42 protein-coding genes, 3 tRNA genes and 3 pseudogenes (1 of these 48 running past the window's edge) are annotated in these 57671 nt (G+C 37.2%); 21 read left to right on the forward strand and 27 right to left on the reverse strand.

The genetic code is table 11. From position 1 onward, the window contains the following. Positions 1–537 (forward strand): annotated as a pseudogene (locus tag ACFIJS_RS00005) (late control protein); the annotation flags it as partial. 64 nt (positions 538–601) lie between these two features. On the opposite strand, the gene ACFIJS_RS00010 reads toward ACFIJS_RS00005, so the two are convergent. Together ACFIJS_RS00010 and ACFIJS_RS00015 are read right to left on the reverse strand one after the other, a co-directional pair. After that, on the reverse strand, positions 602–925 hold the full coding sequence (locus ACFIJS_RS00010; protein ID WP_375648650.1) for a type II toxin-antitoxin system PemK/MazF family toxin: 324 nt from the start codon (positions 923–925) through the stop codon (positions 602–604). Beyond that, complete coding sequence (locus ACFIJS_RS00015) at positions 925–1149, reverse strand: antitoxin MazE family protein (protein WP_375622779.1); 225 nt, start codon at positions 1147–1149, stop codon at positions 925–927. The genes ACFIJS_RS00010 and ACFIJS_RS00015 overlap by 1 nt, the downstream gene beginning before the upstream one ends. A 143-nt stretch (positions 1150–1292) precedes the next feature. Between ACFIJS_RS00015 and ACFIJS_RS00020 the strand changes: the two are divergent. From ACFIJS_RS00020 to ACFIJS_RS00030, 3 genes and pseudogenes are all read left to right on the forward strand, one after another. After that, positions 1293–1955: pseudogene (locus ACFIJS_RS00020) on the forward strand (lysozyme). Further along, entirely contained in the window at positions 1952–2179 is a 228-nt protein-coding gene (locus ACFIJS_RS00025) for a hypothetical protein (protein WP_375648652.1), read from the forward strand. Before ACFIJS_RS00020 ends, ACFIJS_RS00025 begins: the two are co-directional and overlap by 4 nt. Before the next feature lie 131 nt (positions 2180–2310). Next, positions 2311–2523, forward strand: a complete 213-nt coding sequence (locus ACFIJS_RS00030; protein ID WP_375644022.1) for a hypothetical protein — start codon at positions 2311–2313, stop codon at positions 2521–2523. Positions 2524–2782: 259 nt separating this feature from the next. Here the strand turns inward: ACFIJS_RS00030 and ACFIJS_RS00035 are convergent. The 4 genes from ACFIJS_RS00035 to rplU form a co-directional block, all read right to left on the reverse strand. Continuing rightward, positions 2783–2872: transfer RNA gene (locus tag ACFIJS_RS00035), tRNA-Ser, on the reverse strand. Between the two features lie 1635 nt (positions 2873–4507). Then, positions 4508–7039, reverse strand: a complete 2532-nt coding sequence (gene ptsP, locus ACFIJS_RS00040) for a phosphoenolpyruvate--protein phosphotransferase (RefSeq protein WP_375648654.1) — start codon at positions 7037–7039, stop codon at positions 4508–4510. Positions 7040–8452: 1413 nt separating this feature from the next. After that, complete coding sequence (rpmA, locus tag ACFIJS_RS00045; protein WP_375648656.1) at positions 8453–8722, reverse strand: 50S ribosomal protein L27; 270 nt, start codon at positions 8720–8722, stop codon at positions 8453–8455. Between the two features lie 12 nt (positions 8723–8734). Beyond that, entirely contained in the window at positions 8735–9214 is a 480-nt protein-coding gene (gene rplU / locus ACFIJS_RS00050) for a 50S ribosomal protein L21 (protein WP_375648658.1), read from the reverse strand. Between the two features lie 284 nt (positions 9215–9498). Between rplU and ACFIJS_RS00055 the strand changes: the two genes are divergently transcribed. Next, positions 9499–9588, forward strand: a tRNA-Ser gene (locus ACFIJS_RS00055). Positions 9589–9890: 302 nt separating this feature from the next. On the opposite strand, the gene pgi is transcribed toward ACFIJS_RS00055, so the two are convergent. The 3 genes from pgi to ACFIJS_RS00070 all read right to left on the reverse strand — a co-directional run bounded on the left by pgi (position 9891) and on the right by ACFIJS_RS00070 (position 16022). Next, positions 9891–11555, reverse strand: coding sequence for a glucose-6-phosphate isomerase (gene pgi, locus ACFIJS_RS00060; RefSeq protein ID WP_375648660.1), 1665 nt, complete (start codon positions 11553–11555; stop codon positions 9891–9893). 163 nt (positions 11556–11718) lie between these two features. After that, complete coding sequence (locus ACFIJS_RS00065) at positions 11719–14886, reverse strand: efflux RND transporter permease subunit (protein ID WP_375648662.1); 3168 nt, start codon at positions 14884–14886, stop codon at positions 11719–11721. Then, a complete protein-coding gene (locus ACFIJS_RS00070; protein WP_375648664.1) occupies positions 14883–16022 on the reverse strand; it encodes an efflux RND transporter periplasmic adaptor subunit in 1140 nt (379 codons plus the stop codon). The genes ACFIJS_RS00065 and ACFIJS_RS00070 overlap by 4 nt, the downstream gene beginning before the upstream one ends. Before the next feature lie 366 nt (positions 16023–16388). Between ACFIJS_RS00070 and ACFIJS_RS00075 the strand changes: the two genes are divergently transcribed. The 4 genes from ACFIJS_RS00075 (at position 16389) to ACFIJS_RS00090 (ending at position 21423) form a co-directional block, all read left to right on the forward strand. Then, positions 16389–16465, forward strand: a tRNA-Arg gene (locus ACFIJS_RS00075). 681 nt (positions 16466–17146) lie between these two features. Continuing rightward, positions 17147–18820, forward strand: a complete 1674-nt coding sequence (locus tag ACFIJS_RS00080; RefSeq protein WP_375624711.1) for a formate--tetrahydrofolate ligase — start codon at positions 17147–17149, stop codon at positions 18818–18820. A 204-nt stretch (positions 18821–19024) separates the two neighbouring features. Further along, positions 19025–19258 carry a 30S ribosomal protein S21 gene (gene rpsU / locus ACFIJS_RS00085; protein ID WP_273717519.1) on the forward strand — a complete coding sequence of 78 codons (234 nt, stop codon included), beginning with the start codon at positions 19025–19027 and terminating at the stop codon, positions 19256–19258. A 1604-nt stretch (positions 19259–20862) separates the two neighbouring features. Next, a complete protein-coding gene (locus ACFIJS_RS00090; RefSeq protein ID WP_375648667.1) occupies positions 20863–21423 on the forward strand; it encodes an SH3 domain-containing protein in 561 nt (186 codons plus the stop codon). A 46-nt stretch (positions 21424–21469) separates the two neighbouring features. On the opposite strand, the gene irrA is transcribed toward ACFIJS_RS00090, so the two are convergent. Then, positions 21470–21982, reverse strand: a complete 513-nt coding sequence (gene irrA, locus ACFIJS_RS00095; protein WP_375648669.1) for an iron response transcriptional regulator IrrA — start codon at positions 21980–21982, stop codon at positions 21470–21472. A 230-nt stretch (positions 21983–22212) separates the two neighbouring features. On the opposite strand from irrA, the gene fabA reads away from it, so the two are divergent. Genes fabA through fabI form a run of 3 tightly spaced genes read left to right on the forward strand, consistent with a single transcriptional unit; the run spans position 22213 to position 24866 of the window. Further along, on the forward strand, positions 22213–22722 hold the full coding sequence (gene fabA, locus ACFIJS_RS00100; RefSeq protein ID WP_375648671.1) for a 3-hydroxyacyl-[acyl-carrier-protein] dehydratase FabA: 510 nt from the start codon (positions 22213–22215) through the stop codon (positions 22720–22722). 57 nt (positions 22723–22779) lie between these two features. Further along, positions 22780–24000 carry a beta-ketoacyl-ACP synthase I gene (gene fabB / locus ACFIJS_RS00105; RefSeq protein ID WP_375648673.1) on the forward strand — a complete coding sequence of 407 codons (1221 nt, stop codon included), beginning with the start codon at positions 22780–22782 and terminating at the stop codon, positions 23998–24000. Between the two features lie 47 nt (positions 24001–24047). Next, entirely contained in the window at positions 24048–24866 is an 819-nt protein-coding gene (gene fabI / locus ACFIJS_RS00110; protein ID WP_375648675.1) for an enoyl-ACP reductase FabI, read from the forward strand. Positions 24867–26748: 1882 nt separating this feature from the next. On the opposite strand, the gene gpsA is transcribed toward fabI, so the two are convergent. The 11 genes from gpsA to acnA all read right to left on the reverse strand — a co-directional run bounded on the left by gpsA (position 26749) and on the right by acnA (position 40924). Next, on the reverse strand, positions 26749–27756 hold the full coding sequence (gene gpsA / locus ACFIJS_RS00115) for an NAD(P)H-dependent glycerol-3-phosphate dehydrogenase (RefSeq protein WP_375648677.1): 1008 nt from the start codon (positions 27754–27756) through the stop codon (positions 26749–26751). Positions 27757–28154: 398 nt separating this feature from the next. After that, positions 28155–28643 carry a cytochrome o ubiquinol oxidase subunit IV gene (gene cyoD, locus ACFIJS_RS00120; protein ID WP_375648679.1) on the reverse strand — a complete coding sequence of 163 codons (489 nt, stop codon included), beginning with the start codon at positions 28641–28643 and terminating at the stop codon, positions 28155–28157. Continuing rightward, complete coding sequence (locus ACFIJS_RS00125; RefSeq protein WP_375648681.1) at positions 28643–29311, reverse strand: cytochrome (ubi)quinol oxidase subunit III; 669 nt, start codon at positions 29309–29311, stop codon at positions 28643–28645. The genes cyoD and ACFIJS_RS00125 overlap by 1 nt, the downstream gene beginning before the upstream one ends. Next, positions 29308–31326 carry a cytochrome o ubiquinol oxidase subunit I gene (gene cyoB / locus ACFIJS_RS00130; RefSeq protein ID WP_375648683.1) on the reverse strand — a complete coding sequence of 673 codons (2019 nt, stop codon included), beginning with the start codon at positions 31324–31326 and terminating at the stop codon, positions 29308–29310. Before cyoB ends, ACFIJS_RS00125 begins: the two co-directional genes overlap by 4 nt. 75 nt (positions 31327–31401) lie before the next feature. Beyond that, positions 31402–32373, reverse strand: a complete 972-nt coding sequence (cyoA, locus tag ACFIJS_RS00135; protein WP_375648685.1) for a ubiquinol oxidase subunit II — start codon at positions 32371–32373, stop codon at positions 31402–31404. A 127-nt stretch (positions 32374–32500) separates the two neighbouring features. Further along, a complete protein-coding gene (aroQ, locus tag ACFIJS_RS00140; RefSeq protein ID WP_375648687.1) occupies positions 32501–32947 on the reverse strand; it encodes a type II 3-dehydroquinate dehydratase in 447 nt (148 codons plus the stop codon). Between the two features lie 52 nt (positions 32948–32999). Continuing rightward, complete coding sequence (recF, locus tag ACFIJS_RS00145) at positions 33000–34133, reverse strand: DNA replication/repair protein RecF (protein ID WP_375648689.1); 1134 nt, start codon at positions 34131–34133, stop codon at positions 33000–33002. Between the two features lie 20 nt (positions 34134–34153). Further along, positions 34154–35275, reverse strand: coding sequence for a DNA polymerase III subunit beta (gene dnaN, locus ACFIJS_RS00150; protein ID WP_375648692.1), 1122 nt, complete (start codon positions 35273–35275; stop codon positions 34154–34156). 185 nt (positions 35276–35460) lie between these two features. Then, positions 35461–37032 carry a chromosomal replication initiator protein DnaA gene (dnaA, locus tag ACFIJS_RS00155; RefSeq protein ID WP_375648694.1) on the reverse strand — a complete coding sequence of 524 codons (1572 nt, stop codon included), beginning with the start codon at positions 37030–37032 and terminating at the stop codon, positions 35461–35463. A 702-nt stretch (positions 37033–37734) separates the two neighbouring features. Continuing rightward, the gene (gene rpsT / locus ACFIJS_RS00160; RefSeq protein ID WP_375648696.1) at positions 37735–38001 is read right to left on the reverse strand and encodes a 30S ribosomal protein S20; all 267 of its coding nucleotides are present in this window, start codon (positions 37999–38001) and stop codon (positions 37735–37737) included. Between the two features lie 235 nt (positions 38002–38236). Then, positions 38237–40924, reverse strand: a complete 2688-nt coding sequence (gene acnA / locus ACFIJS_RS00165) for an aconitate hydratase AcnA (protein ID WP_375648698.1) — start codon at positions 40922–40924, stop codon at positions 38237–38239. Positions 40925–41219: 295 nt separating this feature from the next. Here acnA and ccmA point away from each other — a divergent pair, with 295 nt between their 5' ends. The 5 genes from ccmA to ACFIJS_RS00190 are packed head-to-tail and all read left to right on the forward strand — an operon-like array spanning position 41220 to position 44141. Continuing rightward, positions 41220–41831: a heme ABC exporter ATP-binding protein CcmA gene (gene ccmA, locus ACFIJS_RS00170; RefSeq protein ID WP_375648700.1), complete on the forward strand. Its 612-nt coding sequence runs from the start codon at positions 41220–41222 to the stop codon at positions 41829–41831. Positions 41832–41842: 11 nt separating this feature from the next. Next, positions 41843–42508: a heme exporter protein CcmB gene (gene ccmB, locus ACFIJS_RS00175; RefSeq protein WP_375648702.1), complete on the forward strand. Its 666-nt coding sequence runs from the start codon at positions 41843–41845 to the stop codon at positions 42506–42508. Between the two features lie 46 nt (positions 42509–42554). Beyond that, positions 42555–43334: a heme ABC transporter permease gene (locus ACFIJS_RS00180; protein ID WP_375648704.1), complete on the forward strand. Its 780-nt coding sequence runs from the start codon at positions 42555–42557 to the stop codon at positions 43332–43334. After that, positions 43322–43573, forward strand: coding sequence for a hypothetical protein (locus ACFIJS_RS00185; RefSeq protein WP_375635429.1), 252 nt, complete (start codon positions 43322–43324; stop codon positions 43571–43573). The genes ACFIJS_RS00180 and ACFIJS_RS00185 overlap by 13 nt, the downstream gene beginning before the upstream one ends. Beyond that, positions 43548–44141 carry a DsbE family thiol:disulfide interchange protein gene (locus ACFIJS_RS00190; RefSeq protein WP_375648707.1) on the forward strand — a complete coding sequence of 198 codons (594 nt, stop codon included), beginning with the start codon at positions 43548–43550 and terminating at the stop codon, positions 44139–44141. The genes ACFIJS_RS00185 and ACFIJS_RS00190 overlap by 26 nt, the downstream gene beginning before the upstream one ends. A 1107-nt stretch (positions 44142–45248) precedes the next feature. On the opposite strand, the gene ACFIJS_RS00195 is transcribed toward ACFIJS_RS00190, so the two are convergent. The 3 genes and pseudogenes from ACFIJS_RS00195 to ACFIJS_RS00205 form a co-directional block, all read right to left on the reverse strand. Then, positions 45249–46250, reverse strand: a complete 1002-nt coding sequence (locus ACFIJS_RS00195; RefSeq protein ID WP_375648709.1) for an Hsp33 family molecular chaperone — start codon at positions 46248–46250, stop codon at positions 45249–45251. 69 nt (positions 46251–46319) lie between these two features. Then, positions 46320–47223, reverse strand: a pseudogene (gene argF / locus ACFIJS_RS00200) (ornithine carbamoyltransferase). Then, a complete protein-coding gene (locus ACFIJS_RS00205; protein ID WP_375648964.1) occupies positions 47220–48434 on the reverse strand; it encodes an aspartate aminotransferase family protein in 1215 nt (404 codons plus the stop codon). Before ACFIJS_RS00205 ends, argF begins: the two are co-directional and overlap by 4 nt. Before the next feature lie 486 nt (positions 48435–48920). Here ACFIJS_RS00205 and ACFIJS_RS00210 point away from each other — a divergent pair, with 486 nt between their 5' ends. Beyond that, positions 48921–49454, forward strand: a complete 534-nt coding sequence (locus ACFIJS_RS00210) for a GcrA family cell cycle regulator (RefSeq protein WP_375648711.1) — start codon at positions 48921–48923, stop codon at positions 49452–49454. 899 nt (positions 49455–50353) lie between these two features. Here ACFIJS_RS00210 and ACFIJS_RS00215 read toward each other — a convergent pair. Together ACFIJS_RS00215 and ACFIJS_RS00220 are read right to left on the reverse strand one after the other, a co-directional pair. After that, on the reverse strand, positions 50354–50944 hold the full coding sequence (locus ACFIJS_RS00215; protein WP_375648713.1) for a Smr/MutS family protein: 591 nt from the start codon (positions 50942–50944) through the stop codon (positions 50354–50356). Between the two features lie 52 nt (positions 50945–50996). Then, complete coding sequence (locus ACFIJS_RS00220; RefSeq protein WP_375648715.1) at positions 50997–51689, reverse strand: Tim44/TimA family putative adaptor protein; 693 nt, start codon at positions 51687–51689, stop codon at positions 50997–50999. Positions 51690–51857: 168 nt separating this feature from the next. Here ACFIJS_RS00220 and ACFIJS_RS00225 point away from each other — a divergent pair, with 168 nt between their 5' ends. Together ACFIJS_RS00225 and secB are read left to right on the forward strand one after the other, a co-directional pair. Further along, the gene (locus ACFIJS_RS00225; RefSeq protein ID WP_375648717.1) at positions 51858–52352 is read left to right on the forward strand and encodes an FxsA family protein; all 495 of its coding nucleotides are present in this window, start codon (positions 51858–51860) and stop codon (positions 52350–52352) included. A gap of 141 nt (positions 52353–52493) precedes the next feature. Then, positions 52494–52970: a protein-export chaperone SecB gene (gene secB / locus ACFIJS_RS00230; RefSeq protein WP_375648719.1), complete on the forward strand. Its 477-nt coding sequence runs from the start codon at positions 52494–52496 to the stop codon at positions 52968–52970. Positions 52971–53037: 67 nt separating this feature from the next. On the opposite strand, the gene ACFIJS_RS00235 is transcribed toward secB, so the two are convergent. Next, positions 53038–55338 (reverse strand): NADP-dependent malic enzyme, encoded by a 2301-nt coding sequence (locus ACFIJS_RS00235; protein ID WP_375648721.1) that lies wholly within the window; start codon positions 55336–55338, stop codon positions 53038–53040. A gap of 195 nt (positions 55339–55533) precedes the next feature. Here ACFIJS_RS00235 and mutS point away from each other — a divergent pair, with 195 nt between their 5' ends. Further along, on the forward strand, positions 55534–57671 hold the 5' portion of the coding sequence (gene mutS, locus ACFIJS_RS00240; protein WP_375648723.1) for a DNA mismatch repair protein MutS. 607 nt of this gene lie beyond the right edge of the window; the window shows 2138 of its 2745 coding nt (coding positions 1–2138); its start codon is at positions 55534–55536; the stop codon falls past the right edge of the window.

Here is a 57671-nt window from a genome sequence, read left to right on the forward strand (position 1 = left end):
CCATCATCATCTGAATCGGAAAAAGCAGAAACAACACCTGAGAAAGGAGAAGAAGACAAAGAGAAAAAAGGCGGTGTTCTCGCAACCTATCATGATATCCGCAGTGGTGAAAAAAAAGAAGTCAAAGTTGGTAATCCGCCGTTTCATGAACTCAAATACACCTACCATAACCAATCAGAGGCTGTTGCGGCCATTGCAGCTTATCGCAATAAATCATCACGCGGTAAGTTTTCTTTCTCATGTGATATCGGTGGTGATCCCTTTGTACAAGCAGAAGCAAAGCTTGTTCAAGAGCCCCCTTTCCGCCCCTATTTTCCAGCAGAATGGCGTATCAAAAGTGTTAAGCACAAACTTGATAAAACGGGCGGTTACACCACAAAAATAGAATGCGAACTTTTTGATGCATCGCAAGAAGATGCAGCTGGAAACGTTGCAAACACCACACCAGACAAGGACGATATCCTTGATCCAAACGCCCCACCAGACGCATGCGACGAAGGCGAAGACGTCATCCATATGGATGAAGAGGATACATAAATAAAGCTATCTTATCTAATGATGATAAAAAGCATATTCTTATCCGAAAAAAGAAATCCAATTTTTAGTTTACTATTCCTAAAAATACAGCCAAACAACGTTCAATCTCTAGCATTTCCTTTGCTTGAAGAGAGCCAAAAATGGAACTCATTTTGTCACATCTTACCGTCATAATCTTATCAATCATTACTTGCGAAGGTTTTTGCAAACCATTTTTAGCGTTTGGCTGAATCGTAATGCGGAGTAATGGCGCATCAACAAGTGTACTTGTAATTGGTAAAACCGTCATGCTGGTATGTTCACTAAATTGATTAGCTTGAATGATCAATGCGGGTCTTGGTTTACCAAAATCGCCTTGCATCGCTATTGTTACGAGAGATCCACGCATTATTCTGTCCAGCCATCAACATCCATTAAAGATTGATCCATAAATAACTGCATAGATGTATCAGCTTTATCCATTTTTGCCACTAAGCGACACTGACGGCGGCACTCTTCTGCAAAATTTGGCTGGCGGGTATCTGGAACCCAAATCTGTATTAAGCGCAAACCTGCTTTTCTTTGCGCATTGCGATGTTTTTGAACCCGTTCATTAACGTGCATTGTACCCATAATAAAATCTCCATTATGTTTCATGTAACGTATAACACAGAAAAAAGTTACATGAAACGAGATTTTTAATAAAAGGCAATAATTGCAATTTTTAATATTCACTCATCCCTGCTTTTTGCGGGGCTTTTTTTATGGAGAATCATATGCGAAAAATATCATCAGAAGGACTTGCACTTATCAAACAATGGGAAGGTTTGCGTTTGAACGCCTATAAAGATGCCATTGGAGTGTGGACAATAGGTTATGGACATACAAACAGTGCTGGAAAACCTTTTATTTAGGAAGGCATGACAATCTCTGAAAAGCAAGCAGAAGAATTTCTTTGCCAAGATTTAAGACAATTTGAAAATGCCGTTGCACGCGCTGTTACAGTTTCATTAATAGATGAACAATTTGCGGCGTTAGTGTCATTTTGCTATAATGTAGGAATAGGAGCATTTTGTAACTCGACACTGTTAAAAAAGCTCAATCAAGGTGAATATGAAGCTGTCCCTGCAGAGCTACAGAAATGGACCAAAGCAGGCGGAAAGCGTCTTGAAGGTCTCGCACACCGACGTGCGGCAGAAACAGGCTTATGGGCAAAAGGGGCTTATGTTTCCTCCAATTATCAAACAGTAGAAACGCAAGCACCAACGGGGGTTTTCAAAGCAGAAGCGCTTGCACCTATTATTGGTTCTTTCTCAGGTCTTGGCGGCTTGTTAGCAGGCAATGGACCCATCCAATGGGCTTTGGCAACCATTATGGTCTTAGCCGCATGTGCTGGTATTTTCTTTGTTGCTAAACGCTTTCAGGAGCACCGCCTATGATCTTATGGATGAAAAGAAATCGGATGCTAACAGGCTCGGCTTTAGCCGTTTTTTTTATGATTTTAGCAAGAGTTTTTACTCTTGGGAAAAAAGCAGAGCAACAAAAGCAAACAGAAAAAGCTTTAAAAGCAGCCACAACACGTCTGGAGGTGGAAAGTGAAGTTAATCAAAAAAGTGATGCTGATGTGCGTGCTGCTCTCTCTGACTGGTTGCGCGACAAATAAATATGCTTCTTCTTGTGTTGGCTGGTTGCCAATTTATTTAAGCCGGCAAGATCTGAACGCCATCAGTTCAAACTTAGCAAGAGAGATCTTAAAGCACAATAATCTAGGTGAACGCGTGTGTGGGCGGAAACATGGTTAGAAAAAAAACACAAGACGATATAGAGCTTACAGAAGCAGAAAAAGAAATCCTTCAAGAAATCATCATGACCTACAAAAGTGTAAAAGTGATGTCTCGTTATACGAAATGGCTTGTACTCATTATACTCTTATTAGCGCTTGATTTTTCACGTATTATGGATGCGTTTGTAAGTATTTTTACACAAAAACCAAATATCCGGCTCTAAACATACTTTGAGACGCGCGAAATTCTTTAGAAAATGGTTTCTTAATTTTGCTCGTCTCATGGAGGCGATAGAGAATGTCTTTGCGCATTTAAAACAGTGGTTCTCAAAGAATTCAAAAAATTATTAGAGAATGTTGGAGGAAAAAGATGAGCTTTGTAACGGTATGTTGGAAAATCCTATTCCCGAACTTTTGTTAATGTTCCCGAACCTTAAAAAAGATTACAAAGAATCAATACGTTATACATAGGAGAAAATTGGATGGCGGAGAGAGAGGGATTCGAACCCTCGATATGGTTTCCCATATACACGCGTTCCAGGCGTGCGCCTTCAACCACTCGGCCACCTCTCCAGAAGTTTGCACTATACCCAGAAAGAAATAACGTGCAAGTCTAAACTATACATTCAAAACTCAAAAAACAAATTCATTTATTAAAGTAAGAGCTTATATCTGTTGAATAACAAGCACATCCTTTCTTTTTAAGAAAAAACTTTTTCCGTGGATAGGTTTGGATAATACAATAATGGGAATAAAAAGATTGTCACCAGTTATAAACTTTCATGCTCATTTACGCACTTTCTGCTTCATAAAAAAATACTTCTCTTAAAATTGGCATATAGTCCATGGTGTTACACAACCAAATAATTAAATATCTCTCGCTTAACACCATTGATTACCTTAATAATAAATAGAATAATAACGATATGAACTTCTTATATCCCTAATATTAAAATTGTTTATCCAGATAATAAATTTCATTTCAATAAAAATTATTTTCAATCTCCTTCTTCCCTCCAAGGATGAAAATACTTAGTCACTATAACTTTGATTACAAACCACTCTCTCTTAAAATGAGATCTACCTGCTAATCACTTTTATGTTTCAGATAATATATAAGATATTGATTTATAATCATAAATTACCGTTTATACATTATAAAAACATCGAATATCGCAATTTTTTCTCATCATAATCCCTTTCATATTGAATTAATTAAAATCACTTGCTTATACATCATAAGCGGGGATGATGGTATGTGGGGGGAAGAACATTTTAAGAGAGGATAAGTGCCTCTTATGCATTTTCTCAAATAGCACAAATTTTTGCAACATTGAGGGCTGTAAAATAGTGTGATGGTGTCAGTTTTCCCCTTCATAGAATTACAGAATAAGCCCTACTCTAAATCCTCTATTCAATTTCACACTTCTATATTTAGTTGATACTAAAGAAAATAAAATTTAGATAAAAAAGGCATTTGCATTTTTAATTTAATATGTATAAGTATATCTTATTTTCTGAAGTGAAAAAATAGTCTCAATTTTGGTAAAATACAAAATCATAAAGATGCAAATCTGTTTTCATTTTTACCATATACTTTTAAATTCAGCTTTAAAGTTTTCAAAATATCTAAAGTAATCTCTATTATTTAAAAGAGATTACGTCTTATTTCATACTTTTGATTATTGCATTCTTTAAGTGGGATATGCTCTCATAACAAAACAAAATACTCTAAGAATACTATTTTCTTTCTCATCCACATGTTTGTTTAAAAAAACATCTTTTAAAGCTTGTCACATCTATCTCATACGGTGTCCATGAATAGTATAGAATCTATTGGATAGCATCATCTTTCCTTAAATAAAAAGTACGAGCCAAGTACCATAACGCTATTTATCCCCTAATGTTGCAATATCCCTTGCTATTTGAGAGAATGCATAAAAGGCATTTATTCTTTCTTAAAGTGTTTTTATCCACATGCTGCTCCTCCTTGTGACCTATAAAGAATAATTTTTATTAATTCAATATAGAGAAATTTAAAAAGAGAAAACCTTACGATATTCAGGGCTCTCATTATGTAAAACGATAAATTATCATTATAAATTAATATGCTGCCTATAATCATCCTAAAGGATAATGTTTTACAGCACTAAAGATCTGATTACTCTGCAAAATGAGCTAGCTCGTTCCTCCCCTTAATGTTCTTTATCACCTTATATCTTTGCTTAGAGCACGTACAGCTCGTGCAGTTTCACATTGTAGTGCTTTTTGTGCTAAAATTTTCATATCCTCAAAACTATGAGTCTGTAAACACGCCTTTACTGGAGAAATATCGCAAGATATCATAGAAAGCTCATTAATTCCCAACCCAGTCAAAATCATTGCACCAAAAGGATCTCCAGCCATGCCACCACATACACTAACCCAACACTTATGTTGTGCAGCTCCCTTAATAGTCTGATAAATCATACGCAAAACTGCTGGATCAAGGCTATCAGCTTCAGACACAAGGTACGGATTTTGCCGATCAACAGCCATTGTATACTGTGTTAGGTCATTGGTTCCAATCGAGAAAAAATCAACATAGGCGCTCAACACATCTGCCATAATAGCAGCTGCTGGAACTTCAATCATAATGCCAAGTTTTAATTTTGGTGCATCAATATCATTGCGGATTTCTTCTGCAATCTTTTTTATAGTGACAATCTCTGAAACAGACATTACCATCGGGAACACAATCCATAGATCTCCGCTCTCTTTTGCTGCTCGATACAAAGCACGTAATTGAGGCACCAAAAGATCACGTCGACGTAACAAAAGCCGTGTTCCTCGAACACCTAAAAAAGGATTGTCCTCTTTAGATAAATGTAAATGCGTAACCTGTTTATCCCCACCAATATCGAGCGCACGAATAATTAATGGCTTATCTCCTACAGCTGTAATCATCGCCCTATATATATTGAATTGTAGCTCCTCATCCGGAATATGTGGATTCTCTAAAAACAAAAATTCCGTGCGCATGAGTCCAACACCTTCAGCCCCCAAATCAAGCGCAACAGGAACCTGATTTGCGTAGTTGACATTAGCCATGATACGAATTCTTTGACCATCTGTCGTTTGCGCTGGTAATCTACACGCACTTATTTCACGGACACGTTTTTGTGCAACAGTATCAATATGCCTTTGAGCATCTTCAACGTCTTCAAGCGTAGGATCAAGGTAAATAAACCCGTTACCGCCATCAATAATAGCCTGAATATCAGACTGAATCGCTAAAATATCGTCACCTGCAGCAACAACCATTGGAATACCAAGAGTACGCGCCAAAATAGCTGTATGAGATAATGGACCTCCCCATGCTGTTGCTAATCCTTTTACCCTTGTACAATCAAGCTGTGCTACATCAGAAGGAGAAAGGTCATTTGTAACCAGAATTACACCATGTGGAATATCATTTAAAAAGAACGATCTATAGGATGGATTGATTTCACCTAAAACACGTCGACCGACATCAACTAAATTAACAGCACGTGCAGCTAACAAAGGATTATCTACCTTAAAAAACATATCTGAAAATTGACGAACCGCTCTATCCCAAGACCAAGCGACACCATGACCTTCTGCTATAAAACGACAAGCTTGAGCTATTAAATTTTCATCTTCAAGCAAAACCATTTGCGCAGAAAAAATCGCAGCAGAATCTGCCCCCATACGCACTGTAATATCAGAAATCACAGATGCCATTTTATGTTTTGTTTTTGTAAGAGCATTTTCAAGACATGCTGCACCAGCTGCAAAATCAATTGGCTGGTCTATTATGGAAATATCATTTTGCCTTAAAACAAAAATCTTACCAAATGCTAATCCTGAACTTGCTCCAACACCAGAAATGCCTTTTTTCATAGAGCGTGGATACCAACTATGAAAAGTCTTTGTTTGAGATTCCATTGCTCTCATCAGGCATTTTTCACTAATACTCACTTTTTTTGCAATAGCAATGGCATCATTGAGGAGTTGTGCTCCTTCTGCAGCATCTGTAGAAAAAATTAGAACATCACCGTTTTTTGCTCCTAATTGCAATAAACCAACCAAATTTTTCATTTCAACGGTATATTGACCATGGCGAACTCTGATAGGATTTTGAGCCTTTTTTGCAAAATCAACCCAAAGAGAAGCTGGTCGTGCATGAAGACCACTGGGATAATCTAAAGTCCATTCCTGACACACCGAAAGGTCACCAATAAAAGTTTTTTCTATCTTCATATCTTGATCAAACAAAGTTGTAACAATTTGCTGTTTGTCCATAGTTGTTGCAAGTACTTCAAGCTGTTTTTTATCAAATAAAAGAGACGTCAATTTTTTACAAATTTCTATATAGCGATCTGGACATGCTGCAATAGCAATAACCAAATGTGCTTTCTTGCCATCCTGCCACTCAACACCAGCAGGAACCTGTATAACAGCAACAGCGTCCTTGATAATTAAATCACGATTTTCAGCCATACCATGAGGAATGGCTATACCATTTCCAAGCCAAGTATTGGTTGTTTCTTCACGTGCGAGCATGCTTGCCAGATAACACTTATCAACTGCACCAACCTGCACAAGCAATTCAGCAGCAGCATAAATTGCATCATTTTTATGATCAAAAGCAGCTGCAAGTTGTACAGATATTATAGACAAGATTTCACCCTCGGTAAAATCTACATTCATTGCTTCTGCTTTCTCACATCTCATCATGAATTCAAATTGCCTCACATTTGAACACCAATATCTCTGATAAATTCCTTTCCAAAGCTGCATTTCCCAAATACAAGCTACAAATACCACCAAAGCTCTCTTTAAATATTTTACGGAATATAGCTAAGTGAGGTGCTTAAATACCTCAATATAACCAATAATACAATTGGATATTATCATCTAGCGAGGTGCCTAAAACCATCACATGCGAGTCTGCCTCTTACTCTTTTACTTTACAAAGACAAAACCCCGATTTTTATAGCGCCAATCACCTGAAAAACTATGTTTTAAAAACGCTCTCATTATCCCAAGTTATTCAACATAACTTCTCATTATTCTCCCTACAAAAAAGCATCCTTCCCAACCATCTGTAACTTCAGCTAATATTTTAACTGATTCCTCAAAGTTTATTTAACCTATTATTCCCCTTTATAAATTCATTACATAATTACAAATTTCTCCATGCAACTTATCATCTTTAAAATTCCGCGCATCTCATCCGATGATACCAACCCCTCAATGTATAACATTTGTATATTTTAAGCTACTCCTTTACTTCAATCAATATCGCAAACACACAATGCCCACTGTCGCACATTTGCAAAGTACGAGTATGCCCATCCCCTAAGCACCATTATCAACTACTAAAATCAAAAAAACTCTACTAATAAGATAAATAAAGTAAAAAATGAAAAGCAATTATTGCCTTAACCCTAGCTCTTATGCCTGTTTATTTTCAACAATGCACAATAATAGTGAAATCAGCAAAAATATTCTTGAAGAGCGCTGATTGCACATTGGTTATTTTTATATCTTTAAACACCGTCCTCCTTAAAAATATAATTTCACTCTTGATTTACCGAAAATTCCTTAATGCACGCCACTTTCAAAGTAGTTTTGACTGCCATCTTATGGATTTTTTATCCCTATGTCCTTTTAAATGAATAACCTCACCTATCCGTGCCACCACCTACAAACAGTATGACAACTCATCAATACCACAATGCCGATAAAAAGACTCATCTTTATCAAAATGATTACATAAATAATGCTTTCATTAAATTCCTCATAATTTCCTGAAAACAAACCGCTTCTCTTATAAAGAAATTACTCAACACTTCTTCATGTATAAAAAGAAAGTCTCTCTTCACTATTATTATACAAAAATTTAGCAACAAATTCTATGATAATATCAATACGTTCAGTACTAAATACTAATGTAACACCGCACAAACTTCTTCCCTCATTGAAAAAAGTCATTTCCCTAATTCTACCTTTTTCGTATATCTTCTACATTTATTATAGTACCAACGAAAAAAGGGAAAGATGAGATTCTATCTTTCCCTTTTAATACTTATAAAACCACAACTACAATTCAATGAAATCCTGCTGATTGCTGGAGAGTGTTACAGATTACTCTGCTGCCTCCACCATAGGAATGACTGAAACATAGGAACGATTACCCGCTTTGCGCTGAAAAAAAACCTTTCCATCTGATAATGCAAAAAGCGTATGGTCTTTTCCAATGCCGACATGGTTGCCAGGATGCCAACGTGTACCACGCTGACGAATAATAATATTTCCGGCAATAACTGTTTCACCACCAAATTTTTTAACGCCTAGACGTTTCGATTCTGAATCGCGACCATTACGCGAGGAACCACCAGCTTTTTTATGTGCCATAGACGCTCTCCTTTAATCTTTCTTACTCTTTGATGCTACAGACGCTTTCTTCTGCGACGTAATCTTTTTTTCAGCCGTTTTTTTAGCCGTCTTCTCAACAGAAGCAGCAGCTTTTGTTTCTTTTGGTGCAGTTGCTTCTTCTTTTATCGGTTCCGCAGCTGCTTTTTTAGGTTTTGAACCACCCATTAAAATTTCTAAAACACGAAGCCTCGTAAATTCTTGACGATGACCACGTGTGCGTTTAGAATTTTGACGACGGCGCTTCTTAAATGCGATAATCTTGCGCCCACGTGCCTGTTCTACAATCTCAGCTGTCACCAATGCATCAGCAACGACAGGAGTACCAATAACCGCATTACCTTCTTGCCCAACCATCAATATGTTATTGAATTCAACAATATCACCCGCATTTCCACTAACTTTTTCAACTTTTACCACTTGATTAGCAACAATGCGGTATTGCTTACCACCAGTTTTAATGACCGCGAACATTTTTTATCCTTCCGTTCACTCCAGCTCTTATTTAATTTCTGCCTTGAAATAAGGGAAAATAGGCTGCTTTTTATCAGTCGTAATAGATTGTAAAGAAGGATAAAACCTTCTTCAACATAAATATGCGCAGATTTCCCCACGCTCATATTCCGTATATATGAAGGAATTTCTATTCTCTGTCAATAAAGTCCCATAAAAAAGAAAAAAAGGTTGTACCAAAAACAATTGAAGGTTATCTACCCTTATACACTCAAATAGTGCCGATTTTTGTTTCACTTTATTATGGAGAGATGGCTGAGTGGTTGAAAGCACCGCACTCGAAATGCGGCATAGGGGCAACTCTATCGGGGGTTCAAATCCCTCTCTCTCCGCCAAAGTTTATAAAGCAGATATTATTAAAATGTCTTTAATCGTAGCTTGCCAGCAGGTTTTGTATAATTTGCCACTAGGTTTTGTACCAATTTATTTTTCTATAGGTTTTCAAGACTTTTCAAAGCTCTTTATTGTTTTTGCAAATAAATTCTCATTCTTACAATTTTTGTACTTTTTTGATTTTCTGTCACATAAATCTAGTTCAGATAATAAGAGAACGCATAGTAAAATTAAATAATTATCTCATATTTCTCTCTCATTCTACTTTTGCTTAGTTAGTACAAAACCTCCTGTCAAATTATATTTATTTTGCACGTCTTGCTTGAATATGTGCTAGCAACCCTAATGTTGAACTATCACGATTATCCGCTTTACTTTCTCCACGAAGAATTGGTAGTAACTCGTTTGCTAACTCTTTACCAAGTTCAACACCCCATTGATCAAATGAATTAATATTCATTAAAATCCCTTCAACAAAAATACGATGTTCATAAAGCGCAATAAGACGACCGAGTGCAAAAGGTGTTAATAAATCTTGAACCAGCGTAATACTGGGACGGTTTCCTTTAAAACTTCTATGAAATGCTAAATGATCTGCTTCAGCCTCATCAACTCCATTTTTTATCAAGATATGCCGAGCATCTTCAATACTACGCCCCTTCATCAATGCTTTTGACTGCGCTAAACCATTTGCTAGCAATATCTCATACATAGAATGTAAATTTTTCTCATGCCCTTTTATAAATAAAATAAATTCTACAGGAATAATATCTGTTCCTTGATGCAAAAGTTGAAAAAAAGCATGTTGACTATTTGTTCCTGAATCCCCCCAAACAATCGGACCACTTGAAAAACTTAATGGTTTTCCATCCAAAGAAACTTGCTTACCATTTGATTCCATATCAAGCTGTTGTAAATAAGCTGGAAAATGTATTAAACGCTGTGCATAAGGAATGATAGAACGTGATGAATAACCACAAATAACACGATGCCAGAATCCTAAAAGAGCAAAACGAATAGGAATATTTTTATGCAAAGGCATAGTTTTAAAATGTTGGTCCATTTGCAATGCACCATTGAGAAATTGGCGAAAATTTCCACCACCTATTGCAAACATAACAACAAGTCCAATGGCTGACCAAATCGAATAACGTCCTCCAACCCAATTCCAAAATTTAAAAACTCTGGTGGAATCTATGCCAAATTCTGCCACTTTATCAAGCGCACTTGAAACAGCAACAAAATGCGTACCAACGGCTTCTTCTCCCAAATGTGAACAAATCCACTGACGTGCAACTTGAGCATTTACCATTGTTTCAGCCGTTGTAAAAGTTTTAGAAGCAATGACAAACAGCGTTGTTGCTGGATTCAAAATAGAAAGAGTATCAGAAATATGGGCACTGTCAGCATTAGAAACAAAATGACACTGTGGACCATCATGATAAGGTTTTAAAGCATATGTGACCATTGCAGGACCAAGATCAGAACCACCAATACCAATATTGACAATATCACTTATTCTCTCGCCACTGTTTCCCTTATAGCTGCCATCCCGCACCTTTTCAGAAAATCTTTCCATATCTTCAAGAACGTCTTGAACATCGCGAATAAGATTATGACCATCCAACATGAAAATTTCATCAGCAGGTAAACGTAATGCAATATGAAGAACTGAGCGTTTTTCAGTTGTATTAATCGCCTTCCCAGAAAACATTGCATCACGCCGGCCTAACACATCTGCTGCGACAGCTAAATCATCTAGAAGTTGCAATGTTTTAAATGTCACACCACATTTTGAAAAATCGAAAAGAAGATCATCGAGTCTGAGGGAAAAATGGGAAAAACGCTGTTCATCTTCTACAAAATGCCGACGAATATCATAGACTCCATCCTTTGCGGCATGGTTTCTTAAAGCTTTTAATGTGGCTTCAAAAGCCTTTTCATTTCGAATCGAAAAGCTATCTCCCATAAGCTTATCCTATACGGTTATTGATAATGAAATCTATGCCCAAACAATACAAAGCAGAAAGCGTCTCCTTTATTGCTCGCTATTTTCACTGCTCACATAAAAATGAAGGAATATACAAAATAAAAGGATAAGATCCGAAAATGATGTTTTTACAAGAATAAACTTAATAAACTTCCAAATCTTTTCTATCAGAGATATCATTAACTTGGTTGAGTTCTTTTGTTAAGCGTAAATCTTCTTCTGCTTTTGGTCTTATAAAACGTCCCAAAAAAAGATAAACAACCGGTGTGACATAAAGCGTAAAAATAGTTGCTAAACCTAAGCCACCAACGATAACCCAACCTAAAGCTATACGAGCTTCTGCGCCAGCACCTTTGGCTAAAACCAAAGGAATACCTCCTAAAATGGCACAAATCATTGTCATACAAACTGGACGAAGTCGAATATTTGCTGCTTCTTCTACGGCTTCACGCACGCTTCTTCCCTGATCCCGTAATTGATCTGCAAATTCAACAATGAGAATACCATTTTTTGCCATAACGCCAATTAACAAAATTAGTCCAATTTGGCTGTAAATATTAAGACTCACACCACTTAATAGCATAGCAATTACAGCACAACCAATCCCTAATGGGACCGTGGCCATGATAATGAATCCTGAAATAAAGCTTTCAAACTGAGCAGCCAAAATCAATAAAATAATCAAAAAGGCAATGCCAAAAACAATCATAAAATTGGAAGATGTTTCATTAAGCGTTTCAGCTTCCCCCAAGGGAACCACGTAGATTCCTTTCGATAACAAAGGAGAAGCAATTTTCTGTACAGTTTGGTAAGCTTCCCCTAAAGCGATACCTGGAGCAAGATTTGCGCTTAAAATAACAGCGCTCATGCGTTTTTCCCGTTTTAATTGGGGAGCGATAGCTTTTTCATGTAAACGCGCAATAACCGATAAAGGAACATATCGATTGTCCTTAGTCTTTAAAAAAATATTTTCTAAATCACTAGGACTCTTCATAGAATTTTTACGCGATATCAATTTAACATCGTAAGAATGATCATCCACGTTAATGGAACCAATCTTTTTACCATCCAACATTGCTTGTAATGTATCGCCCAAATTGGTGATATCAATCCCTAAATCGGAGGCTTTTTTTCGATTGATTTCAATAAAAAATTGTGGTTGTGTGGTATCAACAGTAAGACGTGGTCGAATAAAACGCGAATCATCTTGTAAAACGCTCACCAGCTTATCAGCAATGGGTTGTAGTGTTGCGTAATCATTCCCAAGAATTGCGAACTGTAACCCTTGCCCAGTTCCTCTCACACCTAGAGAATTTCCCTGCGCAGCAAATACAAAAACTGCCGGAAACTGTCTAACCTTTGCATTAACATCCTTCAGAATTTCTTGCTGACTACGTAAACGTTTATCCCAAGATGAAAGCAATAAAACCAAAAAAGCAATATTGGGTGAACCACCAATACCCGCGATAGAGTAACTATTAGCAATTTCCCCTGCATCACGTAATGGCTTTAGACTTGCTTCAATTTGCTCTACCTGCTCGTTCAAATATTGTGTTGAAATACCTTGTGGTCCATTAATGACCAAAAAGATAAGAGCTCTGTCTTCTGCTGGGGTTAATTCCTGTTGTAGTTTCATATAGCCTCCAACACAAAGACCCGCAAAAATAAGTGAAGCAAAAACAACAGACCAAGGCTTTTCTAAACACTTATGCAAACTGTAAGTATATGCCTTATGAAAAAAAGTACCTAATTTATATAAAAAAGTAAAATGATGGGCCTTTTCTTCTTTCTCCTCAATATGTTCTTTGAGAAAACGTGAAGCCAACATGGGACAAAGCGTTAAAGCAACAATTGAAGAAAGCAAAATAGAAATTGCCAAAACAAAACCAAATTCTCTAAAAAGCCCTCCAATTTGCCCAGGAAGAAAGGAAATAGGAACAAATACGGCCACTAAAGTCAATGTTGTTGCGACAACAGCAAAAAAAACTTCACGGGTTCCTATCACCGCTGCAGCTCTGGAACCTAACCCCATATTGCGCCATCGAACAATATTTTCCAGAACAACAATGGCATCATCCACAACAAGCCCTGTTGCTAAAACAAGTCCTAAAAATGTGAGAATATTCAATGAAAACCCTACAAGATAAATAGCTGCAATGGTACCAATCAAAGCAACAGGAAGAGACAAAGCAGGTATCAGTGTTACACGAATGTCTCTGAGAAAAAGAAAAATGACTAATATAACACTCAAAATAGCAATGACCAACGCAACCTCAACCTCATGAAGGGCACTTTTAATAAAAATTGCATCGTCATTAATAACGTCTATATGTACAGAAGAAGGAACAATGCTTTTGAGATTATCAACAACGGCTCTTACACCTTGAGAAATATTAAGAGTGTTGGATTGTGCTTTACGCACGATACCTAATCCAATACCTGTCTTTCCATTGATACGAAGAATTACCGTTTCTATATCTGGCGATAAAGTAACATGCGCAACATCACCAAGATGCACATAAGGCTTTAAAACAACTTGTTCAAAAGATTCTGGTGTTGTTAAACGTGCAGTGGCACGGACAACTAAAGTTTGCTTAGAATTGCGTAATGATCCTACTGGTACATCCGTTGTCATATCAGCAAGAACACGTGAAATATCTGCTACAGTTAATCCATAACTTGCAAGTTTTGCTTGATCTATATCAATCTGAAAAATCTTTGTGCGAGCACTATCAACCTGTACATCACCGACACCATCAACAGCAGAAATTGCATCAACAATCTGATCGTTTACAATCGTTGTTAAATCATCAATACTCATTGTTGGTGACGTCACAACCAAATACATCATAGCCGCAGCATTCGAATCTGCTTTAATGATCAAAGGAGAATCTGCATTTTTTGGTAAAGAATAAGCAATCCGAGACAGAGCATCACGAATATCAGATGCCGCTACATTCAAATCAACACCGACATTAAAATTAATCTGCACACGAGAGCGTCCAAATGAAGATGTTGAAGAAATCGTCTTAACACCTGAAACACGAGAAACAGCATCTTCTATAACTTTTGTTACTTCACGATCAATGGTTTCTGCTGACGCACCAGAAAACATCGTCACAATCGTTGTTACTGGAGTATCAACATCGGGTAATTCTCTTACATCAACATTTAACCATGCTGCAAATCCTGCAATGATGATCATAGCATTTAAAACAAAAGTAAAAACCGGTCTACGAATAAATAAGGCAATGAGACCACCTTGCTCCACCTTTGACATAGGCTGTTTTGTACTCAATTCTTGGCTCATTGTATATCCGTTCCATAAACCGCTGATAATTGCTGTTGATGGGACTTTGGATCATCAATGGTTACTTTACTTCCTGGATAAAGCATTTGCACCCCTTGAATGACAACTTGATCACCATTTCCTAGGGGAGCTTTCACGAAAACCTGATCCGCTTTATGCTGAATAATTGATACGGGAATAGACTCTACTTTTCCTTCTCTCACACGCCAAACGAATGACCCTTTACTATTCCATTGAACCGCAAGAGGATTAACGACAGGAAAAGAACCACCATAAAATTGCAATACAACAGAAAAGGACATACCAGACATGAGCGTATCTTTTTCATTATTGATTTCAACCTGAGCATGAAGCGTGCGACTTTCTGGATCAACAATATTATCAATCGCATAAATATGACCAACAAAAGATTTATCTGGCTGCGCAGTTAATGTTGCCGTTACCTCATCTCCTTTATGGATGCGCGACACATATCGTTCAGGGGCCCATATATCGACCAAAATGCGTTCTCTATTCTCAATACGGCCTATTACAGTATTAAGGGTCACGTTATTCCCCACATCAACGGGCAAAATACCAACAACTCCAGGAATCGGTGCACGAATTGTTCGCCTATCGAGATCTAATTCAGCATTACGCAAAACTAAATTTGCATTATCCAACTCTAAGCGTGCTGTAATTTCTTGAACTTCCGTTGCTGTATTGCTGGCGCGTAATTTAAGAATGCGCGAAAGCGTTAATGCATTATTATCACGTTGTACTTTTGCTTTTGCAACTGCGATTTCCTCTTTTTTAGAATCAAGCTTTGCAATCACATCATCGACTTGTACTTTTGTACCAGCTGATACAAAAAGCTTATCAATAACACCTGAGGATAAAGGGGTAAGCTCGACTTCTGCAAGAGCTTTTCCACTTCCAAGAACGTTAAGTTGTTCATAAAAATCTTGAATTTTTACAAGATCAACCACAACATTCACCGGTGGTCTTCCCATTTTTTCCTTTGAAGCTTTATACGATACTCTTGTTTTATTCACCATAGAAATGGGTTGTTCTACACTCTTTTTTCCAGCCCAATAAGTAACCGTTAAAACGACGATTAAAAACACCAATGGAAAGCTCTTTTTTAATAACGCCATACATCCACTCTTGCTGTGTCATGTTCATCTGAAATAGTTTTCAACAGTAATATCGGCGTGTTACACAAAAACCAAACAGCGGGTGTATATATCCTATCCCCACCGCAAAAAACACATCTCATCTCTGCTTGACTATCTTTCATAGATTAAAACGTCAAGTTAACTATCGTTCATATTGCTTTGTATGGTCACAACAAAAAAATGATCATATCAAAACCAACTGAAACCATAATATATTATATCCTTTTTTAAAATATCTCATAAAAAAGAGAGTTTTTTTTATTACTATCCAAGTTTCACTTGCATTTCTTTAATGAAACGATTAGGAAGCCTTTGTCTTAGATAATGTAAAAAATTGAAATGTATGCACCCGTAGCTCAGCTGGATAGAGCACCAGACTACGAATCTGGGGGTCAGGAGTTCGAATCTCTTCGGGTGCGCCATCTATCAAAGTATCTCCTTATAAATTCAGGCTCTTTAAAATTCTTTATTTTGTGATTTATTTTTGCCTATCTTTGTTTTTTGTATTTTGTTATTTCATTCTGTTGTGAGTCGTTTCTTTAGCCATTTTGCTAGAATAGGATGTTATGAGTCCTTCAATTCAGCCTCAAGGTGTTTTTATTAGCTAATAATCATAACGATTGCATGAGCAGTGTGTGTTGTTGTTTTCTTTTTCAATCTATGCGCTTGTTTTGGGTCTCTTCCGAATTATACTCTTTAAATCAGTTGGATAATTTTTTACGTGCTTATTTCTAACTTTTCCATAACTGGATGTTTCTGAATATTTTATTTCTGACAGTCCCATCTTAAGAGGGACTTCAGATGTGCCACCATAAAACACTTATGGTATCCATTAATATCATTAGCATTTTGTTGCAAATCAAAGCTTCTTTTCGAGATATTTTTAATTGAACTAAACGTATTTTTACTGCTTAAAAGCAAAGAAATTTTTTTCCTAAAAAACAATGAAACTCTTCTCGTGCTTCTTTAACATTATCTCTTGCATAGCATATCATCAACTTCTATGATATCTTAATATTTTCTGTTCTCTATGAATTCTTCTAATTAATCCATGGGGTACAGATCCCGAACATTAGTAAAAGCTAAGTTTAAACAATTTTTCCATGCCTAAAACAGATATTGAAATTGCTCGCACTGCTAAAAAGCAGCATATTATTGAAATTGCACAAAAAATTGGTATCTCACATGAAAATCTCATTCCCTATGGTCATGATAAAGCTAAAATTTCTTCTGAATACATAAAATCGCTTAATAAAAATCCAGATGGTAAACTTATCCTCGTCACAGCTATCAATCCCACACCTGCCGGAGAAGGCAAAACAACAACAACAGTTGGTCTAAGTGATGCTCTTAATCTTATTGGAAAAAAAACAATAGCTACCTTGAGAGAACCGTCTTTAGGTCCCTGTTTTGGTGTAAAAGGTGGTGCTGCTGGTGGTGGTTATGCGCAAGTCGTTCCAATGGATGACCTTAATTTACATTTTACCGGTGATTTTCATGCTATTACAGCTGCTCATAATCTTCTTGCCGCAATGATCGATAATCATCTTTATTGGGGAAATACTCTAAACATTGATCCGCGTCGCATTGTTTGGAAACGCGTTCTTGATATGAATGACCGTGCATTGCGCGATATTATTATTTCATTGGGGGGCATAACAAATGGTTTTCCACGCCAAACAGGTTTTGATATTACTGTTGCGTCAGAAATTATGGCACTTCTTTGTCTCTCTGAAAATTTAGAAAACCTTACACAAAGACTCAAAAAAATTATTGTTGCTTATCGTTATGATAAAACGCCCATCACCGTTTCTGATCTCAATGCGGAAGGTGCAATGGCAGTTCTTCTCAAAGACGCTATACAACCCAATCTCGTACAGACAATTGAAAATAATCCTGTTCTCGTTCATGGAGGACCTTTTGCCAACATTGCTCATGGTTGCAATTCAGTTATAGCAACAAAAACTGCTTTAAAACTTGCTGATTATGTTGTCACAGAAGCAGGGTTTGGAGCAGATCTTGGAGCAGAAAAGTTCTTCAATATCAAATGTAGGCAAGCAGGTATTGTACCAAATGCTACAGTGATCGTGGCAACTATTCGTGCATTAAAAATGAATGGTGGTGTGGATAAAAATAACCTGACAGAAGAAAATATCACCGCTTTAGAAAAAGGAACAGCCAATCTTTTACGACATATAAAAAATATGGAGCACTACGGTATTCCTTGTGTTGTGGCTATTAATCATTTTGACAGCGATAGCGATGCTGAAATAAAAACATTACAAAAAATAGTTGCAACAACTGGACACAAAGCTATTATCTGTAAGCATTGGGAACAAGGTGGAAAAGGCGCTATAGAACTTGCACAAGAACTCGTTACCTTGATTGAAGAAAAACATTCTCATTTTAAAGTTTTATATCAAGATAATATTCCGCTCGTTCAAAAAATTAATTGTATTATAACAAAGCTATACGGTGGGCGTGGCGCCATCATCTCAGCCCCTATTCTCAAACAACTTGAATCTTGGGAAAAAGAAGGTTTTGGTGCCTACCCTATTTGTATGGCAAAAACACCTTATTCTTTTTCTTCTGATCCCAAGCAATATGGTGCTCCTGTTGATTTTGAAATTCCCGTACGAGAAGTTCGTCTCTCCGCAGGAGCCGGCTTTATTGTTGTCATTTGTGGAGATGTTATGACCATGCCGGGACTACCCCATTATCCCACGGCTGAAAAAATTCATCTTGACGAAAATGATCAAATACAAGGACTTTCATAAATTTATAACCATAAATTCTATGTATTCATTTTAATTATGTATTCATTATAAAAAGCGTTTTATTGCTAAAAGAATAGAATTTTAAAAAGCGATATAGACAAATGTCTTATTTATATGATATAGATGCTTGTCCTTTTAGATATGCCTTTAAAAGGACGTAGGTTTTTTCTATCATTTATGACACTGAAAAAAGCAGGATAGATAGTGCAAGTACTCGTTCGTGATAATAATGTTGACCAAGCGCTCCGTGCGTTGAAAAAAAAGATGCAGCGTGAAGGTATCTTCCGTGAAATGAAAATGCGTAGTTATTATGAGAAGCCATCTGAGAGGCGTGCTCGTGAAAAAGCTGAGGCTATTCGTCGTACACGTAAGCTTGCTCGTAAGCGTGCGCAAAGGGAAGGTTTTGTTAGTAACGGGCGAACTGTTGCGGTAAAGTAATATACTTTATGTAATTGCATAAGCAGTAGATAGTAAGCTTCCAGAAAATTTTATCTTCATAGGCGATTGCAATAAATTGCTTGTGTGTGGGTTTTTCTGTACAATGTTATCTAATATGTTAGTTATCTGAAAATAATAAGGTTTCTGTCATAGCGGTGGTTTTTTTCACTCTTATATTTCAAAAACAGATAACAAACTACACTTTAGATATTTAAGCAACTTGTTCCTATGTAAATTGAGTGTGAGGTATTTTATTATCACTGTTCGCTATAATTTTTTCCTTCTGGATATCTCTTAATAACTGTTTCTTATGTACAAATTTCATGATGGTTTTCTTTTTTTGTTATTAAATATTCTATATCTTTCGAACATCCTAGGTCAGATTACAAAACAAAAATAACTATCGCAATATACGATTGTATGTAAAAATATGATATCAAATGCATAATCCTCTTTCCCTTCAGTTATGTAACAAAACGATATAATTCTATAACTTTTTATATCTCTTGACTCTGTCTCTCTAAAGGATGACGAATTTCAACCGCTGCACTAAAGATTCTTTTTTCTTGATAAATTTCTTCTATTCATCACTTATGTAATTACCCTCATAAGTGTATCCAATAACCCCTTCTATTTCATTCAACTTTCTTCTATACTGAGTTAGAGAAAAAATTGACAATAAACAGAGAAAACACTGTATTTTTAATATGGATGAATGCGCTTTATGTTACCATTTTTGATGGAAATATTTTTACAATTTAAATAACGAGTTAAAGTTTTTAACGCGTTGATTTATCATTATAAGTAATCGTTTTTCGTATTAAGTAATAATTCTGAATAACGTAAAGTTTCTCAACACCTTCTCATATTGAACCAATCAAGATTATTTTCTTGTACATCATAAGCAGAGTTAGTATGAAAATAGAATAAAAGCTATTTAAGAAAAAAATAAAAAGACTTCTTACGAACGCCATAAATAATAAGAACTGTATAGCATTGAGAACTGGTAAATAGAATGATGGATCCAGCTTATCTATCGGATAAGCATTATCATTGCATAAGATTATGGTATAACAAATTTTATAAAATGGATTATCACGAAAAATTGTCCTGTTAAAATTAGCCCTTCATATATCAATCTGCTCTATAGTGTTGCTCATATTTTATGTTTAAATGTTTTATTCATCGTATTATTTTGTCCATTCAAAACTTCTCTTCAAGCCACATGATAACCCTTTACTGAACAGCTCTTTGTTCATAATATGCATACATGTACTTTTACTTCGAGAAACAAACTCAGAAAAGAAATGCAATACTTTAGCCCTAATTTCCTGTACAAAAACTGCCACGGACCCAGCATACTTTACTGTTTTATCACGCGTACAGCTACATAAAAATCCACTGTTTATTTATACCTATCCCCTCATAAACAAGATAAGCACTAAGAAATACAAACTTTTGTTTTCCTTATTTTGCTATTCTCGTAACAATTTTTTCATTGTTTAGATCTCTTTAACGAGCGATATGTCATAATTTTTATCCGTTTCTAGTCTTATCTTTCAGATTTTAAATTTCCAATATATGACGAAATAAAGGAGTTCAGTGTGCAAAATTCTCGTTGGTTTCGCTTTTCAATACTCGCAGCATGTATCTTAATAGCAACAGTCATTGTATTGGAGTCGCCTCATTTGTTGCATGCACAAACATTTAATCAAAATTTAGGGCCCAGTGGTTTACCACTTCCCCGATTTGCTTCGATTAAACCCACCAGCGTTAATGTACGCGTCGGACCAGGAAGCAACTATTCTATCATTTTTACCTACAAAAAAAAGGGTTTGCCTATTGAAATCATCCAAGAATATGATCAATGGCGCAAAATTCGTGATGCAGAAGGCGATGAGGGGTGGGTGTTTCAATCACTTTTATCGGGAAAGCGAACTGCTATAACTATTCCATGGCAAAAAGATAAAACAAAAAGGCTAATGCTGCGAAAAAACCCCACCGACAACGCAGAACTTGTGGCGGAAGTAGAACCTAATGTCATTGGTAATATCCGCCAATGCGATGGACAATGGTGCGAACTAAACATTAATAATACGCGCGGATGGCTTCAACAACCCCAGTTATGGGGAATCTATCCTGATGAAAAAGTAAAAGGTTGGTGAACGCTCCAACTTATCAAGTTTAATTTTTATTCCTCATTGAATATCCTCACTGCCTATCACAAGATTGATTTTTTGGTTTCAATCGCACGATCAAATCAACATGTGAAATTTCCATACCTGCTGGTGGCTTGGGCAAATTTCTAATAATGGGAGCTTCTTCCAAATTGTAAGGAATATCAAGAATACGATTTTCGCCTTCTATATAAAAATGGTAGTGATCAGAGGTATTGGTATCAAACCAAGTCTTAGAACCTTCTACGGCAATAATCCGTAACAATCCCGCTTCTGTAAATTGATGAAGCGTATTATAAACCGTTGCTAGAGATACAGGTACACCTGCCCTCACCGCTTCCTCATAAAGCTCTTCAGCAGTAATATGACGATTTCCTTGAGAAAAAATCATATGTGCAAGTTCCACCCGCTGACGTGTTGGACGCAGACCATTTTGACGCAAACGTTTTTCTAACATAGAAATGGAATAATATTGCACAATTTTTCCACACTCTTTTGTAAACTGTTGCTCCTCATTCATATCTAAATTGTCTGCACTCACTGACATATTACAAACCCAAATATATTCCTGCTAAATAAGATCAAAAAACAAAAAAATGGGAATAGTATGGTGTAATCTTGTACTCCATTTTTAAATAATTACCTGTGTAGAATACATAAAAAAGGGCTTTTGTCATTAAAAATAATATAAAATCATTTCCCTCTCTTTGAAATTTGCTCTAAAAGTAGGTTGGGAAAGCGCAGAAATAAAAATATATGCAAATAAATGGAGTAACAATGGCTGAACAAAAGTCTCGCTACACTTATGAAGAGCTTCTAAGCTGCGCTCGCGGCGAAATGTTTGGTAGAGGTAATGCGCAATTGCCAGCACCGCCAATGTTGATGATTCATCGAATCACTCAAATTAGTGAAACTGATGGTAAATACGATAAAGGAATGGTTCGCGCCGAATTTGACATTACACCAGACCTGTGGTTCTTTAATTGTCACTTTATAGGCGATCCCGTCATGCCAGGATGTCTCGGACTAGATGGTATGTGGCAATTAACAGGTTTTTTTCTTGGTTGGCTAGGCGAACCAGGAAAAGGAAGAGCAATATCAACAGGTGAAGTAAAGTTATCAGGGATGGTAACTCCACAAACCAAAATTCTTGAATATGAAATAGATTTTAAGCGTATTCGACGTGGAAATTTAGTCTTAGGAATAGCTGATGGGTGGCTAAAAGCAGATGGAGAGACTATTTATAAGGCGAGTGATTTACGCGTTGCTTTATTCAAAGAAGATTGAACGTTATTTCTGTCAGAAAGAACTTTTCACTATTCTGTATAAAACGAGGAGGTATGAATGCGTCGAGTTGTTGTGACCGGAATGGGAATTGTCTCCGCGATTGGAAATGAACCTAAGGCTGTTTTAACCAGTTTACGTGAAGCAAAATCCGGAATTTCTTACGCACCTCAATATGCCGAATTAGGCTTTCGTAGCAGAGTTTACGGCAAACCCGATATTAATATAGAAGAACTCGTAGATCGACGTGCTCTACGTTTTCATGGGCGTGGAACAGCATGGAATCATATCGCCATGGATCAGGCAATTGCTGATGCGGGGCTAGAACCGAATGAAGTATCGAATGAACACACGGGTATTATTATGGGTTCTGGAGGTGCTTCAACACATTCAATCGTAGAAGCTGCTGACATTACACGCCAAAAAGGTCCAAAACGTATCGGTCCTTTTGTTGTGCCTAAAGTGATGAGTTCTACAGCATCCGCAACACTTGCAACTTTTTTTAAAATTAAAGGCGTAAACTATTCAATCTCTTCTGCGTGTGCTACATCCAATCATTGTATCGGCAATGCTTATGAAACAATACAATATGGCAAGCAAGATCGCATCTTCGCTGGTGGTTGCGAAGATCTGGATTGGACATTATCTGTTTTATTCGATGCTATGGGTGCTATGTCTAGCAGATATAATGATGTACCAGAAAAAGCTTCGCGTGCTTATGACGCTAATCGTGATGGATTTGTTATTGCTGGTGGAGCTGGCGTTTTGGTTCTTGAAGAACTAGAAGTCGCTAAAGCACGTGGTGCAAAAATCTATGGAGAAATTGTTGGTTATGGCGCTACATCGGATGGACACGATATGGTCTCTCCATCGGGTGAGGGAGCAGAACGGTGCATGCGCATGGCACTTGCGACCGTCAAAAATAAGATTGATTATATCAATCCCCATGCAACAGCAACACCTGTTGGTGATCCCCCTGAAATAGAAGCGATCCGCCGTATCTTCGGAGCAGGTGATCAATGCCCACCAATTTCCGCCACAAAATCTCTGACTGGTCATTCCTTGGGTGCAGCTGGTGTTCAAGAAGCCATCTACACACTGTTAATGATGCAGCATAATTTTATTTGTGAAAGTGCCCATATTGAAGAACTTGACCCAGCTTTTGCTGATATGCCAATCGTTCGTGAACGACGTGATCATCAACAACTGAACACCGTATTGTCAAATACTTTTGGTTTTGGCGGTACCAATGCAACGCTTGTTTTCCAACGCTATGTATAAACAAAAGTTCTTAGTAATTGAAAAAGTACGGTCTTACGGAGAATAGTATGAAAGGTTTGATGGAGGGCAAACGTGGCCTTATTATGGGAATTGCAAATGACCATTCAATTGCTTGGGGCATTGCCTGTCAACTCGCACAAGCGGGAGCTGAATTAGCATTGACTTATCAAGGAAATGCTTTTGGAAAACGTGTTCAGCCTTTAGCAGATAAACTTGGCTGCAAATTAGTGCTGGAGTGTGATGTTGAAAAAATTGAAAATATTGACTACGTCTTTGAGCAACTTGAAAAAGAATGGAAAACAATTGATTTTATTGTCCATGCCATTGGTTTTTCAGATAAAACTCAGCTAAAAGGGCGTTACGTTGATGTTACAACACGTGAAAACTTTCAACGCACGATGGTTATTTCAGCTTATTCCTTTACTGAAATTGCCCAGCGTGCGGGTAAGCTTATGCCCAATGGAGGAACACTTTTAACTCTTACCTATAGTGCTTCACAGCAAGTTGTGCCTAATTATAACATCATGGGTGTTGCTAAAGCAGCTTTAGAAGCTATGGTACGTTATTTAGCAGCGGACTTTGGTCCTCAAAATATCCGTGTCAATGCGATTTCCGCTGGTCCTGTTAGAACTTTAGCAGGTAATGGTATTGCAGCTGCACGTGCAATATTTTCACATCAACGCCGTAATGCCCCATTACGGCGTACTGTAAATATTCATGAAATTGGAAAATCTGCTCTTTATCTACTCTCTGACTTATCATCAGGTGTTACAGGTGAAATCCATTATGTTGATTCAGGCTATAACATCATGTCTATGCCAATACTTGAAGAACTGAAAAAAAGTGACGATGCTCAAGAAAGATAAAAATCATCGCACTTAGAAAAATATGACGTAAGGCACGTGTGCAGATCTTTATAACAATAAGTGTAATACAAAACCAGATATATGATGCCTTGTTTCGCAAAGTATTTTATGACATTATGTACCTTACTAAAGCATACGCTTTTGCTGTTGCTTATAAATCAATATCCAGTCCTCATGTCATCGCAGTTTGGAACAGAGATTAGAAGATTATTAAAATCCTTAGCTTCAGCTTTTGTATACCAGATTGAAAAAAATATTGCCTACCGTTTGATTTATTCTTGAAACGCAAATACAATCTAATGTAGGAAGAATATGAAGGCGTAAGGAAATCAATCATTAATCTTACTATTGTTCTTTAATGAGGCTTTACGGTTTTAAAAGAATCCACATCAATATTTTTTTAATAATGGAGGTTACGCTTCACCTCACACTTTTATTTTTCTCGTTCTTTAATGAAAGCATTTTTCTGATGTATCAGGTAAAATAGAACGCCCAAAAACACTATAGCCGTTTCTCCTTCATTGCATTTTTTTAAAAGATATTTCTCAATGCACGCAATTCCATTTCACAATAGTACCTGTAGAACGTATAAAAAATCCCTGTGAAGTACATAAAATCCTTTTTGCACCACCATTTTAATGTTTATACAGATGACAAACCGATACCATCATTTTACTCGTCATATTCTAATGTTGAAACAACCCTTGACACTTGAGATGATTCATTAGAAGTATTTTTAATAATTTTTATCCACATAACTACCCCCCTTGTAACAAGAAAACGTATATTTTTAATTAATTCAATACAAAAATTAAATGAATTATTTATATAAATCAATTTCTTATCTTTATAATCACATTATTTTTCAGTTTAAATGACAGCCACAAACAAGTACAATAACATTTTTTCAATTTTAGACTTTCAAATTTATAATTCCAAAAATCATTTCTTGCATATAAAAAACAGAATTGACATGTGAGAAAATAAAAGGCGTAAATATCTCTACTGAACAGCCTCAAGTGCCAAGAGCTGTCTCAACATTGGGGGCTGGCAGGATGTATGATGATGCTCGGCTTCCTTCTTCATAAACGTAAAGATGGAGATGTGCACAATGGCTTTATCATTACACTATTCAGGGTCATCGCCGCGAATTGGGCTTGGAAGTTTTAAGAGAGGGCTCTTTAAAACAAGCACGTGAATATACAACAGCAATAGTGTTTTGTTTTGGGCGTTCTATTTTACCTGACACATCAGAGAAATGCTTTCATTAAAAAATCAGAAAATAAAGGTATGAGACAATCTCCATTATTTAAAAGATATTGCTTTAGATAGCGTAAAACTGAATTTAAAAATGATGGTAGAGATGGAAACTGTTTTTCATCTTTAAAATTTCATCTTCTTCCCAAATTAGATTGTATTCTTGTTTTAAAGAATTGCACAAACAGAGATACACAATATCCCAGCCTCTATTTAGATACAAAAGCTGTTACACGCAGCAAATAATATTGGAAATTCAATAATAGCAATGATATTTTTAGCTTATACGTTACATAAATAAGATGCTTCTATCTAATGAGTCTTGTATTATTCTGGTTGCAAATATCATTGTGAGATGAATTTAAGAGAAAATCAAAATATCTTGTTCATTACATTACATAAACATGTGTAAGTGGAAACGATAATTTATTTTCAAAGAGATAGTTCTTAGACAAAAGCCAAAACTTTTATATTTCAACCATGCTTCATAAAGAATCGAATGATATGAATCTATAATTTTCTGGAGTATGACTGTCTTATAAACCCATCAATACAATCTATTTTATATGTCTATCATAGCATGTTTCTATTTTTTACGATTGGAATTATTTAAAAAAACAGGATATCATTGTATTTCATCCTTGAGAGTGCGGCTTAATAATGTGTTCGCCGCTTCAGTTATGTTTTTACCACAATAGAGAATTTGATAAATTTGTTCTACAATGGGCATTTCTACCCCAATACGTTGCGCCAACGTATGTACTTCCTTGGTATTTAAGTACCCTTCCACAATCTGACCAATTTGTTTTTCCGCTTCTTTTATATCTATTCCTTTACCAAGAAGTATTCCAAAACGGCGATTACGCGACTGATTATCAGTACATGTCAAAACTAGATCACCTAAGCCTGTCATTCCCATAAATGTGGAAAGCTCAGCACCTATAGCCTCCCCTAAACGACTGATTTCAGCTAGTCCTCGTGTGATAAGAGCTATTCGTGCATTTGCCCCAAACCCTATGCCATCTGATATTCCTGCACCAATAGCAATAACATTTTTGACTGCTCCCCCTAATTGAACACCAATCATATCTGAACTTTTATAAACTCTAAAACTTTTGTTACAATGAAAAAGTTGCTGCAATTCTTTACCAAACTCAACATCAGAAGCAGCTATCGTCATTGCAGTAGGCCAACCAATAGCTAGTTCTTGAGCAAAAGTTGGTCCAGAAAAAACAGCTAAAGGAATTTTTTCACCTAAAATCTCACGAGCAACCTCTTGTAAGAAACGTCCGGTACCATGTTCTAAACCTTTTGTTGCCCAAATAACGCGTGAATGCTGATCTAAATAAGGCTGAATATTATACAAAACTTGATGAAATACATGGCTTGGAACAGCGATTAATATATTGTGACTTGCTGCTATTGCAGTTTCAAGCGAAGCTTCAAGTAATAAATTCTCAGGGAATTGAATATCGGGTAAATATACTTGATTACAACGTTGTTCCTGTAATTCTTTGATATGTTGAGAATTATATCCCCAAAGTAAAACATTATGACCATTACGGGCAAGAGCAATCGCTAATGCAGTACCAAAAGAACCAGCACCAATAATTGACATTGCAACGGTATTCATTAAGTTTTCTGATTATTCTCTAAATTTTTGATTTCAAGTGCATATTATTATTACAAATAACTTTAATGCCATCTTTAATATAAATCCGGTAAATCATAAAAACATTACTGCTTCGTAGCCTTTATCTTACACAACATAAAAACTTGTTTCTCACATTCTCTTTCTTTGTAGTAAATTGTATAAACATCACTTTTTGTATACTCTACAAAGAGCTATTTGTCTCAAAAATTAAAGCTTGATTAAATACCCCATGGAATTTCTCTTTTAAAATAAAAGTACATTCAAAATCATGATACTCATTCCACTGATATCTTGTACTTGCCCCCCTCTTTAATATCCTACGAATTTCTTGTAAGAGCTGATACATGACGCATCAACTCCACAGATATTTCTAACAACTACTCCACGGAAGTTTGCGTACTTAACCCCTGCCCCATAGACATTTCTGAGCCCTGTATCTTTTCTAGCTGTTTTCTTACGGATATATCTTTGTTTGATAACTGTTCAGATATTGAAGAATCATCTCTACTTGATGTTTCCGGTTCAATAACACGTCCTGAGCCACCCATCATATTATAATTCAAATGAGAAATAGCCCACCAAGTTCCTCCAATAATAACAAAAACGCAAATAGCAGCAAACCACAACGCGCTTAAATTCCATTTGGCATCTGGACCAGAATTCAAGTGCAAAAAGAAAACAATTTGTACTATAATCTGAATAATCGCCATCCCAATAAGATACGCAACCTTTGTACTAACTGCCCAACTTTCCATCATTCCATACATCACAGGAACAAAAGAACCCAAAGTGAAAAATACAGCCAGAATAAAGCCAACCAAATAGGAACCAGTACTGGGACCATGTGTTTCATTTTGCACGCTCATCACAACGCTCCTAATAAATAAACCATGGTGAAAACACCAACCCATACAATATCAAGTAAATGCCAAAAAATGGAAAGGCATGCTAAACGTGTTTTATTGTTCTGATCCAAACCATTACAACGAAGATGAAAAAACATCACAACCATCCAAAGAAGACCAACACTTACGTGAAGTCCATGTGTGCCCACCAAAGAAAAAAATGCTGACCAATAAGCAGAGAGAATCTCCCGTCCAAAAAGCTGTAAACCTGTTGCAGAATCAATACCAGCGTAAGCATTTGGATCGTAATAAAAGACCTCACCCAAAAGTTCATGAAATTCGTAAAGTTCCATACCAATGAAGCAACACCCAAATACAAAGGTAATAGCCATCCATAAACGCACACCACTGATGTTATTTTTATGTGCTTGTACCATTGTAAAACCATAAGTGACGGATGAAAACAACAAGAAAGCAGTCTCAACCAAAACAAATTTTAAATCAATAAACTCATTGCCCGCCTTACCACCACCATAAGAAGCAGAAAACACAGCAAAACTTGAAAAAAGTGTCGAAAACAGGATCAAATCTGAAAGAATATAGATCCAAAAACCAAACGTCATTACCGAACTACTATCGTGGTGATGTTCATCCACAGCACTCACATTATTCATTGTTACTGCACTCATACTGTCACTCCTTGTTCTTTAAGAACAGCTGTAAAGGCATCTTCAGTTTTTTGTACTTCTTCAGCCGGAATATAATAACCATGATGGTCACCTGTTAATGAATGACACACAAGCGTTGCAATAAAACCAATCAAGCCTACCGCAACAAGCCACCAAATATGCCAGACAAGCGCAAAACCAACAACTAATGAGAAGAATCCCGCAATAATTCCAGCCGATGTATTGGACGGCATATGAATTTTTGTAAATCCACTGGTAGGACGTTGATAACCACTTTTTTTCATATTCCAATAAGCGTCATCAGACTGTATTTTCGGAACTATTGCAAAATTGTAAGAAGGAGGCGGTGAAGAGATAGACCATTCCAGGGTCCGTGCATCACCCCAAGAATCATTTAATGTTACAGGTAAACGTCCCTTATGTTTGACACCGTACCAAATCGCCAAAACAACTTGCAGCACAAAACAAAGGATACCAAGCAAAATAATAAAAGCACCCAATGCAGCAATCATAAACATCGGTTGCCAACTAGGTTCCATGTAATGCTGGAGACGACGCGTCCCACCCATTAAACCAAGTGCGTAAACTGGGAAAAAGGCAAGGTAAAAACCAATGAACCAACACCAGAAAGATGCAATACCCAATGCCCGATTTGGTTTATAACCAAAAACTTTTGGAAACCAAAATGCAATCCCCGCTAAGTACGCAAAAACGACACCCCCAATAATTGTATGATGGAAATGCGCTACCAAAAACAACGAATTATGAAACTGCCAATCAGCAGGCACAATAGATAATAAAACCCCGGTTAATCCACCACCAACAAATGTAAAAATCATTCCCATGCACCAAAGCATTGGAGGCTCAAAGCGAATCCGCCCCTTATACATAGTTAGCAGCCAATTAAAGACTTTTACACCTGTTGGAACGGCAATAATCATTGTCGCAATACCAAAGAAAGTATTCACAGCTTCACCGCCACCCATTGTAAAGAAATGATGTCCCCAAACAAGAAGCGAAAGAATCAAAATAACCAACATGGCCCATATCATCGAAGTGTAACCAAAGAGGCGTTTTGAAGAAAAAGTTGATACAACCTCAGAAACAATTCCAAAAGCAGGAACAACCAAAACATAAACCTCAGGATGACCAAAAACCCAAACATAGTTAATCCATACCATTGGATTTCCGCCACCAACATTAGAAAAGAAATTCATACCCAAATAACGATCGCATGCCAAGAGTGCAAATGCTACAGTTAAGACAGGGTAAATAACTAAAATAAGAACATTGCTAACAAAAGCGCTCCAACAAAAAACAGGCATTCTCATCATCGTCATCCCAGGAGCACGCATTTTAATCAAAGTCGCAACGAAATTGACCGCCCCCATTGTTGTCGCTATACCAGAAAGTTGAAGCGACCATAAATAATAGTCTACCCCTGTATCTGGACTCATTTGCAATTCTGTAAAAGGTGGGTACATCAACCAACCACCACGACCAAAATTCCCAACACCTAGGGATATGTTAATTAATATTGCCCCTGCAGCTGTAATCCAGAAACCTAGATTATTTGCAAAGGGAAAAGCAACATCACGAGCACCAATTTGAAGCGGTATAAGATAATTAAAAAGACCAAATAAAATAGGCGTAGCCATGAAAAAAATCATGATAGTGCCATGCGCCGAAAAAATTTGATCAAAATGGTCAGGAGGCAAATAACCTGCAGTTTCACTCCCAAGAGCTAAAGCTTGATGTGTTCGCATCATAAGTGCGTCCGCAAAACCGCGAACAAGCATAATAATTCCAAGAACTATATACATAATGCCTATGCGTTTATGGTCAACAGTTGTAATCCAATTTCGCCATAGAATCCCCCACCACCCAAGTACCGTCAGAGCAACAACAGCAATTAAACCAACCAAAACAATCGCAATACACGTGTATAAAACGATTGGTTCATGTGCAAGTGCATGAAAAGCACCTGCCGTAGGATCTGTAAGTCTTCCAAACATTTCTCAACCCATTTCAAATGAAATTCAAGTTTAAAAGAAACCTTATGTTAAAAGGGCTCTTTCTTTACTGACGCTTTAAATAACATCAGGATCAAATACTGAACATAATGCACCCCATAGCGTCTGAGCAGCAGCACGTTTCATTAAATCCTCATTACATACCGTATTTTCATCGACACATCGATTAACAACACGATAGTAAAGCCGCTTCTCAACAGGTGCAAAATAACGAACTTCAGCATCTTTTTCCTTCGCAGCAATATCACCCATACGAGGCGCTATAGAAAGTTGACGATAAGATGCACGATCAAGCACTCGACCATTAGCCCGAGCTTTTACAATCCAATCCTCAAAGTCCTTCAAAGAAACAGAATGCCACTTAAACCGCATACCCGAAAAACCATCACCACTGTAATTTGCTGAGGTTCCTTTGAATACTCCTTGCTCTTCAGCAACCAAATGCAACTTAGCATTCATCTGCGGCATAGCGTAAAGAACAGTACCCAATTTGGGGACCCAAAAAGCATTGACAGAATTCTCTGACGTCAATTGCAATAAAACTTGACGCCCTTCAGGCGCATAAATCTCATTAATCGATGCAACACCATATTCAGGATAAATAAAAAGCCATTTCCAATCAAGAGAAACAGCATCAATCTGTAATGGCTTTCCTTCACCTACAACTTCCACTGGAAGAGGATTTGTAGGTTCAAGCTTATAAGTATAATAAGCTGTTAATGAACCTAAAACCATTACAATTACAACTGGAATACCCCACATCAATGCTTCAATTTTATTTGAATGCGCCCAATCAGGAGAATAGTCCGCTTTCATATTCGATGCACGATATTTTATAGCTAAAAATACCACACTCACCATAACTGGGATAACAACGCAAAGCATTACCACCACACAAACAACTATTAAAATGAGCTGTTGACGTGCAACATAACCTGATGGCTGCATAACATCAATTTTACAACCAGACAAAAGCAGCGCTCCCCCTAAAATCACAAGCATTTCCAATTGCCTAACAAAGCTTTTCATCTTTATTTACCCCCGTCATATGCACCAAAAATTGTCATAAATATATATATACCTCATATTGTACAGATTTGAAAATAATTATCAAGTGAATTCAATGCCTATATTACTCTTATCAAACGCTTACTCTTTATCTATCACAATTTAATTGTTTTGCAATATATTCAAGTGCAAACCAATATCCATCACCTCCACACCCAGTTATGATAGCGTCTACACCTGCAGATGTATAAGAATGGTGACGAAAAGCTTCACGCTTATAAATATAAGATAAATGAACTTCCACTTTCGGACCTGAAAACATTTTTAGGGCATCAAGAAGTACAACAGATGTATGACTGTAAGCCGCTGGGTTAATAATCAATCCAGAACTTGCCTCTATTGCCTCTTGTATCCATGCTACTAATTGCCCTTCACAGTTACTTTGATAAAAATTTATTATAATATCATTTTTTTTTGCCCATTCTCTGCATCTTTTTTCAATATCTTCTAGAGTTTCAGTTCCATAAATTTCTGGCTCACGTTGACCTAGGAAATTTAAATTAGGACCATTTAAAATCGTTATTATCTCAGACATAGCAAGCCTTTTCTTTCAAACCTATCACTTATTAAAAATATTTAGCATGTTTTTACGGCAATAAAGCTCCATCTTTAATCTCAAAGAATTCTGCGCGTCCTTTTAAGTCATCAAATAAAAGACGATCTGTTCCTGTCATAAATGTTTGTACAGCTAAATCATCTAGAACATCAAATAAAGCAGCACGTCGATGCGAATCAAGATGAGCAACCATTTCATCAAGAAGAAGAATGGGAGCTCTTTCCGACATCATACCTGTTAGACGTGCATGACACAAAACTAAACCTGTCAGCAGCGCTTTTTGTTCACCTGTTGAACAAGATGTTGCTGCTATATTTTTATCAGCATAAAAAACCTGCAAATCTGCACGATGTGGTCCTTCTAACGTTCGACCAGCAGCACGATCCATTGCGCGATTACGCCGTAATCGATCACAAAATTGCTCTTCAACTTCAGTTGCTGATATTTCACTAAGAGCTGTTTCCAAAAAACCATCAATTTGCAAAAAAGCTCGTGGAAAAGGTATCTGTGATGGCATTTGTGTAAACATATCATTTAAAAGACGAATAACATCAACACGCGACGCAGAAATAGCTGTCGCCAGTTCTGCCATCTGCTTTTCTAAAGCAGAAAACCAAGAACAATCTTCATTTCCATCTAAAAACAAACGATTACGTGCGCGCATAGCTCTATCATAATCGGCTATGCGGCGCCTATGCAAGGGATCAATCGCCAAAACCATACGATCCAAAAAACTACGGCGCTCAAGCGAAGGACCTGTAAAAAGACCATCCATAGACGGTGTTAAGACACTAATATGACAATAATCTGTTAGGCAATCACCTGATTCATTCACACCATTAATATGGACCTTTCGACTGTTATCGCTAACCTCTAAAGCTGTACCAATCTTTACTTCACCATAAAGAGCGCATTCAAGACGCGCAAATACAACAAATCCTCCACCGCCACCATCTACAAAGCTAACGTCAGAATAAGCAGCACGTCGCAAACCACGACCAGGAGAAAGAAAAGATAACGCCTCTAAAAGATTCGTCTTACCAGCACCGTTATGGCCAGTAAAAACCACATGCTGACCAGAAAAATGAATATTGAAAAAAGAATAATTGCGATAACGTAAAAGCTTCAATTGCCTCACTGCCACTTTGTGTACATGACTGGTCATGCATTGCAAAACAATTGCCCCTAAACGCGAATAGGCATCAGTACATACAGCACATCCGCATCATCATTATCACGAATCAGAGCTGGTGCTCCAGCCTCAGCGAACATAAAAACCATCTCATCGCTTGAAAGCTGCCCAGCAATGTCCAAAAGATAACGTGAATTAAATCCTATCTCAAGCGGTTCAGATGCATAAGTTACTGATAATTGATCCTCTGCACTGCCCGAATCTGGGCTATTAACAACAAGCCTTAACTGTCCATGCTTAATCGTTAATTTAACTGCACGCCCCCGATCACTTGAAATCGTTGAAACACGATCAACTGCAGAAGAAAAGTCCTGCCTATTAACAATTAATTCTTTATCATTTCCAAGAGGGATAACACGTTGATAATCTGGAAATGTTCCATCAATTAATTTTGATGTAAAAATCACAGAACCTACAGAAAAACGAATCTTTGTCTCTGAAAGCTCTATACATACATCGCTACCATTTTCTTCTGAAAGAAGTTTTTGCAATTCTCCTACAGCTTTACGGGGCACAATAACACCAGGCATTCCCTCAACTCCTGGAGGAGCCTCCATCTCAACTTGTGCCAAACGATGACCATCAGTCGCAACCAAACGCAATTTCAAAACACCATCATTAATAATATGTAAATAAATACCATTAAGATAATAACGGGTTTCTTCAGTAGAAATAGCAAATTGCGTACAATCAAGTAAATGTTTTAAGCTTGATGCCGATAGCGAAAAACGATAACCAAACTGCCCAGGAAGCGACTCTGGAAAATCTGCCTTCGGAAGACACTGAAGCTGAAAATGTGCACAACCCGAAACAACGGACATTATACCTGCTTTATTCTCATCGACCGATAATATAACCTCATTGCTATCAGGAAGTTTTCGAATGATATCATAGAGCAAATGTGCCGGAGCAGTTGTTGCTCCCGCATGTTTAATATTAACTGCAAAAGATTCCGTAACTTCTAAATCAAGGTCTGTTGCTTTTAACTGCACACGACCATTTTCTGCATCAATTAGCACATTCGATAAAATAGGAACAGTATTACGGCGCTCTACCACACGGTGAACCCGACCAAGAGACTTGAGAAATTGACTGCGATCAACTGTAATACGCATAAAAGCCCTGTATGATTTACTAAAAACTATAAGAATTGCTCAGAATTAAAATAGATCCTCTTTAAAGAATCGCCTGCTAGAGTTTATTAAACCTCTCTTAAAATGGCAAGTCACTCCTGTATAAGAAAAAATAAATCTTTTCATTAAATTCTTTAAAGTTTCTGCGAAAAAAGAAACAATAAACACTATACAGCCTGTTCTCCAATCAACCGCTTAAGCAATTCAAGTTCCTTAGCCAAGATCTGATCACCACAAACCAAATCTTCAATTTTACGCACAGCGTGTAAAACTGTTGTATGATCACGACCACCAAAACGGCGCCCAATTTCTGGCAACGAGCGAGGAGTTAATATTTTTGCTAAATACATTGCAACTTGCCGCGGCTTCACCACCGTACGTGTTCGACGATTAGATAACAAGTCCTGTTTAGAAACATTATAATGGCGTGCTACCGTACGCTGAATCTCTTCAATCCGAATGCGCTTAGGTTCACCAGGACGTGTCAAGTGACCTAATAACTCATCAATCCGCTCTAAAGATAAATTAGACTCAAAAGATTGACGAAACAAGAGCTGATTAAATGCACCTTCAATATCACGCCCCGACCCTAAAACTGTTTTCGCAATATATTCCAAGATATCATCAGAAATTGATACCATACCATCATCTTGTTGTGCCATCTTCAACCGCTGGCGCAACATTTGCAAACGCATTTCATAATCTGGTGCTTCAATTTCAAGGGCTACCCCTCCCTGAAGACGAGAGCGAACGCGAAGATCAAGCGATTCTAATTCTGCTGGTGGACGATCTGCAGCGACAACAACTTGTTTTGCACTATCAAGCAACATATTAAGCAAATGGCAAAACTCATGTTGTATCGACTTACCCTGCAAAAACTGCATATCATCAATAATCAAAAGGTCGATATCACGAAGCTGTTCTTTAAAAGAAAGAGCATCATTATCACGAATAGCTGTTGCAAAACGCCACATAAAATATTCAGCAGTTAAATAAATAACACGCGCAGACGTTAAACGCTTCAATGCAGAAGAAGCAATCGCTTGAAGCAAATGTGTTTTTCCTAAACCAACAGATGCGTGAATAAAAAGAGGATTAAAACGCAAAGCACTTTTATGCCCCTCCGCAATTGAACGCGCAGCTGCTAAAGCAACACGATTAGAAGCCCCCTCAACAAAACTCTCAAAAGTATAGCGAGAATCAAGTGGAGACCCAAAAACTCCCGTTTGAGAACTCTTAACTGAATGCTCTGCACAACTTTCAACAAAAGATGAAGTCGCCTGCTCCTCTAGCACAACAGAAGGAACACTTCTTTTACAAACGACATCTCTTGAAACGCGTTCCATACCACGAACAATAACTTCAACACGAAGAATTGCTGAATTCTCCTGTTTCCACAAATGAGTCAAAAGAGAACCATAGTGATTATTAATCCATGAACGTAAAAAAGCAGTAGGAACAGAAAGCTTTACAAGAGTATGACTATATTCAGCAAGCTTCACACGTCCAAACCAACTCGTATAAGCCTCAACACCAACCTGCACCTTTAATTGCGCCATAACACGTATAAAAGCCGCCGCACTTTCCTCCTCTGAAACAATAGAATGCCCTATAGAAGCATTTCTACAAACATCCTCATCACTCTCCGTCATCCTATTCTTTATTATGTTCTCTGCCGACAGGATATTCACCGAAACCCTTTTAAAGGAACTAGCTTTAGAGTTCAATTTATCCACCATCTTCCATCCTGATAAAAATAACATTTTGTCATGCCAAACAGCTAAAATAAATCTAGCGAAGGCAAAACGCCCTACCCCAAATAAGATTACTCATCCTCCCCTAGGATAGCCTCATCACAACCCCACTAATAAAGATGACCAATAAGATTTACTTGTACTCAATGATATGATCTACCCTTCTAAAATGGTAAACATATCCATTAACAAAACTAAAAAACCCTCAAAAAACCTCTCCAGCACAAAAGCTTCGAAAAGCCTAAATCAAAACATCTTGTATTCAACAAAATATAGAATAATGTGCTGATGTGACCCCTTCATGCTTTTTAGTCTTCATAAGAACCATACAAAACAGCAGAGGTAAAATGCAAGAGGTCAAAATAAAATCAAAAACCCCGAAAAAAATGCTTATATCAATGAGTCCTGAAAAAAATATTGATTCAATTCATTTTTTTTCTTTAAATTTACCAATAATTAAAGAATCTCTTCAGATTAAAAAAAAAAAATAAAATGCTTGACAAAAAAGACTCTGTAAAAATCCACAAAGCTTGTGGATAACCATACTCCCCCCTATAAACTTTCTCTCCTTTTTCAAGATGAGAATCATTATCGATTCTTATTTTCAATAGAAACTTTTTGAAATAATAAACAAAAAGCCAGCATCCTCATGGATACTGGCTTTATTCTCAATAAAGGAGAAAAAGCTTAAACACTAAGAGCCTTCAAACGTTTAGCTAAACGCGATACTTTCCTCGCAGCAGCATTTTTATGAAAAACCCCTTTAGAAACCGCACGCATAATTTCAGGCTCAAAATTCTTAAATGCAATCTCCGCAGATGCCTTATCGCCACCCGCTAAAGCATCATCAAACTTACGTATAAAGGTACGAACGCGTGAACGGCGGGCCCTATTAACCTGTGCGCGCGCCGCAACCTTGCGTACCGCTTTTCGAGCAGAAGGTGTATTCGCCATAAATATAATCTCTCTTTCAACGCCTTGGTAAAATGAGTCTAAAAAAAACTCTACCAATACAAATAATCCAACCCAAGCAAAACTATAAAGCTGCCTATAACTGTGTGGCTTATAGCGCAATCCCGCAGCTAACGTCAATTAGATTTTCAAAGATAGTCATAAAAAAACGACGCCAAACTCTGTGATTTGCAACTTTATAGCTTAATAATAGATATTCCTCAACAAACAAAAGAATTTAAACGACTAACTTACGCAAGACATATTGCAAAATTCCCCCATGATGCAAATAATCTAGCTCATCTTCAGTATCAATACGGCATAATAACGGAACGGTTTTTATCGTACCATCAGAAAAAGTAATTATCGCTACTGTCTTTTGACGAGGTTTCAAGTTATGAATTCCTTCAATTGTCACCTTTTCATCTCCCTTTAAGCCTAAAGATTTCCAACTTATACCTTCCTCAAAGACAAAGGGAACAATGCCCATACCAACAAGATTAGAGCGATGAATCCTTTCAAAAGACTGCACAATCACTGCTTTTATACCAAGAAGATTTGTACCTTTGGCTGCCCAATCGCGGGATGATCCATTGCCATATTCAATACCAGCAAAAACAACGAGTGGAATACCTTCTTGTTTATACGCCATTGCTGCATCGTAAATGGCTTGTTCTACCGCTGACGGATAATGAACTGTATAACCTCCTTCTCGACCATTTTCCCCTAACATGAAATTACGAATGCGAATATTGGCAAAGGTCCCACGGACCATAACTTCATGATTCCCACGACGCGTTCCATACTGATTAAAATCAGCCACTTTAATACCATGATCCATTAAATATTTTCCGGCAGGAGAAGCTGCTTTAATAGAACCAGCAGGAGAAATATGATCTGTCGTGATTTTATCACCAAATAAACCTAAAATCCGTGCATCTTTAATATCTGGTAAGATATCAGGTGTTTTCTGCATATCATCGAAATAAGGTGGATTGCGTACATAGGTGGATTGCTCATCCCAAGAATAGGTAGAGCCCGTAGGAATCTGAACTTTTTGCCAATTTTCATCTCCCTTAAAAACATCTGCATACTTTTCGGCAAAAACCTTACGCGTGACATTTTTTTCGATAAACTCCTGTATTTCTTGAGAAGTTGGCCAAATATCTCTCAAGTAAATGGGTTGACCATTCGAATCTTCACCAAGAGGTTCCTTGGTTAAATCTTTACACACCGTCCCGATGAGCGCATGTGCAACAACTAACGGTGGTGAAGCTAAATAATTCGCTTGCACATCAGGGGAAACACGCCCTTCAAAATTACGATTTCCTGAAAGAACTGCAGATGCAATTATACCATTTTCATTAATCGTTTTGGAAATAGCTGGATGCAAAGGACCAGAATTCCCAATACATGTTGTGCACCCAAATCCTACTAAGTTAAATCCTAATGCATCTAAATCTTTTTGCAGACCCGAATTTTGAAGGTAAGCTTCAACAACTTGTGAACCAGGTGCAAGAGAAGTTTTTACCCATGGTTTACTCCTGAGACCTTTTGCTACAGCATTTCGTGCCAAAAGACCCGCCGCAATAAGAACACTTGGATTCGATGTATTCGTACACGACGTAATCGCAGCGATCACCACATCACCGTGACCAAGCGTATATTCTTCACCCTCGACCTGATAACGCTTATCTTGTCCAGAAGTCTTCTTATAGTCTTCGACCAATGCTTTCTCAAAACCCTGCCCAACATTTTCCAATGCAATACGTCCTTCAGGACGTTTAGGACCAGCCATAGAAGGGACAACAGTTCCCATATCTAATTCAATTGTATCACTAAAAATGGGATGAGCCGCCATTTCGTCATGCCACATCCCTTGTGCTTTGGTGTAAGCCTCTACTAAGGCAATCCGATTTTCATCACGCCCTGTCATATTGAGATAACGCACTGTCTCCTTGTCAACTGGAAAAAAACCACACGTTGCTCCATATTCAGGTGCCATATTTCCAATCGTTGCCCGATCAGCAAGCGTCATCTGCTCCAAACCAGGACCAAAAAACTCAACAAATTTACCGACAACACCCTTCCGGCGTAGCATTTGAGTCACCGTCAATACGAGATCGGTGGCTGTTACACCTTCTTTAAGTTTACCTGTTAGACGAAAACCAATCACTTCAGGTAACAACATAGAAACAGGTTGGCCTAACATTGCTGCTTCTGCTTCAATACCACCAACACCCCAACCTAAAACCCCTAAACCATTTACCATAGTCGTATGCGAGTCAGTTCCCACACAGGTGTCAGGATAAATCGTCTCACACCCCTCTTCATTCTTCATCCATACACATTGTGCTAAATATTCTAGGTTAACCTGATGACAAATCCCTGTTCCTGGAGGAACAACGCGAAAATTTTGAAAGGCTTGCTGCCCCCATTTAAGGAAACGATAGCGTTCACCATTGCGTTCATATTCATGCTCAACGTTTTCCTTAAAAGCCATAGAATTGCCAAAAGCATCAACAATAACTGAGTGATCAATGATGAGATCAACGGGAATGAGAGGATTGATTTTTTCAGCGTTACCGCCAAGTTTAACCATAGCATCACGCATTGCAGAAAGATCAACAACTGCTGGAACTCCTGTAAAATCCTGCATAAGAACACGTGCAGGACGGTAAGCAATTTCTGCCCCAGCACTCCCTTTGTCGTTTAACCACTTAGCAACATTGAGCATATCCTCTTTTTTAACTGTGCGACCATCTTCAAATCGCAATAAATTTTCGAGAATAACTTTCATCGAAAACGGTAAACGAGAAACACCTTCAAGTCCATTCTTCTCCGCTTCGATCAAGCTATAATAAGTATATTCTTTGCCACCAACATTTAATACTCTGCGACAATTAAAGCTATCAATTTGAGTCATGACTGTCCACTCTCATACTATAACCGCCCAATCTCCAGGAATGAACAACACAAACTACGAGTCAAGGTCGCAGCTTGAGCGCAGACGCAATTACCTCCGCTATCCATTTCCCCCTCCACCCTCTCATAGGCAAATGCGGAAATCAGCGCCAGAAACCATTCTACACCAGATATTGATGTAAAGTGTTCCTTATAGAACTATTTCTAGAACTATTCTAGGTACAATTGCATAAAAAATGTGTTTTTTATTCTATAATGCAATAAAGAATGACAATAAAAACAAAATAGGCAATCACATGGTGTTATCAGGCAAAGATTTAGCCGCTTACAGAAACGAGGAAATTCTGTTTAAAGGTCTTTCTTTTTGTTTATTTTCACAGCAACTTATGACAATCACCGGCCCTAATGGTATCGGAAAGTCTACATTACTCCGAATCATTGTCGGTCTTCTTGAAGCTGCTGAAGGTCATATAATACTTAAAGACCATGATCAAATATACCCTGTTACAACTGCGTGTCATTATCTTGGTCCTCAAAATGCTATGAAACCTCGCTTATCCGTCATGGACAATTTGCAATTTTGGGCAAATTTTTACGGTCAACATTTACGCGTTGTGCATGAAGCTCTTGCCGATATTGGTCTTTCTAACCTTGAACATTTACCCTTTAACGCTCTTTCAACGGGACAACAAAGACGCGTAGCTATTGCTCGCCTTTTGCTCTCCTATCGTCCTCTTTGGATTTTAGATGAACCAATATCTGGGCTTGATAACCATGCTCAAAAACTCCTTGCTCGTATTTTTCAGCGCCATCTCAATCAAGGTGGTATGATTATCGCTGCAACTCATAATTCCCTAGGTATCCCAGAAAACCATAAAATCGCTCTGGAAAAATTTTTACCTCTCTAGGAGAAAATCAAATGAAAGCACTGTTCTGGCGTGATCTTAAACTATTATTAGCACCACAAGCCTCTTCACTAACAGGACTATTGTTTTTTATCGCTGTTGTTGTCATAACCCCCTTTGCCATTGGACCAGATCCCAAAATTCTTGCACAAATAGGACCAGGTATATTGTGGTTTGGAGCTCTTCTTGCAGAAATCCTCAATCTGAACAAACTTTTTCAAATCGATCGCGATGATGGTAATCTCGACCAATTTATCCTTTCAGGAAAAAGACAAAGTTTTACACTAATTGTCTTTACCAAATGTCTTGCCCACTGGGTAGGAACAATGCTTCCTCTTATTTTTGCTACACCTATTTTAGCCCTCATGCTCCATTTAGATGTAACAATAACTTTTACAACAATACTTACCCTTTTATGCGGAACACCAGCTATTATTTTTATCGGCGCTATAGGCGCTGCACTCGCAACCTCATTGTTGCACAGTACTCTGCTTATTTTTATCATTATCTTGCCGTGGATCATTCCAATTATGATTTTTGGTGTTTCGGCTGCTACATCCCCAATAAATCCAAATATTTCTTTTCTCACGTCCTTGGCTCTTCTCAGCGCTTTTTCACTTCTTTTGAGTCTCTTTAGTTCTTTTGTTGCTGCAATAACGCTTAAACTTTTATCAGAATAATAAAAGATGATTGCCGCATAGCAAAACTCTGACTATTATGAATTTCATGAATGAACTATCTCGTATATATAAAATCAGGTCACGCCCTGCAAGTTTCAGCCTTTTCATGAAAATAAGCAGTATCATCTTACCTTGGTTGGCCGGCATAACATTGTGTTTCCTTATCTTAGGGCTTATTCTGGTGATGGATTCCCCTAATGACTATCAACAAGGCATTACTGTTAAGATTATGTACCTGCATGTACCCTTTGCGTGGTTGTCTACATTCTGTTATGTAACGATGAGTGCAGCGGCATTAGGAAATCTGATTTGGAAATATCATCTTGCTGATGTGGCACTTAAATGTGGGGCGCCTATTGGAGCAGTTTTTACCGCCTTGGCTCTCATGACAGGAGCACTTTGGGGACGACCTACATGGGGAACGTGGTGGGTCTGGGATGCACGGTTAACATCAGTTTTAATTCTGCTTTTTATCTATCTTTCTATTATCCTGCTTGGACGTGCTTTTGACAACCAAGTAAAAGCCGCTCGCGCTACTGCAATTCTTACACTTGTTGGATTTGTTAATATTCCTGTTATTAAATTTTCCGTTAATTGGTGGAATACATTGCATCAACCAGCATCATTGTTACGTGCTGCAGGATCAGCAATCGACAATGCTATGTTATGGCCCCTTATAACAATGCTATTTTGTTTCGTCTTTATGTTTATTGCGCTCTATTTGATGGCTATGCGAAATGAAATCAATAGTCATTATATCCGAATACTTCAGATTAAAAAATCCCGTCGTGCACAACAACAGGACTCTTCATCATGCTCGACCTAAATGGCATCCAGGGCGGACTTTTAGGAAATCTATCTCAGAAAATTGATTTTTTCCTTAGCACCCTTAAACACGAGCAAATTGTTGTTTTAAGCTATGTACTTTCTGCAATATCCCTCTTATGTCTTATTGGATATATTCTTTGCAAAGCCCTATACCAAAAAAAAATTCTCCAACAGCTAAACAAAAAAGAGCTATCACAAAAAGAAAAATATAATGAAAAACATCCCTCCAAAACTTAAAAAAAATATATCTTTGCCTGTTCTGCTTGTTTTTTTTGGACCATTTGTGCTTTTTTTTCTTCTCATGGTGCTTTTTTTCAATTTTATGGATAAAAAGCACCTTCAAGATTCTTCTCATCTCTCAAATGCATTGGCTGAAAAATCTGCTCCCAATATTCATCTTCCTCTCCTTGATAAAGAAAATTATCTCAATTCAAAACAGTTTAAAGGACGTGTCACATTGGTCAATTTTTGGAGCTCTTGGTGTTTACCCTGTCGCGAAGAGCATCCTATTCTTATGAAAATTGCACAAGATAAACGTTTTGATCTGATTGGTATTAATTATAAAGATAACAAAACAAACGCTCTGCGCTTTTTAAACAGTTTTGGTAATCCTTTTAAATTTATTGGCTTTGATGTTTCAGGATATACAGCCATTGATTGGGGAATATATGGCCCCCCAGAAACCTTTCTCTTGAATAAAGAGAGCATCATTATTGCCAAACATGTTGGTCCCTTAACATGGCAAATTTATCAAAAAAAAATTCTACCAAAAATTGAACAAGCGATCATGACAGAAGAAAAATAAAATATCAAAATATTGATTTATAAATAATAATTTACCATTTCTATCTATTAAATGAAAATACCGTATATTATGAAATTTTTTAAATTTTCTATATGTTGAATCAAAAAAAACATTTAAGATAAAGACTAAAAATACCTTTTATGAATTGTCTAAACGTGAAAATAATTGGCAATATTTTAAGTTGAAAAATATAATAATGCAGGTTTGTAAAAACATAACGTTTTATTATGCTATGTATGCTATTTTATTTATACGAACCCTCATTCTTCTTAGAAAAATTTGATAAGAGCATTACCATTGTTGATTCAAAAATATGTATAAAGAAATATCTGTAGAGAAAATCTCCAAAATATGGCAAAAATTTAAGTAGTTTTCATTTTTCTTTAGCGCTTAAATATCTGTTTTGGAACTTTATTTTTGATTATTTGAACAAAACAATATTGCTATAGAAACATCGTTAGATTAGTGAAAGCAACCAGCTATTATTTTCAAAATCATATAATGTTCTGTCTCCGCTTTTTTATCTGAAATGCACATTGTTATGAGGGGACTTCACCACTATTTTCATCTTTAAAAATAACAAATCCGTTCCTTTGCAGCGTCATTTTTATATTTATTCCCATTACACTTATCTGTTCGTAATAGACTCCATAAAGTCTATATTGAATCTATACATTCTTATTCTCTCGATAATTTCCCTTATGATTATAAGTAATAAGCTTTATTGAGTCTTAATAAGATAAATTCGAGTAAGAAAATATGACTACAATCAAAAAGTCTCTATTTAACAGAGAAGATAAGTTATGAGTGCATAATCAATTTATCAATGAACATTATAAAAGAATTCATTGTAAGAAATAAACTTTTGAGATGTAAAAAGTACAAAAGAAGCTTTTTCGAGAGGAGAAAATATATTTTACAGAGAACTCTTTTTTAAGCACTCTATGACGTAATTACTGATCTCAACAGAACGATCACTCGTATACATTAAAAAAACTCTAAGACAAGAAATATTCTGGACGTTCATATGAGCTTATGCGTAAACTTTTATGACGCAAATAAAATAAGCTTTTGTTGCAATCATCATTTTTTATGAAAAATTTTTGATTATGTTTTTTTTTCTAAAAATTCTTGAGATGTAAAACTATACGTTGTTGAGCAAAATTCACACGTGACTGAAATATATTTATTTTTAACCATTTTATTGCGTTCATCAATAGAAAAACCTTCTAGGATTCCTTTAATTTTTTCGTGTGAACAAGAACATTGATCGACAAGAGAAAAAGGATTAAAAACTCTAACACCTTGTTCATGAAAAAGACGAAACAAGAGCTGTTTACTACCGACTTGGGGATCTGTTAATTCTGAACTTTCAATCGTTGCCATGAGTATTTTAGCTTCCTGCCATTGGTTATCCAATTGGGTATGGGTTTTCGTTTCTTCTCCCTTTTGATGAGGGGCATCTATTTTATGATGAAACAATTCTTGGGGTAAAAGTTGGATCAAAATACCTCCAGCTCGCCAGCTTCTCTGCGGTTTTCCTTGTTGGTCACGATTAATTAATATAGCAACAGCCAAACGGATATCGGTAGGAATTTGTTCTGATTGATCAAAATAAATACGAGAAGCTTTTTGTAAATTTGATCCATCTAATGCAACTATCCCTTGATAGGGTTGCATATGGGGACCTTGATCAATTGTAAAAGCTAAAGTGCCTTTTCCTAAAAGTGTTTCTGAAGAGATTTGATTATTGTCTATGGCTTGTTTAAGCTGTTCTTTATCAAAACGAGCGTATCCACGTAAGCTGGAAGGAGGCGAAAAATCGCACACCAACATATTAACCGGTCCATCGGAATGAGTTTGTAAAATAAATTTTCCCGTAAGCTTTAGAGAAGTTCCAAGCAGAACAGTTAAAAGTAAAGCTTCTGCTAGAAGATAAGAAACCGGTTCAGGGTATTGATGTCTTGTGAGAATAGAATTTAAAGTTTCCCCAAGTTGTACGGCACGTCCACGGATATCAAGTTCTTCAACTTGAAAAGGAATAACAGTATCATCTTCATGCAAGAAGTTGTTGTTGAGAGAGGCTTCATCTTTAGCTTGTTCACTCATAGCTTTGCCTTTTTTATATAATTTGTTGTAGAGAGGCTATTGTGGAGATAAAAACGCATTTTGTAAACACTAAGAAAGAATTGCTTTTTGAGCATGAAGACGATTTTCAGCCTCATCGAAAACAACGGAGTACAGTCCATCAATCACAGAATCAACAACTTCTTCACTACGATGAGCAGGAAGACAATGCATAAAAAGAGTATCAGGTTTTGCTAATTTCATGAGAGCTTCATTGACTTGATAAAGCTGAAAATAGAATGACTGCAAGCACAAAATTCTTGTCCCATGGAGAACCCAATGTATCGGTCATAATATAATCAGCATCTTGAGCTGCTTTTGGGGGATTATGGGTTAGTGTAAGGTGCGCTCCTCGTTTACATGCCCAATGTATAAATTTCTCTTGTGGTTCACTGCCCTTTGAAGTGGCAATACGCAAATGAAAATAAAAAAGAGCTGCGGCTTCAATTAAGGAATGGAGCACATTATTACTGTCCCCCATCCACGCAAATATTTTGCTAGAAATTGGCCCCCGATGCTCTTCATAGGTTAATATATCTGCTAGAATTTGGCAAAGATGTGTATCATCTGTAAGGGCATTAATGACAGGAATTTGTGCATATTGTGCCAATTCGAGCATACGTTGATGTTTTGTTGTTCGTAATATCACGATATCCACAAAACGGGATAAAACACGAGCTATGTCAGCTATAGTTTCACTATGACCAAGCTGCATCTCTGAACCCGTGAGCATAATTGTATCTCCCCCAAGCTGGCGCATACTGATATCGAATGAAATGCGGGTTCGTGTAAATGGTTTTTCAAAAATCATCGCAAGTGTTTTACCCATAAAAGGTTTTGAACCTTTCCCTGCTTTAAAAGATGCTTTAAGGATTTTTGCATAATCGATCAGTGCGCGTGCTATTGCTGGCATTAAAATAGATAAATCCGTGAAATGACGAAGAGTATTTGTCATGTGTGTAATATTTGTCTTTCTTTTTTGACTTCCGAAAGACAAGCTATTGCTTTTTCAATACGATACAAACTTTCATCTATTTCTTCTTCCCTAATGATAAGAGGAGGCAATAAGCGCACAACGTTGTTGTTGGCAGCAACACTTAAGAGATATTCATTTTCTAAAGCATTAACGACAAGATTTGAAGACACAACACACTGAATACCCACCATTAGGCCCATCCCCTGAACTGCGCAGATAATATCAGGATAGATATTGAGAATGTGCAAAAGTCCACTTTTTAGTTTATTCCCCATGCACTGAACATGGTTGAGAAAATTTGGCTCTAACAAAATATCAAGAACACTATTGCCTACAGCCATTCCAAGAAGATTTCCTCCAAAGGTTGAACCATGGGTCCCAAGTGTCATGCTTTTTGCAACTTTATACGTTGCAAGGCAAGCACCTAATGGAAATCCTCCTCCTAATCCTTTTGCGAGGGTAAGAATATCAGGCGAGACATCACTCCATTCATAAGCAAAAAGCTTTCCTGTTCGTCCTATACCCGTTTGGACTTCATCCAAAATCAATAACAGACCATTATCATCGCATATTTTGCGCAAAAATCTTAAATATTCATGAGAGACCGTTCGTATTCCTCCTTCTCCTTGAATAGGTTCAATAAGAATAGCGGCGGTATTTTTATTAATAGCGTTACGCAAAGCGATTTCATCACAAAAAGGTACTTGAATAAATCCACCAGCTTTAGGTCCAAAGCCTTCAAGATATTTTTCATGCCCAGTCGCAGCAAGTGCTGCAAGTGTGCGTCCATGAAATGCCCCTTCAAAAGTAATTATTTCAATGCGTTCTGAATAACCAGCAGCATAGTAATAATGACGTGCTGTTTTGAATGCGCACTCCAATGCTTCAGTGCCTGAATTGCAGAAAAAAACCTTATCCGCAAAACTATTTGCACAAAGCCGCGTGGCAAGAGCTGCTTGTTCAGGAGAATGAAAAATATTAGAAACATGCCAAAGTTTTTCGGCTTGTATTTTAAGCGTATCAACCAATTTTGGATGTGAATACCCTAATGCATTAACAGCAATGCCAGATGTGAAATCAAGATAATGTTCTCCTTTATCGGAAATAAGCCATACACCATGCCCCTGTTCAAAATGCAAATTTCGTCGTGCGAAGCATTCATAAAGTGGTTGTATAGAGACGGCATCCATCATTATTTCCTTTATATTTTAACCTTTTCAATATATATATACAAAGCGACACTACAAATAAAACAACATGGTACATTTCGTTACGGTGCTTTCAACATTTCATTACGATTAATGGTTACACCTATTGAATAGATCATTACACCAATTGAAAAAAAGTCAATGAAGGTTCTACTAATAAACATTTTGGGAAAAAGCTCTAAACAAAAGTGACAGTTTGACCTATGGTTGATTTGCAAGTTGGGGAAAACATTCTAAATAAACTCTTCAAGACGTAAAGACTCTTGTCATAGAGTGAGTGCATATTATAATTTACAAGATAATAAGCAAGATGATGTGTGTTGATTTGTAAGTCCAGAGGTTGGATGATTTTCTCATGCTCGCTTAGAGTATAAAATTTTTCATTCAGCGTAATGAAAACATTATAAAATATTTGAAGATGCAAAGGCGGAGGGCATCTTAGTGACGTAATCGGAATGGAGTGCTGGTATGGGTTGGACATGTGAACGCGTTGAGCTTCTTAAAAATCTTTGGAGTGAAGGGTTAAGTGCAAGTCAAATTGCTGCTCAATTAGGTGGGGTCAGCAGAAATGCAGTCATCGGCAAAGTACATCGATTAAAGTTGCCAGGACGTGGTAAGACAGCACAAGGAAGCGCGCGTGCGCAAAAAACTCCCGTGGGAAGCAGCCCATCATCTCCACGTGTGCGTCGTAATACATCCACGGTATCGCCAATAAACACATCATCTGTAAGTATTGAAGAAACAGCTTTAAAGACAGAATTTGTAGCGGCAGATGTAAAAGAAGTTGATATGTCCACAAAATCCAATGTAGTTGTGCCTATATCACGTCAACTTAATCTTCTACAATTGAGTGAAAATACATGTAGATGGCCGGTTGGCGATCCATTATCAGCAGATTTTCATTTTTGTGGTGCAGATTCTGATGAAAATAGCCCCTATTGTGCCTTTCATGCTAAGCTAGCATTTCAACCAATATCTGAAAGACGTCGGATAAGAGTGTAATATCCTCAATTGAATCTCGTATTCTACGCCTTCTACGCTTCGTTATTAAATTTTAATTATCGAATTATTCTAAAAAAGAAATTGGATGGAACTTTTAATGAGTGAAAAAATTTCTTCATGAAACTATTCAACAAAATTGTATCTTTTGGTGCTATTGCGCAGCTATGTGTTGTAAAGTTATATTCCTATTTATTTTCAAGATTCTCTTTAATTTAGTTGTACTGCTTTTAACACTATCCATAGCAATATCTTTTGAATAATACAGTTTCTCAATTTCTCATGTTTTTATTCTTCGTGCATTTAATAGAGTAATGCTGTGGTTTATAAAAATAATTTATCGCTTTGCAACCTGAATGAGATCCATCAATATCTCTCTCATTTTAAGCCCTCTTATATTGAATCAATCAAAATCTTTCGTTTGAGCGTCACGAGCGAGATGAAAACTGTAGAGAGTAAAAACACTTAAAGAAAAGCATGCCTCTTATAAATGCTTTCAAGTGCCAAGGGCTTCAAGGGGTGTCGTAACATTGGGAGCTGGCAAAGTGTGTGATGATGCCAGCTTGCTCTTTTATTAAACATACAGATAGGGGTGCTTAATAGATTTATCGTTATACCCTTCACGGATGCTGTCCCAAAATAGGCTTGAGAGCATTGAGAGATGTTTCTTTAAAAAAAGCCCGTGAATATATACAATCCAATGGCGTTCTATTTTGCGTGAGGGATGTGCCTCCATTAAAGAACGCGATAAACAAAAGCATGAAGCAATATGTAGAATGTAAAATAATATATTTATAATTTTTTATAAAAAATTATAAATAAGGGAATATTGTATTCAAAGCTCTTACGCAATATAAGAAAACAATAAATTATAATTATAAATCCATATTAAACCTAGAACATCACTTTCCTTTTCCCGACACAAAACGGCGCAACCAAACATAAAGCGCACCTTCTCCGCCATGCTGACGCGCTGCTTGCTCAAACGCATGGACATAATATCGAAAAGCTGGTGTTGATAACCAATACGGAACAAATCTATACAAAGCTCCATCGCTCCCAACGGATCGTCCTTTTCCTGTAATCACAAGGACATAACGCAATCCTCTCTGCTGAGAAGATCGTAGAAATTTTTTTAAGAAAAAATAAGCTTCTTCTTGCATATAACCGTGGAGATCAAGACGCGCCTCAAGAGGATAACGTCCTTGGGAAATTTTACGATGTGCAACATGATCAAAGAAATGAATCTTTTGTGCTTGTGTAACTGCCCTCTTTTCTCTTTTAATAATTGTCGAGGATTGTTGATTTTCTTGAGACAATGAAGAGATTTGAGTTACAGGCTGTTTTTTATCACTAATATTTGCAATAGTTTCTGAAGTGGAAGAGAGCCTCTTACCGTGAAGCGGTGTTATCGTACGACAAACCATCTCCCATAAAAGACGATCTTGTGAAGCCAATAAATCGCTTTTTTGTCTCCATTTACTTGAGGACATTTTAATTTCTCATAAATCATTGAATGCTTATGGAAGAAAAATAAAAAGTATTTTAATTTTCATTTTCTGTAGCAAAAAGCTTCCAGTTGGGATCTGACGATAAACTATTGCGAACAAAAGTCCAAATATCCCTGATTTCTACAATAGCATCAGGATCACCATCTATACGCTCGCCCTGTTCATTATAAGTAACAGAAATCATCTCACTGACAATACGTATCGTTAAAAACTCATCCTTTTCTTGTATTGCCGCCGCAACAAATTCAATCTTATTAATTCCAACAAAAGTGAACTCTATTCTTTCTTTATTTTTTTCTCGTTGCTCAATAGCCGTACAAAAGCTCTCAAAAACATCCTGACAAAGCAAGCTTTTAAGTTGATTGCGATCACCTTTGGCAAAAGCTGTTACAATCATTTCATAAGCAATTTGTGCACCTTTTATAAAAAATTGAGGAGAAAAATGAGGATCAATTCTATGCAATTCCCGCAAATTTTTATTCAAAACACTCCCCTCCGGTGAAATTTTATCAATTTCACTAAAGTCGTCTTTTTGTGAATTTTTCTGATGAGGGAACGAAACAATATTATCAGCCGTTTCTGCTTCAACCTGTTTTTTAGAACGACGTGAATAAGGATCAAAGGGTGGCTTTTCAAACCCAATTCGTTTCCCTAATACATTACGGAGTTGCACAAAAATAACAACCATAACAACAAGAGCTATGACAAATATAACATCAAATTCCATGGGCGCTGTCAATCTCCCTTAAGTCTCTAATAAACATTGCAGTCAATACCATTTATCAATAAATATGTAAAATAAGGAATCCTACCATTCAAATATTTTTATAGATTTTATATTAAACGGAGTGCTCTTAAGAATTTCTCCCCTACTCATCCAGAAGGAAATTTTCATGTGATAAAACTTTATTCTATAAATCCTCGTTTTTTTGTTGTTATCTTTCTTTGCATTCTTTTAATCGAGATCGCTGGTTTTATCTTTGTTGGTCAAGAAATTGGTATTTTGGCAACTTTGAGTTTGGTTATTCTCACAACCATAGTTGGGGTTGTTTTATTGCGAATTCAAGGGTTTAGCCTTTTAAAAAACATACAAACTGAACTTATCCAAGGACGCACATTAGAGAATAATATTATTAATGATATTTTTATCATGTTTAGCGCAATTTTACTTATCCTTCCTGGCTTTGTAAGTGATCTCTTGGGAATATTACTTCTTATTAAACCAATTCGCTTTTTTGTTTGGTATTTCTTTACATCATTAAAAAACAAAATGAATCCCAATACTAAAAGAAAAGATGACTCTGAAAAAATAATTGATCTTAACGCAGAAGATTACACAATTTATGATACGACAGAATCTCCATGGCGCAAAAATGATGATAACCATTGAAATGCTTAAAAAGCTGTAACAAACTAAAAAAATATTCAAGATAAAGAACGCATTTCTTGAAACCTTTTGCAAGGCATGATAACCAATTCGGTCTTTAGATCTAAAATAAATATACATATTATAATGAGAGAGGTTCGTCGTATGGCCGAAGGTGAAATGAATAACAGTGGTGGAGAGCCCGTTTTTGCTGTATTAACTCAATATTTAAAAGATTTATCATTCGAAAACCCAAGTGCTCCTCGTTCATTGCGTGCACGTGAAAAATCACCACAAATTGATATCAATATTAACGTCAATGCTAACCCAATTGGTGATGACAATTATGATGTCGTTTTGTCTCTCTCCGTCAAAGCCGATGATGAAACTGAAACCTTATTTCATGTAGAACTGATTTACGGTGGTGTTTTCCACCTTAAAAACATTCCACAAGAACATGTTATGCCCTTGGTCTTTATTGAATGTCCCCGTCTTTTATTCCCATTTGCTCGCCAAATTATATCTGATGCTACTCAAAATGGTGGTTTTCCACCTTTATGGATTGATCCTATTGATTTTGCAGCCCTTTTCCAAAAGCGTCTCGCTGAAGAACAAAAAGACAATCAAATACAGCCCTCTTAAAGAATTTATTCTTTTGCTATCATAAAGCCCCTTGATATATTATTGGTATATTAGGGGCTTTTTTCTTTTAGACGACTTTTGCGGCATGATAAGCTGCAAGCATTGCAATATTGACAACATCTGTATCGTTTCCGCTAAACGGTACAATTTGGACAGATTTTTCCAATCCAATTAAAATAGGACCCATGATGGTTGCTCCACCAAGTTCTTGTAACATTTTACTTGCAATGGAAGACGCGTGATATCCAGGCATAACCAAAATGTTAGCGGACTCTGTTAATCCCATAAATGGATATTGCTGCATCAATTTGGAATTGAGTGCTACATCAGCACTCATTTCTCCATCAAACTCAAAATCAACCTTGCGTTCATGCAAAATATTAATCGCATCCTGAATTTGTTGTGTGATCTGCCCTTTCATATAGCCAAACGTAGAAAATGCTAAAAATGCTACCCGTGGTTGATATCCAAATCCACGTACAAACGAAGCGGTTTGTTCCGCTATATCCGCAAGTTCTTCAGCATTAGGATTTTCATAAACAGCTGTATCCGTAATAAACACAGTTCGTCCACGGCAAATGGCCATTGAGATACCAATCAATCGTTCTTTTGGTTTTTCATCAATTGCACGACGTATATCGATCAGCGCTGTTTCATAATTGCGTGTTACCCCTGTAACCATTGCATCAGCATCTCCTAGTGCCACCATACACGCAGCAAAATAATTGCGATCATTATTGATACGTCGATGACAATCACGCAACAGCCAGCCTTGACGCTGCATCTTTTTATAAAGATAATTCGCATAAGCATCTGTACGGCAAGAAAGCTTAGCATTCATAATAGAAATACCTTCACGCTCCAGATCAATTCCAGCGATAACAGCCGCTTCTCTTACTTGCTCTTCACGACCAACCAAAATCGCTTGTCCTAATTTTTGATGAACATAGGAAACGGCTGCCCGCATAACTTGCTCTTCTTCACCTTCGGCAAAAACAATTTGCTTTGGCGCTTGACGAACATGGTTATAAACCCCACGCATCATCGAAGAAGTAGGATCACGTCTCGCATTCAAATCGCGCTCATAGGCCTCTAAATCATCTATGTTCTTTTGCGCAACACCGCTTTCCATTGCTGCTTTTGCTACCGCTATTGAAACAACGGTCAATAAACGCGGATCAAAAGGAACAGGGATGATATAATTAGGACCAAATTTTAATCGCTTTCCACGATAAGCTTCTGCAACGCTGTCAGGCACTTCTTCATGCGCTAAATTGGCAAGAGCCTTTGCCGCAGCAATCTTCATTTCTTCATTAATAACTCTTGCACGCACATCAAGCGCACCACGAAATATATAAGGAAAGCAGAGCACATTATTAATCTGATTTGGATAATCAGAACGTCCTGTTGCGACAATGACATCATGACGCACTTGCATAACCTCTTCCGGCGTAATTTCTGGATCGGGATTAGCCATAGCAAAAATGATCGGCTGAGGTGCCATGGATCTTACCATTTCAGGAGTAAGAGCACCTTTAGCAGAAACCCCAAAAAATATATCTGCACCTTCCATTGCTTCCATAAGCGTACGTTTATCTGTTTGAATAGCATGCGCAGATTTCCACTGATTCATTCCCTCTTTGCGACCTTCATAGACCACACCCTTTGTATCACATAATATGATATTTTCTGAACGAAAGCCCATCGCTTTAATCAGTTCAATACAAGCAATCCCTGCAGAACCAGCACCATTACAGACTAACCGCGTATTTTGCATATCGCGCCCTGTTAAAGTCAAAGCATTGAGAACACCAGCAGCAACAATAATTGCTGTACCATGTTGATCGTCGTGAAAAACAGGTATATTCATTACCTCGCGTAGGCGGCTTTCAATCATAAAGCACTCTGGCGCCTTAATGTCTTCAAGATTAATTCCACCAAAAGAAGGTTCTAAATGACGCACCAAATTGATAAAACTTTCTGTATCGTTTATATTAATTTCTAAATCAATGGAATCAATATCAGCAAAACGCTTAAACAGCACTGCTTTGCCTTCCATAACCGGCTTAGAGGCAAGAGCACCTAAGTTACCTAACCCTAAAATAGCTGTACCATTTGAAATAACAGCAACAAGATTGCCTTTTGCTGTATAATCATAAGCTAGTGCTGGATTTTGAGCAATTGCCTTAACTGGAACTGCAACACCTGGTGAATAAGCAAGTGCTAAATCATGCTGTGTTGCCATAGACTTTGTTGCAACAATCTCAAGCTTTCCTGGTCGACCACGACTATGAAAATCTAGAGCTTCTCGTTCGCTCGCACTGTAAACAGTTTGAGATATTTTATGATCCTGCTCACTCTCTTTCATCTCACTTTATTTTCTCCAAAAACAATGTAAATTTTGCTTGATAATGCATATAGTCATTAAATTTGATTCATATATTAGAAATCGCTATTCTTGCCTTAGCAAATCTGATGATGCGTTGCAATTTAGAGATAAATAGATATTGAAGTAAACAAAAAAGAGTAAGAACTTCACTTAAAGAAAACAAGCCTCGTACAAATGGATAAAAAAAACAACCATAAAAATAATTTAATTCCACAGCCGGCCTCCTCATCTGCTTCCCCTCAAGAACGTCTGACACCTATGATGGAGCAGTACATAGAAATCAAAGCCGTCCATCATGATTCCCTTCTCTTTTACCGAATGGGAGATTTTTATGAATTATTTTTTAATGATGCGATTGAAGCTGCTCAGGCTTTAGGAATCACACTCACAGCACGCGGAAAACATTTAGGACAAGATATTCCTATGTGCGGTGTTCCCGTTCATGCTGCTGATGATTATTTACAAAAACTGATTGCTTGTGGTTACCGAGTTGCTGTTTGTGAACAAATAGAAGATCCCGCTGAAGCAAAAAAACGTGGCTCAAAATCTGTTGTTCGGCGTGATGTTGTTCGCCTTGTAACACCTGGAACGATAACAGAAGAAAAACTCCTTGATCCAACACGCGCAAATTATTTGATGACACTTTCCCGTATAAAAACTAGCGATGGAGAAGAATTTGCTCTTTCTTGGATTGATATCTCAACAGGTATATTTCGTGTAATAGAAAGCCGCCAAGAAAAACTTTTAGCAGATATTATGCGTGTGGATCCACAAGAAATCATTGTTGCTGATTCATTTTTTCATGATAAATCTCACAAATCACTTTTTAATGTTCTTGATCGTATCGTTTCACCTCAACCTGCTTGTCTCTTTGATGCACTGACCGCTGAACGCGATATTTGCAATTATTTTAAACTCTCAACTCTTGAAGGCGTTGCCGATTATTCACGTTCCGAACTCTCTGCAATTGTAGCTGCTATTCGTTATATCGAAAAAACACAAATCACGCATCGTCCTCCCCTCATGCAGCCTGAGCGCCAAAATGAAAGTGCGACTCTTTTTATTGATGCCGCAACCAGATTAAGCCTTGAACTTATTCGTACAACATCAGGTCAACGGGATGGAAGTTTATTAAAAGCTATTGATCGCACTGTAACCGGAGGAGGATCACGCCTTCTTATCGATCGCCTTATTGCTCCCCTCACTACTCCTTCAGCTATTGATACGCGTTTGGATTCTATCGATTTTTTTCTACGTAATCCTTCTCTTGCAGAAGCGATAAAGCTTATTTTAAAAGGGGGACCAGATATGCCCCGCGCCGTTTCACGTTTGGCTCTTGGACGAGGAGGTCCCCGTGATATAGCGACAATCCAGCGCGGCTTTGGAATCATTCGTGAATTACATCAACTTCTTAATAATGAGCTTCTACCTCAAGAAATAAGTGATGTACAACAAGTGTTCTCAAACTTACCCACAGCGTTATACTTTCATTTAGAACAAGCATTAGCTGATGATCTCCCACTCCTTAAACGTGATGGTGGTTTTATTCGTTCCAATTATCATAAAGAGCTTGATGAAATGCGTGCTTTACGTGATGAATCGCGCCGTGTCATTGCTGAACTTCAAGCGCAATATGCTCAAGAAACAGATATTAAGACGCTTAAAATAAAGCATAATAATATTCTAGGTTATTTCATTGAAGTAACCAGTACACAAGCATCTGCTCTTACAAATAATCCACAAGCTAAAGCACGTTTTATTCATCGGCAAACAATGGCAAACGCTATGCGTTTTACAACAACAGAGCTTGCTGACCTTGAAAGCCGTATTGCCCATGCTGCCAATCACGCATTGACACTTGAACTAGAGATTTTTGATATTCTCGTTCAGGAAATTACCGAACAAGTTGATTTTATTCGTAAAGCCTCTGAAGCACTTGCTATTTTAGATGTCTCTGTCGCCTTAGCATATCTTGCTGAAGAACAAGGATATTGCCGCCCTAAAATTGATCTTTCACTTACCTTTCATATCACAGCAGGACGCCATCCTGTCGTCGAGCAAGCACTCCGCAAACAAGCAGCTGAACCTTTTATTGCCAATAATTGTGATCTCTCTGTGCAAGAAAATCAGCAATATGCAGCAATCTGGCTGTTGACAGGGCCTAATATGGGAGGAAAATCAACTTTTTTGCGGCAAAATGCTCTCATTGCTATTATGGCGCAAATGGGATCCTTCGTTCCAGCAACTTCAGCACATATTGGTGTCGTTGATCGCCTGTTTAGTCGTGTCGGGGCTTCCGATGATCTGGCACG

It is taken from the genome of Bartonella sp. OT172YNZD (assembly GCF_042193725.1).
Taxonomy (GTDB): Bacteria; Pseudomonadota; Alphaproteobacteria; order Rhizobiales; family Rhizobiaceae; genus Bartonella; species Bartonella grahamii_A.

What these genes read in the sequence shown, in the direction of transcription:
- cyoA (WP_375648685.1), bottom strand. Translation starts at nt 32,373, where the DNA reads ATGAAAAGCTTTGTTAGGCAATTGGAAATGCTTGTGATTTTAGGGGGA.
- gpsA (WP_375648677.1), bottom strand. Translation starts at nt 27,756, where the DNA reads ATGAATACCGTTGCAATGTCAATTATTGGTGCTGGTTCTTTTGGTACT.
- ACFIJS_RS00220 (WP_375648715.1), bottom strand. Translation starts at nt 51,689, where the DNA reads ATGGAATTTGATGTTATATTTGTCATAGCTCTTGTTGTTATGGTTGTT.
- pgi (WP_375648660.1), bottom strand. Translation starts at nt 11,555, where the DNA reads ATGGGAGATAGCTTTTCGATTCGAAATGAAAAGGCTTTTGAAGCCACA.
- ACFIJS_RS00210 (WP_375648711.1), top strand. Translation starts at nt 48,921, where the DNA reads ATGGGTTGGACATGTGAACGCGTTGAGCTTCTTAAAAATCTTTGGAGT.
- cyoB (WP_375648683.1), bottom strand. Translation starts at nt 31,326, where the DNA reads ATGTTTGGAAGACTTACAGATCCTACGGCAGGTGCTTTTCATGCACTT.
- dnaN (WP_375648692.1), bottom strand. Translation starts at nt 35,275, where the DNA reads ATGCGTATTACAGTTGATCGCAGTCAATTTCTCAAGTCTCTTGGTCGG.
- ACFIJS_RS00080 (WP_375624711.1), top strand. Translation starts at nt 17,147, where the DNA reads ATGCCTAAAACAGATATTGAAATTGCTCGCACTGCTAAAAAGCAGCAT.
- ACFIJS_RS00025 (WP_375648652.1), top strand. Translation starts at nt 1,952, where the DNA reads ATGATCTTATGGATGAAAAGAAATCGGATGCTAACAGGCTCGGCTTTA.
- ACFIJS_RS00180 (WP_375648704.1), top strand. Translation starts at nt 42,555, where the DNA reads ATGAATGAACTATCTCGTATATATAAAATCAGGTCACGCCCTGCAAGT.
- ACFIJS_RS00185 (WP_375635429.1), top strand. Translation starts at nt 43,322, where the DNA reads ATGCTCGACCTAAATGGCATCCAGGGCGGACTTTTAGGAAATCTATCT.
- ACFIJS_RS00015 (WP_375622779.1), bottom strand. Translation starts at nt 1,149, where the DNA reads ATGGGTACAATGCACGTTAATGAACGGGTTCAAAAACATCGCAATGCG.
- ACFIJS_RS00205 (WP_375648964.1), bottom strand. Translation starts at nt 48,434, where the DNA reads ATGGATGCCGTCTCTATACAACCACTTTATGAATGCTTCGCACGACGA.
- recF (WP_375648689.1), bottom strand. Translation starts at nt 34,133, where the DNA reads ATGACCAGTCATGTACACAAAGTGGCAGTGAGGCAATTGAAGCTTTTA.
- irrA (WP_375648669.1), bottom strand. Translation starts at nt 21,982, where the DNA reads ATGTCAGTGAGTGCAGACAATTTAGATATGAATGAGGAGCAACAGTTT.
- fabB (WP_375648673.1), top strand. Translation starts at nt 22,780, where the DNA reads ATGCGTCGAGTTGTTGTGACCGGAATGGGAATTGTCTCCGCGATTGGA.
- ACFIJS_RS00010 (WP_375648650.1), bottom strand. Translation starts at nt 925, where the DNA reads ATGCGTGGATCTCTCGTAACAATAGCGATGCAAGGCGATTTTGGTAAA.
- ACFIJS_RS00190 (WP_375648707.1), top strand. Translation starts at nt 43,548, where the DNA reads ATGAAAAACATCCCTCCAAAACTTAAAAAAAATATATCTTTGCCTGTT.
- rpsT (WP_375648696.1), bottom strand. Translation starts at nt 38,001, where the DNA reads ATGGCGAATACACCTTCTGCTCGAAAAGCGGTACGCAAGGTTGCGGCG.
- ccmB (WP_375648702.1), top strand. Translation starts at nt 41,843, where the DNA reads ATGAAAGCACTGTTCTGGCGTGATCTTAAACTATTATTAGCACCACAA.
- ACFIJS_RS00195 (WP_375648709.1), bottom strand. Translation starts at nt 46,250, where the DNA reads ATGAGTGAACAAGCTAAAGATGAAGCCTCTCTCAACAACAACTTCTTG.
- ccmA (WP_375648700.1), top strand. Translation starts at nt 41,220, where the DNA reads ATGGTGTTATCAGGCAAAGATTTAGCCGCTTACAGAAACGAGGAAATT.
- fabA (WP_375648671.1), top strand. Translation starts at nt 22,213, where the DNA reads ATGGCTGAACAAAAGTCTCGCTACACTTATGAAGAGCTTCTAAGCTGC.
- dnaA (WP_375648694.1), bottom strand. Translation starts at nt 37,032, where the DNA reads ATGGTGGATAAATTGAACTCTAAAGCTAGTTCCTTTAAAAGGGTTTCG.
- ptsP (WP_375648654.1), bottom strand. Translation starts at nt 7,039, where the DNA reads ATGATGAGATGTGAGAAAGCAGAAGCAATGAATGTAGATTTTACCGAG.
- ACFIJS_RS00215 (WP_375648713.1), bottom strand. Translation starts at nt 50,944, where the DNA reads ATGTCCTCAAGTAAATGGAGACAAAAAAGCGATTTATTGGCTTCACAA.
- ACFIJS_RS00125 (WP_375648681.1), bottom strand. Translation starts at nt 29,311, where the DNA reads ATGAGTGCAGTAACAATGAATAATGTGAGTGCTGTGGATGAACATCAC.
- ACFIJS_RS00235 (WP_375648721.1), bottom strand. Translation starts at nt 55,338, where the DNA reads ATGAAAGAGAGTGAGCAGGATCATAAAATATCTCAAACTGTTTACAGT.
- ACFIJS_RS00065 (WP_375648662.1), bottom strand. Translation starts at nt 14,886, where the DNA reads ATGAGCCAAGAATTGAGTACAAAACAGCCTATGTCAAAGGTGGAGCAA.
- aroQ (WP_375648687.1), bottom strand. Translation starts at nt 32,947, where the DNA reads ATGTCTGAGATAATAACGATTTTAAATGGTCCTAATTTAAATTTCCTA.
- ACFIJS_RS00030 (WP_375644022.1), top strand. Translation starts at nt 2,311, where the DNA reads ATGGTTAGAAAAAAAACACAAGACGATATAGAGCTTACAGAAGCAGAA.
- rplU (WP_375648658.1), bottom strand. Translation starts at nt 9,214, where the DNA reads ATGTTCGCGGTCATTAAAACTGGTGGTAAGCAATACCGCATTGTTGCT.
- ACFIJS_RS00070 (WP_375648664.1), bottom strand. Translation starts at nt 16,022, where the DNA reads ATGGCGTTATTAAAAAAGAGCTTTCCATTGGTGTTTTTAATCGTCGTT.
- fabI (WP_375648675.1), top strand. Translation starts at nt 24,048, where the DNA reads ATGAAAGGTTTGATGGAGGGCAAACGTGGCCTTATTATGGGAATTGCA.
- acnA (WP_375648698.1), bottom strand. Translation starts at nt 40,924, where the DNA reads ATGACTCAAATTGATAGCTTTAATTGTCGCAGAGTATTAAATGTTGGT.
- secB (WP_375648719.1), top strand. Translation starts at nt 52,494, where the DNA reads ATGGCCGAAGGTGAAATGAATAACAGTGGTGGAGAGCCCGTTTTTGCT.
- rpmA (WP_375648656.1), bottom strand. Translation starts at nt 8,722, where the DNA reads ATGGCACATAAAAAAGCTGGTGGTTCCTCGCGTAATGGTCGCGATTCA.
- cyoD (WP_375648679.1), bottom strand. Translation starts at nt 28,643, where the DNA reads ATGAGCGTGCAAAATGAAACACATGGTCCCAGTACTGGTTCCTATTTG.